The 57671-nt window shown below is 60.4% G+C and carries 54 protein-coding genes and 1 other annotated feature (2 of these 55 running past the window's edge); of the genes, 19 read left to right on the top strand and 35 right to left on the bottom strand.

Features of this window, described 5'->3' with window-relative positions; genetic code table 11:
• The 5 genes from ASC90_RS22940 to ASC90_RS22960 all read right to left on the bottom strand — a co-directional run.
• A protein-coding gene (locus ASC90_RS22940; protein ID WP_056545600.1) for an efflux RND transporter permease subunit crosses the window boundary here: on the bottom strand, positions 1–990 show its start. The gene continues 2160 nt to the left of window position 1, outside the view; only the first 990 of its 3150 coding nucleotides appear in the window; the start codon lies at positions 988–990; its stop codon lies off the left edge, out of view.
• A gap of 27 nt (positions 991–1017) precedes the next feature.
• Complete coding sequence (locus tag ASC90_RS22945) at positions 1018–2154, bottom strand: efflux RND transporter periplasmic adaptor subunit (RefSeq protein ID WP_056545601.1); 1137 nt, start codon at positions 2152–2154, stop codon at positions 1018–1020.
• A 56-nt stretch (positions 2155–2210) separates the two neighbouring features.
• Positions 2211–2819 (bottom strand): TetR family transcriptional regulator, encoded by a 609-nt coding sequence (locus ASC90_RS22950; RefSeq protein WP_056545607.1) that lies wholly within the window; start codon positions 2817–2819, stop codon positions 2211–2213.
• 283 nt (positions 2820–3102) lie between these two features.
• Positions 3103–3534 carry an OsmC family protein gene (locus ASC90_RS22955; protein WP_056545608.1) on the bottom strand — a complete coding sequence of 144 codons (432 nt, stop codon included), beginning with the start codon at positions 3532–3534 and terminating at the stop codon, positions 3103–3105.
• Between the two features lie 196 nt (positions 3535–3730).
• Complete coding sequence (locus ASC90_RS22960; protein ID WP_056545609.1) at positions 3731–4951, bottom strand: adenylate/guanylate cyclase domain-containing protein; 1221 nt, start codon at positions 4949–4951, stop codon at positions 3731–3733.
• 194 nt (positions 4952–5145) lie between these two features.
• Between ASC90_RS22960 and ASC90_RS22965 the strand changes: the two genes are divergently transcribed.
• From ASC90_RS22965 to ASC90_RS22975, 3 genes are all read left to right on the top strand, one after another.
• Entirely contained in the window at positions 5146–5967 is an 822-nt protein-coding gene (locus ASC90_RS22965; protein WP_056545611.1) for an SDR family oxidoreductase, read from the top strand.
• A gap of 100 nt (positions 5968–6067) precedes the next feature.
• Positions 6068–6979 (top strand): SMP-30/gluconolactonase/LRE family protein, encoded by a 912-nt coding sequence (locus tag ASC90_RS22970; RefSeq protein WP_056545808.1) that lies wholly within the window; start codon positions 6068–6070, stop codon positions 6977–6979.
• A 174-nt stretch (positions 6980–7153) separates the two neighbouring features.
• Positions 7154–9397, top strand: a complete 2244-nt coding sequence (locus ASC90_RS22975) for a glycoside hydrolase family 2 TIM barrel-domain containing protein (protein WP_056545613.1) — start codon at positions 7154–7156, stop codon at positions 9395–9397.
• Positions 9398–9454: 57 nt separating this feature from the next.
• On the opposite strand, the gene ASC90_RS22980 is transcribed toward ASC90_RS22975, so the two are convergent.
• The 8 genes from ASC90_RS22980 to ahpC form a co-directional block, all read right to left on the bottom strand.
• Complete coding sequence (locus ASC90_RS22980) at positions 9455–9784, bottom strand: hypothetical protein (RefSeq protein WP_056545615.1); 330 nt, start codon at positions 9782–9784, stop codon at positions 9455–9457.
• Between the two features lie 61 nt (positions 9785–9845).
• Positions 9846–10541, bottom strand: a complete 696-nt coding sequence (locus tag ASC90_RS22985) for a L,D-transpeptidase (protein ID WP_056545621.1) — start codon at positions 10539–10541, stop codon at positions 9846–9848.
• Positions 10538–11401: a glycine betaine ABC transporter substrate-binding protein gene (locus ASC90_RS22990; RefSeq protein WP_244480438.1), complete on the bottom strand. Its 864-nt coding sequence runs from the start codon at positions 11399–11401 to the stop codon at positions 10538–10540. Before ASC90_RS22990 ends, ASC90_RS22985 begins: the two co-directional genes overlap by 4 nt.
• Before the next feature lie 232 nt (positions 11402–11633).
• Positions 11634–12278 carry an alpha/beta family hydrolase gene (locus tag ASC90_RS22995; RefSeq protein ID WP_056545623.1) on the bottom strand — a complete coding sequence of 215 codons (645 nt, stop codon included), beginning with the start codon at positions 12276–12278 and terminating at the stop codon, positions 11634–11636.
• A 58-nt stretch (positions 12279–12336) separates the two neighbouring features.
• Entirely contained in the window at positions 12337–12534 is a 198-nt protein-coding gene (locus ASC90_RS23000; RefSeq protein ID WP_056545624.1) for a hypothetical protein, read from the bottom strand.
• 76 nt (positions 12535–12610) lie between these two features.
• Positions 12611–13507, bottom strand: coding sequence for a LysR substrate-binding domain-containing protein (locus ASC90_RS23005; RefSeq protein ID WP_056545625.1), 897 nt, complete (start codon positions 13505–13507; stop codon positions 12611–12613).
• 13 nt (positions 13508–13520) lie between these two features.
• On the bottom strand, positions 13521–15104 hold the full coding sequence (ahpF, locus tag ASC90_RS23010; RefSeq protein ID WP_056545627.1) for an alkyl hydroperoxide reductase subunit F: 1584 nt from the start codon (positions 15102–15104) through the stop codon (positions 13521–13523).
• Positions 15105–15198: 94 nt separating this feature from the next.
• Entirely contained in the window at positions 15199–15762 is a 564-nt protein-coding gene (ahpC, locus tag ASC90_RS23015; protein ID WP_056545629.1) for an alkyl hydroperoxide reductase subunit C, read from the bottom strand.
• Positions 15763–15951: 189 nt separating this feature from the next.
• On the opposite strand from ahpC, the gene ASC90_RS23020 reads away from it, so the two are divergent.
• Positions 15952–16320 (top strand): metalloregulator ArsR/SmtB family transcription factor, encoded by a 369-nt coding sequence (locus ASC90_RS23020; RefSeq protein WP_156393090.1) that lies wholly within the window; start codon positions 15952–15954, stop codon positions 16318–16320.
• Positions 16321–16324: 4 nt separating this feature from the next.
• Positions 16325–16897, top strand: coding sequence for an SRPBCC family protein (locus tag ASC90_RS23025; RefSeq protein ID WP_056545631.1), 573 nt, complete (start codon positions 16325–16327; stop codon positions 16895–16897).
• Positions 16898–17006: 109 nt separating this feature from the next.
• Here ASC90_RS23025 and ASC90_RS23030 read toward each other — a convergent pair whose 3' ends face one another.
• On the bottom strand, positions 17007–18473 hold the full coding sequence (locus tag ASC90_RS23030) for a SulP family inorganic anion transporter (protein ID WP_056545633.1): 1467 nt from the start codon (positions 18471–18473) through the stop codon (positions 17007–17009).
• A 68-nt stretch (positions 18474–18541) separates the two neighbouring features.
• Positions 18542–18597 (bottom strand) — a sequence feature (sul1 is cis-regulatory element that is thought to sense ions involved in sulfur or methionine metabolism; They are found in Alphaproteobacteria).
• 153 nt (positions 18598–18750) lie between these two features.
• Here ASC90_RS23030 and ASC90_RS23035 point away from each other — a divergent pair.
• Positions 18751–20205, top strand: coding sequence for a lytic transglycosylase F (locus ASC90_RS23035; RefSeq protein ID WP_244480436.1), 1455 nt, complete (start codon positions 18751–18753; stop codon positions 20203–20205).
• Between the two features lie 9 nt (positions 20206–20214).
• Here the strand turns inward: ASC90_RS23035 and ASC90_RS23040 are convergent, their stop codons facing one another.
• The 6 genes from ASC90_RS23040 to ASC90_RS23065 form a co-directional block, all read right to left on the bottom strand.
• Complete coding sequence (locus ASC90_RS23040; protein ID WP_156393092.1) at positions 20215–21438, bottom strand: hypothetical protein; 1224 nt, start codon at positions 21436–21438, stop codon at positions 20215–20217.
• A gap of 133 nt (positions 21439–21571) precedes the next feature.
• Positions 21572–22708, bottom strand: coding sequence for a helix-turn-helix domain-containing protein (locus tag ASC90_RS23045; RefSeq protein WP_056545816.1), 1137 nt, complete (start codon positions 22706–22708; stop codon positions 21572–21574).
• Between the two features lie 573 nt (positions 22709–23281).
• The gene (locus tag ASC90_RS23050) at positions 23282–24325 is read right to left on the bottom strand and encodes an AI-2E family transporter (RefSeq protein WP_056545635.1); all 1044 of its coding nucleotides are present in this window, start codon (positions 24323–24325) and stop codon (positions 23282–23284) included.
• 157 nt (positions 24326–24482) lie between these two features.
• Positions 24483–24980 carry a DUF1269 domain-containing protein gene (locus tag ASC90_RS23055; protein WP_056545636.1) on the bottom strand — a complete coding sequence of 166 codons (498 nt, stop codon included), beginning with the start codon at positions 24978–24980 and terminating at the stop codon, positions 24483–24485.
• A 220-nt stretch (positions 24981–25200) separates the two neighbouring features.
• Complete coding sequence (locus ASC90_RS23060; RefSeq protein WP_056545637.1) at positions 25201–28290, bottom strand: efflux RND transporter permease subunit; 3090 nt, start codon at positions 28288–28290, stop codon at positions 25201–25203.
• Entirely contained in the window at positions 28287–29396 is a 1110-nt protein-coding gene (locus ASC90_RS23065; protein WP_056545642.1) for an efflux RND transporter periplasmic adaptor subunit, read from the bottom strand. Before ASC90_RS23065 ends, ASC90_RS23060 begins: the two co-directional genes overlap by 4 nt.
• Before the next feature lie 675 nt (positions 29397–30071).
• Between ASC90_RS23065 and ASC90_RS23070 the strand changes: the two genes are divergently transcribed.
• Positions 30072–31214, top strand: coding sequence for an alpha/beta fold hydrolase (locus tag ASC90_RS23070; protein WP_056545818.1), 1143 nt, complete (start codon positions 30072–30074; stop codon positions 31212–31214).
• 46 nt (positions 31215–31260) lie between these two features.
• On the opposite strand, the gene ASC90_RS23075 is transcribed toward ASC90_RS23070, so the two are convergent.
• The 7 genes from ASC90_RS23075 to ASC90_RS23105 are packed head-to-tail and all read right to left on the bottom strand — an operon-like array spanning position 31261 to position 36812.
• Positions 31261–34356 (bottom strand): proton-conducting transporter membrane subunit, encoded by a 3096-nt coding sequence (locus tag ASC90_RS23075; RefSeq protein ID WP_056545644.1) that lies wholly within the window; start codon positions 34354–34356, stop codon positions 31261–31263.
• A complete protein-coding gene (locus ASC90_RS23080) occupies positions 34350–34718 on the bottom strand; it encodes a sodium:proton antiporter (protein ID WP_056545645.1) in 369 nt (122 codons plus the stop codon). The genes ASC90_RS23075 and ASC90_RS23080 overlap by 7 nt, the downstream gene beginning before the upstream one ends.
• A gap of 21 nt (positions 34719–34739) precedes the next feature.
• Positions 34740–35438 carry a Na(+)/H(+) antiporter subunit B gene (locus ASC90_RS23085; protein ID WP_056545647.1) on the bottom strand — a complete coding sequence of 233 codons (699 nt, stop codon included), beginning with the start codon at positions 35436–35438 and terminating at the stop codon, positions 34740–34742.
• Entirely contained in the window at positions 35435–35779 is a 345-nt protein-coding gene (gene mnhG / locus ASC90_RS23090) for a monovalent cation/H(+) antiporter subunit G (RefSeq protein WP_056545648.1), read from the bottom strand. The genes ASC90_RS23085 and mnhG overlap by 4 nt, the downstream gene beginning before the upstream one ends.
• Entirely contained in the window at positions 35772–36023 is a 252-nt protein-coding gene (locus ASC90_RS23095) for a hydrogenase subunit MbhD domain-containing protein (protein WP_056545649.1), read from the bottom strand. Before ASC90_RS23095 ends, mnhG begins: the two co-directional genes overlap by 8 nt.
• A gap of 5 nt (positions 36024–36028) precedes the next feature.
• A complete protein-coding gene (locus ASC90_RS23100; protein WP_056545650.1) occupies positions 36029–36289 on the bottom strand; it encodes a monovalent cation/H+ antiporter complex subunit F in 261 nt (86 codons plus the stop codon).
• Positions 36282–36812, bottom strand: a complete 531-nt coding sequence (locus ASC90_RS23105) for a Na+/H+ antiporter subunit E (protein WP_056545651.1) — start codon at positions 36810–36812, stop codon at positions 36282–36284. Before ASC90_RS23105 ends, ASC90_RS23100 begins: the two co-directional genes overlap by 8 nt.
• Before the next feature lie 507 nt (positions 36813–37319).
• On the opposite strand from ASC90_RS23105, the gene ASC90_RS23110 reads away from it, so the two are divergent.
• On the top strand, positions 37320–39044 hold the full coding sequence (locus ASC90_RS23110) for a hypothetical protein (protein ID WP_056545652.1): 1725 nt from the start codon (positions 37320–37322) through the stop codon (positions 39042–39044).
• A gap of 88 nt (positions 39045–39132) precedes the next feature.
• On the opposite strand, the gene ASC90_RS23115 is transcribed toward ASC90_RS23110, so the two are convergent.
• The 5 genes from ASC90_RS23115 to ASC90_RS23135 form a co-directional block, all read right to left on the bottom strand.
• Positions 39133–40968, bottom strand: coding sequence for an SLC13 family permease (locus tag ASC90_RS23115; protein WP_056545653.1), 1836 nt, complete (start codon positions 40966–40968; stop codon positions 39133–39135).
• 184 nt (positions 40969–41152) lie between these two features.
• Positions 41153–42364, bottom strand: coding sequence for a M20/M25/M40 family metallo-hydrolase (locus ASC90_RS23120; RefSeq protein WP_056545654.1), 1212 nt, complete (start codon positions 42362–42364; stop codon positions 41153–41155).
• A gap of 46 nt (positions 42365–42410) precedes the next feature.
• The gene (locus ASC90_RS23125; protein ID WP_056545655.1) at positions 42411–43958 is read right to left on the bottom strand and encodes an AbgT family transporter; all 1548 of its coding nucleotides are present in this window, start codon (positions 43956–43958) and stop codon (positions 42411–42413) included.
• Positions 43959–44357: 399 nt separating this feature from the next.
• Positions 44358–44615, bottom strand: a complete 258-nt coding sequence (locus ASC90_RS23130) for a YMGG-like glycine zipper-containing protein (protein ID WP_056545661.1) — start codon at positions 44613–44615, stop codon at positions 44358–44360.
• 285 nt (positions 44616–44900) lie between these two features.
• Positions 44901–45779, bottom strand: coding sequence for a helix-turn-helix domain-containing protein (locus ASC90_RS23135; RefSeq protein ID WP_056545663.1), 879 nt, complete (start codon positions 45777–45779; stop codon positions 44901–44903).
• A gap of 110 nt (positions 45780–45889) precedes the next feature.
• Between ASC90_RS23135 and pobA the strand changes: the two genes are divergently transcribed.
• A complete protein-coding gene (pobA, locus tag ASC90_RS23140; RefSeq protein ID WP_056545665.1) occupies positions 45890–47062 on the top strand; it encodes a 4-hydroxybenzoate 3-monooxygenase in 1173 nt (390 codons plus the stop codon).
• A 50-nt stretch (positions 47063–47112) separates the two neighbouring features.
• Here the strand turns inward: pobA and pcaQ are convergent, their stop codons facing one another.
• Positions 47113–48039, bottom strand: coding sequence for a pca operon transcription factor PcaQ (pcaQ, locus tag ASC90_RS23145; RefSeq protein ID WP_056545670.1), 927 nt, complete (start codon positions 48037–48039; stop codon positions 47113–47115).
• Positions 48040–48132: 93 nt separating this feature from the next.
• On the opposite strand from pcaQ, the gene pcaD reads away from it, so the two are divergent.
• From pcaD to ASC90_RS23195, 10 genes are all read left to right on the top strand, one after another.
• Complete coding sequence (gene pcaD, locus ASC90_RS23150; protein ID WP_056545671.1) at positions 48133–48942, top strand: 3-oxoadipate enol-lactonase; 810 nt, start codon at positions 48133–48135, stop codon at positions 48940–48942.
• Positions 48939–49343 (top strand): 4-carboxymuconolactone decarboxylase, encoded by a 405-nt coding sequence (pcaC, locus tag ASC90_RS23155; RefSeq protein WP_056545672.1) that lies wholly within the window; start codon positions 48939–48941, stop codon positions 49341–49343. Before pcaD ends, pcaC begins: the two co-directional genes overlap by 4 nt.
• A 9-nt stretch (positions 49344–49352) precedes the next feature.
• Positions 49353–50102 (top strand): protocatechuate 3,4-dioxygenase subunit beta, encoded by a 750-nt coding sequence (gene pcaH / locus ASC90_RS23160; RefSeq protein WP_056545673.1) that lies wholly within the window; start codon positions 49353–49355, stop codon positions 50100–50102.
• 2 nt (positions 50103–50104) lie between these two features.
• Entirely contained in the window at positions 50105–50716 is a 612-nt protein-coding gene (gene pcaG / locus ASC90_RS23165) for a protocatechuate 3,4-dioxygenase subunit alpha (protein ID WP_200950940.1), read from the top strand.
• Positions 50717–50718: 2 nt separating this feature from the next.
• On the top strand, positions 50719–51768 hold the full coding sequence (locus ASC90_RS23170) for a 3-carboxy-cis,cis-muconate cycloisomerase (RefSeq protein ID WP_056545675.1): 1050 nt from the start codon (positions 50719–50721) through the stop codon (positions 51766–51768).
• Between the two features lie 128 nt (positions 51769–51896).
• Positions 51897–53069 (top strand): ABC transporter substrate-binding protein, encoded by a 1173-nt coding sequence (locus ASC90_RS23175; protein WP_056545676.1) that lies wholly within the window; start codon positions 51897–51899, stop codon positions 53067–53069.
• A gap of 112 nt (positions 53070–53181) precedes the next feature.
• Positions 53182–54045 carry a branched-chain amino acid ABC transporter permease gene (locus ASC90_RS23180; RefSeq protein WP_056545677.1) on the top strand — a complete coding sequence of 288 codons (864 nt, stop codon included), beginning with the start codon at positions 53182–53184 and terminating at the stop codon, positions 54043–54045.
• 1 nt (position 54046) lies between these two features.
• Positions 54047–55057, top strand: a complete 1011-nt coding sequence (locus ASC90_RS23185) for a branched-chain amino acid ABC transporter permease (protein ID WP_056545679.1) — start codon at positions 54047–54049, stop codon at positions 55055–55057.
• The gene (locus ASC90_RS23190) at positions 55054–55818 is read left to right on the top strand and encodes an ABC transporter ATP-binding protein (RefSeq protein ID WP_056545681.1); all 765 of its coding nucleotides are present in this window, start codon (positions 55054–55056) and stop codon (positions 55816–55818) included. The genes ASC90_RS23185 and ASC90_RS23190 overlap by 4 nt, the downstream gene beginning before the upstream one ends.
• A complete protein-coding gene (locus ASC90_RS23195) occupies positions 55799–56515 on the top strand; it encodes an ABC transporter ATP-binding protein (protein WP_056545682.1) in 717 nt (238 codons plus the stop codon). Before ASC90_RS23190 ends, ASC90_RS23195 begins: the two co-directional genes overlap by 20 nt.
• A gap of 104 nt (positions 56516–56619) precedes the next feature.
• Here the strand turns inward: ASC90_RS23195 and ASC90_RS23200 are convergent, their stop codons facing one another.
• Complete coding sequence (locus ASC90_RS23200; RefSeq protein WP_056545685.1) at positions 56620–57138, bottom strand: DoxX family protein; 519 nt, start codon at positions 57136–57138, stop codon at positions 56620–56622.
• A protein-coding gene (locus ASC90_RS23205) for a DNA-binding domain-containing protein (protein ID WP_056545687.1) crosses the window boundary here: on the bottom strand, positions 57138–57671 show its 3' portion. 267 nt of this gene lie beyond the right edge of the window; 534 of the gene's 801 nt are visible here — the last part of the coding sequence; the start codon falls outside the window, past its right edge — the gene reads right to left on this strand; the stop codon is at positions 57138–57140. The genes ASC90_RS23200 and ASC90_RS23205 overlap by 1 nt, the downstream gene beginning before the upstream one ends.

Below are 57671 nucleotides of genomic sequence, written 5' to 3' on the forward strand. Positions count from 1 at the left end.
AATCTGATCGACGGCAACGCCATAGGGCAGCGATTCCTCGAAGCGCTGGTATGTCGCCTCGACGTCCTTGCCGACATCGGTGACCTTGAAACCCTTGGCCATGACGACGCCGACCTGGACGCTCTCGTGACCGTTGAAGCGATACTTGCGCTGGTATGGATCCTCAAGGCCGGAGTATACGGTGGCGATATCGCCGAGACGTGTCACCTGGCCGCCTGAGCGCAGTCGCAGTTCGCGGATATCCGCAGCCTTCGTGACATCGCCTTCAACGGCAATCCGGACCGAGCGGGTTCCGGTGTCCACCGAGCCCGCCGGGTCGACGTTGTTCTGGCCCTTGATGGCGTTTTGCAGATCAAGGACCGTGAGCCCTCGCTCGGCCAGTGCCTTGGACGAGACGTCGATGTAGAGTTTTTCCGGCTGGTCGCCGATGATAACGGCCTTCTCGACGCCCGGCGTCGTCAACAGCATGTCGCGCGCCTTGATCGCGAATTTCTTCAGTTCGGGATAGCTGTAGCCATCGCCGCTGATCGATTGCAGCGTGATGAACGTGTCACCGAACTCGTCGTTGAAATAGGGGCCGCGCAGGCCCTGCGGCAGTTCGTTGGAAATATCGCCGACCTTCTTGCGCACCTGATAGAAGGCATCCGCGACCTGGTTCGCATTGGTGTCACCCTTTACCTGCAAGGTAATGATCGCGCTGCCGGCACGCGTGTAGGATTTGACCCAATCGATATGCGGCGTTTCCTGCAGCTTGCGCTCGATCTTGTTGACTACCTGATCTTCCATTTCCTGGATCGACGCGCCCGGCCACACGGCCTGCACCACCATGACGCGGAAGGTGAAGTCAGGATCCTCCTTCTGTCCCATACGCATCAGGCCAAGCACGCCGGTAATCAGGATCAGGCCGAACAGGAAGCGCGCGATGCTCGGATGCCCGATTGCCCATCGCGACAGGTTGAAGGGCCGTTTTTCTGTGGTGGAATTGTCCATGGTCCCGTTCCCCTCTCTTGTCCGCGCCTAGCGAATGATGTCGCCGGTTTCGACAGACGCCGACTGCTGGTCTGGCAGCTTGACCTTGAGGTTCTCCGTCATGAACTGCGTCCCCGCGGAAACGACGAGATCGCCGGTCTTCAGGCCATCGGAAACATTGACCCCATTGCCGGTGAAGTCCCCGACCGTGATGTCACGCGCATGGACGGTCTGCGCGTCGCGGTCGACCACCCAGACGATCTTCTTGCCATCCCTCTCGGCCAACGCCGCAAGTGGTATCGCGACGTGGGTTTTCGCATTGCTGACTTCGGCTTCGATCGTCGCCGTCATCCCAAGCAGAACGCGATCGTCGTTGGGAAGGCTGACGCGAACCGCAAACGTGCGCGACTGCGCATCGGCACTGCCGGAGACTTCCCGCACCTTGCCGTCGAGCACGAGTTTGCTGTCGGACCAGAAGCTTGCCTTCACGGCCTTGGCCGGCTTGAATTCCGCGATGTCATTTTCCGGCACCGCGATCTGCACTTCCTTTTCGCCATCGAGCGCGACGGCAGCAACCGGGGTCCCCGCGGCGACGACCGTGCCTGCATCGGCGCTGATTGCCGTAACGATGCCGGCCTGATCGGCCCTGAGCTCCGTATAGGTCACCTGGTTTTTGGTCTGGTCCAGCGAGGATGCCGCAGCATCGCGCGTCGACACCGCCTGGTCGTAGCTCAACGAGGCCTGTTCCATCTGGGACTTGGCGGTGACGCTCTTGTCGAAGAGCTGCCGCGCTCGCTTGTTGGCAAGATCCGCAGTGGCAACACCCTTTTCGGCAGCCGCGAGATTGGCTTCGGCGGTCTTTACCGCGAGCTCGTAGTCGGTGGGATCCATGCGCGCAACCAGATCGCCTGGCTTGACGCGATCGCCGATATTGACCAGCCGTTCAGTGATCTTTCCGGCAACGCGGAAGCCGAGATTCATCTCGACACGCGACTTCACGGCGCCCGAATAGTCGATCGCGCGCGTGTCGCCAGCCTTGGCGATCTCCACCACCTTGACCGGCCGCAGTATTTCCTTCGTCTCTTCTTTCTTCTCATCGCTGCAGCCGGAAAGGGCGAGCGTAGCTGCGCCGAAGAGCGCAAAAATGACAACGGACGGCAACTTGACTGTCTTCAGCGAAATCATATTTCGCACTCCCGAAATCGTTTGTGTTTGAGGTGCGCGGCGGCTTTGCCGTCGGGCTATTTCTTCAGCGCCCTGATCGAAAAATCGATCAGTTCATCCACCGTCGCGCGGTTGGTCTTGGCAAGGCATTGAGCCACCATCTGTGGGTGGCAGAGCGTGACCGTTGCGGCGCCAAAGCAACGCGATGCAACGGCAGGATCCTGTTCGGCGAATTCGCCGGCCTCGATCCCTTCGCGGATTACCTCCGCAAGCAGATCGTGAATGCTGTCGATATGCTTTTCGATGACGTGCCAGTCGCGCTCGATGGCGACGACCACCATCTCGTGGACTTTCTCCTGATCGAGCATGGTCTCTACCGTCATCTCGTACTGCCCGCGTACAAAACGACTGAGGCGCTCGGAAGGACTGATGGGCAGATGGCAGACCTGGTAGGCCTGCTCATAGCCCGCAGCAAGCATCCGGCCGCAGACGGCCTGGTGGATTTCAACCTTCGATGCGAAGAACCGGTAGACGTTGGCCGGCGACATCCCGAGATCGCGGGCAACATCTGCAACCGTCGTCTTGGAGTAGCCATAGTGACGGAACAGCCGCTCGGCAGCATCGAGAATACGCGTTACATTCTCCTGCCTGGTCAATTCCAGAGCATTTTCCGCAATGTCATTCATGGGCTTCCGCACACCTGGCTTACGACTGACGATTTTTGAATTTCGTCAGTCGTAAGCCATCAGAGACCCTAAGTCAATCAGTTGCGATGCAGCAGAAAGTGCCCGTTCGCTGGAGGAAGCGCCGGATAAGGAAGAGCTGCCAAAAAGAAATTGTTTGGATGCCGCGATGGGCTCGTCCCGGACAGGACAAGCGAAGATCGCTTCAAGGAAGGAATTGGTTGCAAGATGACTGTGCCGCGACACTGAAAGCCGCGGCACACAAAATCACGGGAGGTATCACCGATCAGGCAAGCTTGACGTCGAGCGAGATCGGAACAGCCGAAAGCGCCTTTGAAACCGGGCAACCCGCCTTTGCCTTGTTGGCAAGCTCGGTGAACGTCGCTGCGTCTGTGCCGGGGATGCTGCCGGTCAGCGAGAGATGGATGGCGGTGATCGCAAAACCTCCCTCGACGCTTTCCAGCGTAACCTTCGCCGTCGTCTCCATGCTGGTCGCCTTCAAACCGGCCTCATCGAGGATCAGCGACAGCGCCATGGTGAAGCAGCCGGCGTGAGCGGCGCCGATCAGTTCTTCCGGATTGGTGCCGGGAACACCCTCGAAGCGGCTGGCAAAACCGTATGGATAGGATTTGAGCGCGCCACTCTGGGTCGAGATTTGCCCCTTGCCGTCCTTGAGGCCACCGGACCACTGCGCTGAGCCTGTGCGATTGATCTGCATGCCGTTCTCCTGTTGAATTGGGTTTCCGCGGACGCAGCGAACGAGCCGCGCCGGTAGACAAAGAGGCGCAACGTGCCCCTCCGCCGCTGGATATAATCTTCTAAAGCCGGAAGGCGACAGTCTTGTAAAATTTGATTGCGCCGCCGAAACGCTCGGATGCGAAGTTGGGCGAGCCGACACTAAGGGTCACGCCAGTTCAGCTCGTCAGCCGCGCAGTGTCGAGCGTGTAGAGTTCCTGCGGCCTTTGGACGCCACGCAGGGCGTATCGACCAATACAGGCAAGTGCTCCGCGCTCAGCTTCGGGAAGCGTCGAGACGAAATCGGACGACATTAGCACGTTGAAGTCCACCGATCGGCACATCGATGCAATGCGGCTGACCTCGTTGACGGCAGGTCCGATCACTGTGAAGTCGAGTCGTTCCTGACTACCGATATTGCCGTAGAACACATCGCCGATGTGAAGGCCGATGTAGACGTCGGTCGTCGGACGCTCTTCGAGAGCCCGCTCGTCGTTCAGTGCGACGAGCTTCTCCCGCAGACCTCGCTCGGCACCGAGCGCTGAACGGCACGCGTCGGACGGCTCTTCTGCCTTGAATATCGCAAGCACACCGTCGCCGATCAGCTTCAGCACATTGCCGCCTGCCTCGTGCACAGCCGAGATCACGACGTCGCTGTATGCGTTCAGCATCGGCAGGATCTCCTCCGGCGAGGCGCTATCGGAAATCTTAGTGTAGTTCACCAGATCCGAGAACCAGAGAACGGCTGAAATCCGCTCCGACTTGCCGCGCGTGATCTTGCCCTCCAGCACCTGTCGGGCGGCGTCCTCACCAAGATAGACCTCCGCGATCGTCCGGGCGATGCGACCGAGCGCGATGCATTTGATTGCCAGCGCGAGCACCGGTACCAGCTTGCGCAGGATAACAAGGTCATGATCGGAAAAGCCCTCCGGTCGGCGCGTCGCGAAATGCGAGAAGAAACAGTCCATCTCACCGATGGTGCCGGCCTTGGCAAAGCGGTGCACCATAGCGATGAAATCAGTGTGACCATCGGCAGCCATCTTCTCAAGCATCACGAAGTCGGTCGGATCGCCAAGGCCGATGCGGCGGCGCACCTCGTTCTCGTTCCCAGCCCAAAGGTAATAGAAGGCCGACTTCTGCCAATTCTCCAGTGAGTTTCCTTCGCTGCCGGTCGGCCCGTATTCGAACTCCGTTTCGACCTCCTCCTGGCTGTCCCAGCGGAAGGCCCGGCCTTCGTGCACCGGATGCAACGTGTCCATAAGCGCCATGCCACGGTCGAGCGGAAGGCCGAACTCGCGGCAGGTGTTGCAAAAACCTGTCAGCAATTCGGCTTCCGAAGCGCCTTTGAGGCCCTGTTCCGTAAGCCATGCAGCCACAGTTCCGATGTCGCTGTATTCCATGCCACTCGTCCTCGCGTGTCAAAAATTTCTAGCCTGATTTCGCTGGCTAGGGAAAGCCAAACCTCGACAGGCCTCCTTATTCCGGGCGACACCATCTGCGTGCCGGCAGTGAAAGGCTATGAAACCGCCAGCAATTGCCTCTCGTCTGGCGGGAGGTTATTGCCTATCGTAACCACTACTCAGGGAGGAACCAAATGACCACAGACCACAGCCGTCTCGACGGCAAGATCGCGATCGTTACCGGGGGCACGCAAGGGCTTGGCAGCACCATCGCCCGCCTCTTTGCGGAGCGCGGCGCCAAGGGCATTGTCATCTGCGGCCGCAACGAAGAGAAGGGTAAGGCCAAGGCCGAGGAGATTTCCACCGCGAGCGGCACCACGGTCGTCTACGTCAAGGCAGATCTCGGCAATGTCGAAGATGCTCGCAAAGTCGTGCAAGTCTGCGACCAGACGTTCGGCCGCGTCGATGCGCTGGTGAACGCTGCCGCGATCACTGACCGGGGTACAATCCTCGACACCAGCCCGGATCTCTTCGACAGCATGTTCGCCATCAACGTTCGCGCGCCATTCTTTCTGATGCAGGAAGCGGTGAAGATCATGCGACGTGAACAGATCGAGGGAACGATCGTCAACATTGGCTCGATGTCAGCCAAGGCAGGACAGCCGTTCATCGCTGCCTATTGCGCCTCCAAGGGTGCGCTCGAGACCCTGACGAAGAACACCGCCTACGCTCTCCTGCGCAACCGCATTCGCGTCAATGGCCTCAATATTGGTTGGATGGCGTCCGAGGGCGAAGACCGCATCCAGAGGGAGTATCACGGCGCACCCGCCGACTGGCTGGAAAATGCCGCCGCCAGCCAGCCCTTTGGCCGCCTCGTCGATCCGGAAGAGGTGGCGCGCGCTGTTGCCTATCTGTCGTCAAGCGAGTCAGGCCTGATGACCGGTTCCGTCATCTGCTTCGACCAGTCAATCTGGGGTGCCTATGACGGTTCGCCGCACCCCGTCGCTGCGCTCTGAAAAAATGCCGGAGCCCGGTACTTTTTGCTGTGCCGGGCTCTGGAACGCGCTGCCGTTTACGTTTACGAAGAACGTCAAATCGCTTTGGGAGGAGCAGGCTGTGTCACAAGATGCACTCTATGACATTCGTGATGACCGTTTCCGCAGCCTGATTGCCGGCAGTGCCAGGCTGGAGGAGCTGTATTCCGGCTGCCGCTGGGCGGAGGGTCCCGTCTGGTTCTCCGACCTCAACTGCCTTCTCTGGAGCGACATTCCCAACGAGCGCATGATGCGCTGGGTACCCGATGGCAGTGTCTCCGTCTTTCGTTCCCCCTCGAATTACGTCAACGGCAACACCCGCGACCGCCAGGGACGGCTCGTCTCCTGCGAGCATGGCGGGCGTCGTGTGACGCGCACCGAGTTCGACGGCCGGATCACGGTGCTTGCCGACAGCTACCAGAGCAAACGCCTGAATTCGCCGAACGACGTGGTCGTCAAGTCGGATGGCTCCATCTGGTTCACCGACCCGAGCTACGGCATCATGTCCGACTACGAAGGACACAAGGCGGAACCCGAGCAGCAAAGCCGCAACGTCTATCGCATCGATGCCGCCACCGGCGAGATCGAAGCGGTCGTCACCGACTTCATCCAGCCCAACGGCCTCGCCTTCTCGCCGGACGAGAAGCAGCTCTACATTGCTGATTCCGGTTCTTCAGACCACGAGGTTCCCCGCCACATCCGCGTCTTCGATGTGGTCGATAGCAGAACACTTACGAACAGTCGCTTCTTCTGCTCGATCGATAACGGCATACCGGACGGCTTCCGCTTCGACGTACAGGGCAATCTGTGGAGCAGTGCTGCCGATGGCGTGCACTGCTTTGCGCCCGACAGCACGCTGCTTGGAAAGATCAAGATTCCACAGACGGTATCCAACATCGTCTTCGGAGGCCCCAAGAAAAACCGGCTGTTCATCACCGCGACGCAATCGGTGTACTCGATCTATACCACCACCAACGGTGCCCAGTACCCGTAAGAGGTTGCGGACGAACTTTGCCATCCCGCCATATCCGAAAGTCCGTGCATTGGCCCGGTAGCTGCGCCGAACCTTGAAATGCACAACACATCGAGAGAGAAACGATGTTCGAATTTTCATGCGCCTGTGAAGGGCACGACCCTGTCTCCAACGTCTTTGTCATGGGAGCCTGAGATGCGATCAGTCGTCTCCTTCAACGAATCCTGGAGCTTTCACGAAGGCTTTGGCCAGCACCTGCTGGATGCCTTCGAGGGTCATCCAACCATCAGCCTGCCGCATACCGCCGTCGAACTGCCGTTCAATTATTTTGACGAGACCAGCTATCAACGCGCTTTTACCTATCAGAAGGCACTGCGTTGGATGCCAGAGTTCGAGGGGCGTGAGGTCTCCGTGGTTTTCGATGCCGCCATGGCTGATGCCGTGGTCTATCTGAACGGTGAGGAGATCGTTGCCCACAAGGATGGCTACACGCCGTTCGAAGCCCGTTTGACCGGCAAACTCCTGAAGGGTGACAACCTTATTACCGTGAGGATCGACGGCAGCGAGAACCCTGAGATACCGCCGTTCGGCGGTCGCATCGACTACCTGACATATGCCGGCATCTATCGCGACGTGTGGCTGAAGGTGACTGATCCCGTGTCGATCCGGAACCTCAAGATCGAGACACACAATGTCCTCTCCGACGAAAAATCGGCGACTGTCCGCATCGACGTCGCCAATCCACAAGGGCTGGCCTGCGTGGGAACGATCTCCGCATCGCTCAAGGATACGGACGGACATGTACTCGCGACGGCCTCGGGCGAAACTACCGACGAGAGTATCACGCTGTCCTTCGACAACTTGACGGACATTTCGCTCTGGGACATCGCCAACCCCGTTCTCTACGAGATTGCGGTCGAGATGAAGACGAGCAACGGCTCTGACCGTGTGTCCTCTCAATTCGGTTTTCGCACGGCCGAGTTTACTCCGGAGGGCTTCCTCCTCAACGGGCGCCCGCTGAAACTGCGCGGTCTCAACCGTCATCAGGCCTTCCCCTATGTCGGTTACGCCGCCGGCCGCTCCGCACAGGAGCGTGACGCCGACATCATGAAGTCGGTCCTGAAATGCAATATCGTCCGGACCTCGCATTACCCCCAATCCAAGTGGTTCCTCGACCGGTGTGACCGGATCGGGTTGCTGGTATTCGAGGAAATCCCGGGCTGGCAGCACATCGGTGATGAGGAATGGCAGCAGGAATCGATCCGCAACGTCCGCCGCATGATCGAGCGCGACTGGAATCATCCGTCGATCATCATCTGGGGCGTTCGCATCAACGAGTCGCTCGACAGCCATGATTTCTACGTCGAGACAAACCGGCTCGCCCGCGAACTGGACCCGACGCGCCAGACGGGCGGCGTGCGCTACATCACCGACAGCGAATTGCTCGAAGACGTCTACACGATGAACGACTTCATCCTTGGCAACGAGGAGCTTCCGGGTGCCAACCGTCCACGCACGGCACTTCGCCCGCAGCAGGAAAACACGGGTCTGTCCCGCAAGGTGCCCTACATGATCACCGAGTTCGGCGGCCACATGTACCCGACCAAGATATACGACCAGGAGGCGCGGCAAGCTGAACATGTCCGCCGCCATCTGGAAGTGCTGAACGCTGCTCACGGCGATCCGGACATTGCCGGCGCGATCGGCTGGTGCATGTTCGATTACAACACCCACAAGGATTTCGGCTCCGGCGACCGTATCTGCTATCACGGCGTCATGGACATGTTCCGGGAGCCAAAATTCGCGGCCTGGGTCTACACCAGCCAATGTGACCCCGCCGACGAGATTGTGATGAAGCCGGTCACTTTCTGGGCGCGCGGCGAGCGCAACATCGGTGGCGTCCTGCCGCTGATCATCCTTACCAACTGCGACGAGATCGAACTGAAATACGGCAACCTCACCAAGCGAATCGGCCCCGACCGCGAGAATTTCCCGCACCTGCCGCACCCACCCGTGGTGCTCGACCATCGGCACTTCACGCCCGACGAACTCGGAACCTGGGGGCTCGAATGGATCGACGGCGAATTTACGGGTCTTATTGATGGCGAACCGGTCGCCAGCTTGACACTTGCCGCAGATCCCCTGCCGACATCCATGCAGGTCGTTGCAGACAGCACCAGCCTGAAAGCCCGCGAGCGCGACACGACGCGCGTGATCATCCGCGCGCTGGACCAGCAGGGGCAGCGCCTGCCCTTCATGAACGACAATATTACACTGCGCGTCGAAGGTCCTGCCAAGATCATCGGCCCGTCGTCCGTCCCGCTACAAGGCGGCACGACCGGCTTCTGGCTGGAGGCGACCGGGCTTGTCGGAAACATAACCGTGGAAGTCACCTCGCCCCGCTTCGCTCCCGTGCAACTGGACATCGTAGCCGTCTAATCGCTCGAGCAGGTGCCTACCCGACACTCGGCGGGGGACCTCCACAGCAGATACGGTTCAGGCCGGCTGCACCGAGCGGACCGTCCCGTTATTGTCGACGATGCAGGCGAACTTGCGGCCGCCGGCGTCGAGATCAACGCCGAAGGTTCCATCCGGCAACTGGCGGGATCCAATGGGCAGCACCTTGGTGCTCGTCGAGCCCGAAGCACCGGCGGCGGCGTTGGCGCAAAGGAGTTGCAAGTCCGCCGGCGCGGTCTGCAGGGTCGTGCGCGCCATGCTGTCAGGCGCTGGCGGTGTCGTTGTGTTGCAGGCACAAAGCAGCGTGGCGCTCCCCAGTGCCAACACTGCCCGGCCGCGTAAAATGCTCTTCGCAATGTTCTCAAACAAATTCCTGTCCCCCCGGAATGACGTGGTTATTTCCCTCTTCGGCTTGCGCCGGCAGTCATTCTCAAACGCCCTTGTAGAGCGCTGCCCCTTGCATGAGCACGATCACCTTGGCGCCGATCTTGATCCGCGAATGCAGGTCGGTGATGTCGTTGTTGTTCATGCGTATGCAGCCGGAGGAAACATCCAGCCCGATCGTCCACGGCTCGGCAGTCCCATGGATTCGGTAGATCGTGTCCTGGTTGCCGTCGTAAAGATAGAGCGCCCTTGCTCCCAAGGGATTTTCCGGACCGCCCGGCATGCCGGCCGCCCATTTCGCCGCGTTAGGGTCGCGGGCCACCATCTCTGCCGGCGGCGTCCAGGTCGGCCACTCGGCCGTTCGTCCAACCCGCACGATGCCCGCCCAGCCAAAGCCCTCGCGCCCTACGCCGATCCCGTAGCGGATCGCCTGGCCACCCGACTGCACGAAATAGAGAAAGTGCTGGTTTCCGTCGATGATGATCGTACCTGGAGCTTCGGCCGTACGGAAAGGCACGGTCTGCATCCGGAATGCTTCCGGCGGCTGATTGTTGCGCGCGTAATACTGGCGCGCCTTCTTCTTGTCGTAGTCGACCCATGTGCGTGTCTTGGCATCATAAATCTGCGTTTGCGCCAGCGCCGCAAGCGGCCAGAGGCAGGCGGCACCCAGCAAGGCCAAGGCCAGTTTCCGACGACCACTCAACGACGCCAGCCTCGTTTGAAGTTGGAACGGTGTCTTCATCGTTTCGCCCACCCATCGACCCGCGCTGCGTTCCCCTCGACCCATTTCTTAGCATATCCGAGGGGCGCCTGATGTTCCACTTCCAGCGCATAGCTCATTGCCGTCGCTTCCTCCGGCGAGAGATCGACCTTTTCGAGGAATGCCGCGATGTCGGGGTGTTTTTTATCGAAAGCGGTAGCGTATGCGATGTTGAAATGAGCCGCATCCCAGGCAGTTGACGCGCTCGACTTGCTGATCCAGAGCGGATCGTCACCGCTGGCGAGCTTCCACTTGGCAGCGTCATGCGGCGGTTCGGCGATGCGCACGATTTGGTGCAGATCGAAAATGAAGTGTGGCGCATAGCAGGCAAAAACCATCGGCTGATTGGTTGCGACCGCCGCATCCAGGCCCGCCATGGCAACTTCCTCTTCCGTCTCCACAAGCGTCAGGTTCTTGGCATAACCGTAGGTATTGGCCCGAACCCGCTCTATGCCGGTCGACGACCAGGCAGGAGCGCCTATCCACATTTCGCCTTTGCCGTCGCCATCGGTATCCAGAACCTTGGTCTTTTCGGGATCGCTGAGATCGGCAATCGTCTTCAGCCCCTTTTCAGCCGCGGCCGATGTCGCACAGATGCCCTGCCATGCAGGCACACTGTGTTGGCTGAGAACCACGGCGCCCTTCTCCGTCACGAACTTCTTGATCACGTCCTGGAGGTTCGGTTGCCAGACTTCGGGGTGGATATCCACCTTGCCATTCTCAAGGCCGACGAAGGCGTTGAGCGTGCCGATTTCCTGCACCTGGGCGTCAAGCCCGAACTCCTTGGCGATGGCGACCTTGAGAATATTCGCCGTCGCCTGTCCCGAGGGCCAGTTCGGCATCGCGATTAGCAAATCGGCAGACGATGCCGTTCCGCAGAGCCCGAGCGCTGCGGTAAACACAGATATGAAGAGCCTTGATGATGCCACGCACTTCGCCATGCCCTGCCCCCAAACATGCGTTGTAGGATCGAAGGAAATGCCCCGTACACTCTGGGCGCGAGGATGCATAATGCGGCAAGGTCAGTCAACCGCGTAGTTGCTAAAACAGCAACCATACATGAAGAGCAGTCCTTCAGGCCCGAAGGAGATCTTTCGCCCACGCCTTCACATGTACCGCCATTGTCGCCAGATGGTCGGCCTCCGAGAACCCGGAGATTTTCTTGCGCGGCGCAAGATCGTGATCACCGTCTTCCAGCCAGAGAATATCGATCTGCGCGGAAAGCCGATAGCTTTCGACCTCGTTTTTGGTTCCGAATTCGTCCCGTGTGCCCTGGCATATCAGCGTTGGCGTCCGCAGTTCCAGCAGGTGCGCCGTGCGCAGTTGCGCGGGCTTGGCCGGAGGGTGAAACGGATAGCCGATGCACAACAGGCCGGCAGCCGCACCGCGATCATGAAGTTCATCCGCGACCATGCTGGCGACCCGCCCGCCCATCGACTTTCCGCCGATGACGAGCGGACCGTCCGCTGCCAGTTCCATGACGGCAGCCAGGTACTCGGGAATCAATGTATCGGCCCGCGGCGGAGGCGTCCGGGCGCCCGAGACCCTGCGCCCAGCCATGTAGGCAAACTCGAAACGCGCGACACGAAACCCCGCCGCCGCGAGTGCGGCTGACACAGCCGTCATCGATTTGGAATCCATCGCGCCGCCTGCGCCATGCGCGAGCAGAATGGTTGTCTGGGCATCGACTGGCCCGATAATCAGGAATTTGCCGCTCATGGTCGAAGTCTTAAACCAACGCCCTGTGCGCCACAACGCATCGAGGTCGCCACCGACATCAATGAAGCTTCGGCATGTCAGGCAGCGCGGCGAACTTCTCGCCGATCAACTCACTCATCGCGAAAAGAACCTCCTTGCGGGAGAACCCGACGTTTTCGAAACGAGCGATGACTTCATCGAGATCAAGCTGAACTTCGACGCGGCAGGATGCTACGCGGTCTGCGGAAACGAGGAGAATTTCTTCAAGGGTCAACATCACTTCGCTCCTTTTGGTAAAGCAACCGGTGACCGCGCTAAAAGTTCCCGACGATCGGATTGCGGCTTCCACACCGTCACCTCGGAAGCAACTGCGCGGCGACATCCCGCAACACGGCGGTTATCTCCCGGAGAAGGCCGGCCATTGCGGCATTCCTGCGCCAACAGATACCCACCCGCCGGCTGGGTATGGAATCGCTGAACGTCAGCAGGTGTATATTGGCCGGCACGGGATGAAGTGTTGCGAGCTCTGGCAGAAGCGTCATTCCGACGTCGGCAGTGACCATCTGGCGGAGCGTTTCCAGACTCGTCGCGCGAAACGACGTCCGCTCGGCTGCGCCGGACAGACGACAGACATTGAGTGCCTGGTCACGCAGGCAGTGACCGTCCTCAAGCAGCATGAGGTCGTGGCCGCGAAGCTCGTGAACGGTGATAGCATTGCGCCTTGCAAGCTCATGATGGGCGGGAACCGCAAGAAGGAAGCGCTCCTCGAACAGAAATTCGGTGTTCAGCCCATCGTCGTCGATCGGCAACGCGAGAACAGCCGCGTCCAGTTTGCCGTCACGCAGGCGCGACAAAAGGCTCTCGCTTTTCTCCTCCACAAGCAACATTTCGAGATCCGGAAACTGGGTGTGGAGACGCGGAACAGCATGCGGCAAGAGATAGGGCCCAAGCGTTGGAAAGATCCCGAGGCGCAGGCTGCCTTTTTCAAGTTCCTGGCTGCGCAGTGCAGCGCTGCGCATTTCATCGATCTCGGCCATGATGCGTTGCGCCCGCTGCGCGGTATCATGCCCGAGAGGCGTCAACATTACCGACCGCGCGCCGCGCTCGATGAGCGGAGCGCCCAGGTCCGCCTCGAGCTTCCTGATCTGCATCGACAACGTCGGTTGGCTGACCAGACACGCCTCGGCGGCACGGCCGAAATGCCGGTGTTCAGCCAAGGCGATTAGATATTCCAATTCACGCAGTGTCATGATGGCCGGGAGTTCAAGCCGCCTTGACGACGTCTGTGTCGGGCGCGGTGGTGCGCACCAGGTGATCGAAGGCGGCTAGCGAAGCCTTTGCCCCCTCGCCGAGCGCGATGACGATCTGCTTGTAAGGGACAGTCGTGCAGTCGCCTGCGGCAAAGACGCCGGGGATGGAGGTCTTGCCGTAATGATCGACGATGATCTCACCGCGCGGCGAAAGCTCGACCGTACCCTTCAGCCATTCGGTATTGGGAAGAAGCCCGATCTGGACGAAGATGCCTTCCAGGCTGAGCGTGTGGCGCTGTCCGGCGACGCGATTCTCATAGATGAGCCCAGTCACCTTCTGACCATCACCCAGAACTTCGGTTGTCTTGGCCGACAACAGGATGTCGACGTTCGGCAGGCTGCGGAGCTTGCGCTGCAGCACATCATCGGCGCGGAGCGTGTTGTCAAACTCGATCAACGTTACGTGGCTGACGATATTGGCCAGGTCGATGGCAGCCTCAACGCCCGAATTGCCGCCGCCGATCACGGCAACCCGTTTTCCCTTGAACAGCGGACCGTCACAATGCGGGCAGTAAGCCACGCCCTTGTTGCGATAGTTATCCTCGCCCGGCACTCCCATTTGCCGCCAGCGTGCACCGGTCGAAAGAATAACGGTCTTCGAACGAAGGGTCGCTCCGTTTGCCAGTTCGATCGCGACCATCCCATCGCTGCCGGGCACCAGCTTCTCGGCCCGCTGCAGGTTCATGATGTCGACATCATACTCCCTGACGTGCTCTTCAAGAGAAGCCGCAAACTGCGGACCTTCGGTGTGGCGAACGGAAATGAAATTTTCGATCGCCATCGTGTCCAGCACCTGACCGCCAAAGCGCTCGGCCGCGAGACCGGTGCGGATACCCTTGCGTGCAGCATAGACCGCTGCGGCTGCGCCTGCCGGCCCGCCGCCGATGACAAGGACATCATAGGGCGCGCGCTCGTTGAGGCGAGCGGCCGCGCGGGCGGACGAGTTGGTATCGAGCTTGGCGACGATCTCCTCGACTTCCATGCGCCCCTGCGCAAAGACTTCGCCATTCAGATAGACGGTCGGCACCGACATCACCTGCCGGCGCTCCACCTCCGCCGGAAAGACGCCCCCGTCGATCGCAACATGCTTGATCCGAGGATTGAGGACCGCCATCAAGTTCAGCGCCTGAACGACATCGGGGCAATTCTGGCAGGACAGCGAGAAATAGGTCTCGAAGGTCAGATCCCCGTCCAGATCCTTGATCTGGTCAATGATCGCCCGCTCGGTACGCGGTGGGTGGCCGCCGACCTGAAGCAAGGCCAGCACAAGCGACGTGAATTCATGGCCCATTGGAACACCGGCAAACCGAAGATGGATATCCTGCCCCGGGCTGTTCATGGCAAAGGAGGGAGTGCGCTCGCCGTCGCCACGGTGTTCGGCAAGGGAAATCTTGTCGCAGAGCTCGACCAGTGTCCTCAGGAGAGCCGTCATCTCGGCCGATTTCGGGCTGTCATCGACCGAAGCCGTGATCTCGATCGGTCGCACGACCTTTTCCAGGTAGGCTTTCAGCTGGCTTTTGAGATTGTCGTCGAGCATGCGGCACTCCGTTGCAATGGCTTTGGCTACCACGAGCCTCGCAGCCCGCGATGTCGTTGCCGCCCCGCGACGAGGGGCGGCATTCGCTCTGATGTCAGATCTTGCCGACGAGGTGCAGCGACGGCGCGAGCGTCTTTTCGCCCTCTTCCCACTTCGCCGGGCAGACTTCGTTGGGGTTGGCGCGAACATATTGCGCTGCCTTGATCTTTCGCATCAGGTCAGCCGCGTTGCGGCCAATCCCTTCCGCTGTCACTTCCATCGCCTGGATCACGCCGTCCGGATCGACGACGAAGGTACCGCGGTCGGCAAGGCCTTCGCCTTCGCGCATGACTTCGAAGTTGCGGGTGATCGTGCCGGTCGGATCACCGATCATGGTGTACTCGATCTTTCCGATCGTCTCTGAACTGTCGTGCCAAGCCTTGTGGGTGAAATGCGTGTCGGTGGATACCGAATAGACCTCGACACCGAGACGCTGCAGTTCGCCATAGTGGTCGGCAACATCGCCGAGTTCAGTCGGGCATACGAAGGTGAAATCAGCCGGGTAGAAGAAGAAGACAGCCCATTTGCCCTTGGTATCGGCGTCGGTCACTTCAATGAACTTACCCTGCTTGAAGGCCTGCGCTTTGAACGGCTTGATGGTGCTATTGATGAGGGACATTAAGGCTCCTGTAAAATTGCTGCAAAGCGAAGTAGCGCTTTCGCGGCGCAACATAAACAGGTGCTCACCATAAATAAAATAGATAACTTATCGAATTTCGATAGGCACTGCCTATCGGATTCACGGTGCCTTGCTCACATCTTAAACCGATCGGTTGACAATTGGCGGGCGACGGCTATATTAAACCACATGGTTGATCATTCAACACAGCTCGACGCGGTTTTTCACGCCCTTTCCGATCCGACACGACGGGCCATGCTTGGCCACCTGGCGGAACGCGAACGGACAATCGGAGAATTGGCAACGCCGTTCAGCATGAGTTTTGCTGGCGCATCCAAGCATGTGCGCGTGCTGGAACGCGCCGGGCTGGTCACGCGCATAATCCGCGGCCGCACGCATTTGTGCAGCCTGCGGGCGGCGCAACTGGCGGAAGCCGATGCCTGGCTGAAGCACTACGAGCGTTTCTGGAACAGCAAGCTCGACACGCTGGAAACCCTCCTGCGTGAAGAGGACAGGACGAAAGAAGAGAAGGCAGTACCAACAAACGAGAAGGACTAGCACGATGGATACCGCAGCAGAATCCTACGCCCGCGGCAAAACCGCGGAACCATATGGTACCATGCTCGCGCCGGAGACGGTGAGAATCGAACGTCTTCTTCCCGGCCCGATAGAACGGGTATGGTCATACCTCACGGACTCGGACAAGCGGGCCAAATGGTTCGCCGGTGGGCCGATGGAGCTTCGGCAAGGCGGCGCAGTTTCGCTCACCTTCCGCAACAGCGACCTGTCGGATGGCGAGACGCACCCGGACAGCGTCTGTTCCGCAGATGGGGTCGACCATGTGATGACGGGAGTGATCACCAAATGCGAGCCACCGCGCCTGTTGTCTTTCAACTGGAGCGCCGACGGAACCGGAACGGACACCACCTTCGAGCTTTCGCAGGAAGGTCCCGATACACGGCTTGTCGTCACGCATCGCCGCATCCCCAACCGCATGCAGTTGGTCAACATGAGTGCCGGATGGCACGTCCATATTGGAATCCTGATCGACCTCCTTTCGGAAACAACGCCACGCCGCTTCTGGCCCGAGCAGATCAGGCTCATGAAGGTCTACCAGGCGCGCTTCGCCGAGTAGGCACCAGAATAGCTCTGCCTTCCATCGGCGCCGCAGCCGTCGGGATGTCGCATACCGGAAGCCCGTGCGTTCCTGCGCGGGTTTCCCGCTAAAAACCGACCCGGACGGTTCAGATCTCCTTCAGGGCAGTCGCGTTGTCGATGCGTCCGATCAAGGTGGCACTTGCCTGATTGAGCCCAACCACGTCCACCGGAATGCCATGCGCCTTGAACCGCTGCACGACCCTCTCCAGCGCCGCAACCGCCGTAATGTCCCACAGATGGGCCTGCGACACGTCGACGAGAACAGTCATGCCGGCAGCGTCCCTGATATCGAACGCCTCGATGAAGATGTCAGCCGACGCGAAGAAGACCTGTCCGGAAACACGATACACCAATCGCTTCGCCACGACATCGGGTTCCACATCAATCCGCAACAACCGTGCGACCTTGAACGTGAAGAAGACACCGCTCAGGAGCACGCCAACCGCTACGCCAAGAGCAAGGTTGGCGCTGAACACGGTGACAATCACGGTCGCCACCATTACGGCGCTCGATGTCTTCGGGTGGATCACCACGGCACGCAACGACGACCAGTCGAAGGTGTCGATCGAGACCATGATCATTATGGCGACCAGGGCGGCGACCGGGACCTGGGATACCCAAGGCTTGAGCAAAACCATCAGAACCAGCAGGAAAGCGCCGGCAAAGAGGGTAGAGAGACGGCCGCGACCACCGTACTTCACGTTGCTGACCGTCTGCCCGATCATGCCGCAACCGGCGATACCGCCAAACAGGCTGGACGCGGCATTGGCAACACCTAGGCCAGTGCATTCCCGGTTCTTCGAACTCGGCGTATCCGTGAGATCGTCAACCACACTCGCTGTCATCATCGATTCCAGCAGTCCCACCATGGCGATGGCAAGAGCAGGCCCAGCAATGATGCTCAACGTTTCGACCGTCAGTGGGACGGCGGGCCAGCCAAAAACCGGAAGCGAATCCGGCAGTTTTCCGAGATCCGCGACGGTCTGAACCGGAAGGTGCAGGGTGACGGAGGCGACGGTCATGAGGAGAATGCAGATAAGTGGCGAAGGTATTGCCGTCGTGATGCGGGGGGCGAGATAGATGACCGCAAGCCCGGCGGCCAGTACGCCGTAGGCGATCCAGTCGCCACCCAGAATATGCGGCAACTGGGCGCCGAAAATCAATATCGCCAGCGCATTGACGAATCCCGTGCGGACGGATTTCGAAACAAACCGCATGAGGACGCCGAGACGCAGGAGGCCGAACATGATCTGGAATATGCCCGCGAGCAGCCCGGCGGCAAACAGGTAGGGCAGTCCGTGGGCATGAACCAGCGGCGCGGCCACAAGGGCAACAGACCCGGCCGCCGCCGAAATCATCGCAGGCCGCCCGCCAGCGAATGCAATGACGATACCGATAACGAACGAAGCGAAAAGGCCGACCTGGGGATCGACGCCGGCGACGAACGAAAAGGCGATGACCTCGGGAATTAATGCGAAGGTCGCCACCGCCCCGGCAAGCATTTCGCGTGTCGGATTGGTGGACCAATCCCTGAAAATATGTGGAATTTGCATGTGGTTCTCGCAAAGCATGCCGAACGTCCGCTCTGTCGAGCAGTTGCGTCAGTGGCGTTCAGGTTTTGCGTTGTCTGGCGGATCGGCGGCCAGAAGAGCCACCCGGAGTCTCACCGGGTCCGTGGTGAATGCCCCGTGTATAATCTTCTTTCGTGCTGCGGTGCAATATCCGGGCGTCTTGCGGTCGCCAAAATATTCCGCCGCTCCACCACGACGCGGATGACAACAAGGTATTTCCCGACAATACTGTGGTGCGGCTGAAACCTTGGAGCGTGCGATGTGGAGAACAGTTTCGGCTTCATTTTCCATACTGATGATGCTGTGGGCCGCGCCTGCCTTCGACACGGCACACGCCACTCCAGGAAGAGAGCTACCGGTCAACGTCATCGGCAATGTGACGGGCGACTTCGACACGATGGCAAAACACCGCCTCGTCCGCATTATCGTACCCTACAGCAAGACCATCTACTTCATCGATAAGGGCGCGCAATACGGCACCGCGGTCGATTTCGGTCGCGAGCTGGAAAAAGTTCTCAACAAGGGCAAGGGCAAGGAGATCGACCATATCCGAATAGCCTTCATCCCAACGGCGCGGGAAGACCTTATCTCCGCACTGAACGAAGGCCGCGGCGACATCATCATGGCCAACATGACGGTGACACCCAAACGCCAGGCACAGGTGGATTTCACGGCACCGCTTTTCGACAAGGCATCTGAAGTGCTGGTTACTGGACCGGCAGCCCCGGCCATCAGCTCACTCGACGATCTCGGCGGCAAGGAAGTTTTCGTTCGCGAATCCAGCAGCTACCATGAACACTTGACCGCGCTGAACGAAAGCCGGAAGGCAGCAGGAAAGCCGGAGATCACTCTGCACCTGATGGACGAAAGCCTCGAGGACGAGGATCTGATGGAGATGGTCAACGCCGGTCTTCTGCCCTGGACCGTCGTCGATCAGTACAAAGCTGTGATCTGGATGTCGGTTTTTCCTGACATCAAGGTACGGGACGATGTAGCGATTGCTTCCGACGGTCAGATCGCATGGGCCATCCGCAAAAATAGTCCGCACCTGAAGGCCATTCTCGACGATTTCGCGACCACTCATCGGGTCGGCACGGCCTTCGGCAATATGCTCCGGACCAAGTTTTACAAAAGCGACAAGATCGTGCGTCGTGCGAGCTCACCGGAAGATCGCGAGAAATTTCGCAACCTGATCGCCATCTTCCGTCAATACGGAAACCAGTATTCCTTCGACTATCTCATGCTCGCAGCACAGGGTTATCAGGAATCCCAACTCAACCAGTCGCGCCGCAGCCCGCGCGGCGCGGTCGGCATAATGCAACTGCTGCCGTCGACGGCGGCCGACAAATCCGTAAACATCAAAGGTATAGACAAGAACGCCGAGCGCAACGTCGAAGCTGGCGCCAAATACCTGCGCCATCTCATCGACACCTACATCGACGATCCGGACCTGACGCCGCGCGAGCAGGTCCTTTTCGCCTTCGCCGCCTACAACGCCGGCCCCGGCAATTTGAGGAAGTTCAGGCACAAGGCGGAAGAAATGAACCTCGACCCCAACGTCTGGTTCGGAAATGTCGAGAACGGCGCGGCAGCGATCGTCGGTCGTGAGACGGTGCAATATGTCAGCAACATCTACAAATACTACATTGCCTACAGCCTGCTGTCCGACAGGGTCGAAGATTCAGCAACGAAACCGCAGCAGCAGGTCGAGTAGGTCAAATCGTCAGAGAAGCAGCAGCTTCTTGAGCACCGAGAAAACCTCCTTGTAGGGAAGTCTGGTAGCACCGACGACCGCGAAGGGCAGCAAGGCAGCCGCGGCAACCGGCAAAACAGCTGAACGATTTATCAGCATCGCCGAAAGCTTGCGCGTCGTATCATACTGCTTGCCTAGGTCGACGATCTCGACGGGCTCTGCGGCCTCTTCCGCGCTGTTGGCAGCGACATTCGCGCCGATAGCCTTCCGCTCCGCGGCGCGCTGGAACGTCGTCGCCTTTGCGGCCAGCACGAGCAGGCTCTGCTCCTTGAGCATGGCAAGCGGTTTGGAGAAGGCCGAAAGCGGATGCGCGAAGAATGCCAGCACGACAACCAGCCACGCGCCCATCATTGTCGTGAATGTCCCGGTTGAAAGCGTTTCCTGCATCAGGTGTTTTGCAAACGCGGCGGCGATGGCCGCACTGATGCCGAAGACGAAGAACATGTAGGCGTTGGGATACTCGGCGAGAAACGATAAGCCCCCCTTGCCGTCCGGGTGGGTCGCGACAAGACGCAATTCCAGCTTGGCGATCCTCCTGAGCAGCAACGCCCACACTAGGTGCCGCCAGACCCCGCGAAAAAACAGGAAGACAAACAGCGGAAGGCTTACAAAGATGGTCCACCAGCCCGCGAGCGTCACCTGGTTGCCATCCGGTGTCACCGTGACCGTCCAGGACGATGTGGCGACATGCTCCCAATTGGCATAGGCGATGACCGAGGCGAACACAGCCAGTGCAAGGCAAGCAATTTCCGCCGTTCGCGAGTCCCGCTGTCGCAAGGCCCGGTTCACCGCGATGATTGCATCTTTCGTCGCTGCTGGCGCGATCAACGGCGCACGCATGAATTGTCGGAGCTTGTGGCGAAGACCCCGCTCGACCTGTTGTTCTGCGAGGACGAAAGCCCCGATCGCGATCATGAACTTTGCCCAGGCACCCGGATCACTCAGATAGGTCGTCACGGTCGGCGCAGCGGAAAACAGCGAAGGTATCGTGAGAAGGAGCGGAACGAACCAGGCGATCCCGACGAACAGCAACGCTCGCCGGCCTGTTCGCAGCGCGCGTTCTTGTAGGAGATTCATTCGCCGTTGCAGCTCGTAAAACGGACCGCCGTGCGACGCCAGGAAGTCGATCGTGCTCTGTTTCTCGGGCACCGACTGTTCCGATGACGGGTGGCTCTGGTTGCCTGCAGCACTCATGGCAGCTGAGTCCGCGCATGTCGAGAAGACGTGGTCATCGGCCGTGGATCAATCAGAAACATGGATGCCAACTCCCCGCGACCGCATTCGCCTTCAAAACCAGCGGCCAGAACCAATTTGGCCCCCGGCTCAGTCACCCCTGCAACCGGCGCAGCAGTACGCCAAGGCGCTCTTCCGACGGGCAATCTTCGAGGTCTAGCCGAATTGGTATCCCGCCTCCGCCTCGGTGCCTCACCTCGCTCGGGCTGTCGCCGAACGCTCGTTTGAACGCGCGGCTGAACTCTGCGCCGTCGCTGAAACCGCACTCTTCGGCAATCTGAAATATGAGGCGCCGATCGTTGGGGTCTGTCAACGCAGCATAGGCACTCAGCAAACGGCGGTGTTGAATATAATGCATCACCCCGCCAAAGGGCTCGAACAGGTTGTAAAGCCGCGTACGCGAGATACCGAGTTCCCGCCGCACCAGCTCACTCCCTAGTTTTGGGTCGAGCAACCGGCTGCGTACCAACTGCCTTGCCCTTTCCAGCAGGACATTGGCGATCGGTCCCTCCGCAGCCTCAATATGGTCGGCGCATGGCGACACGCATGCAAGTATCATCGCCCGCGTTGCCGCCGCGAGCCCTGGGAGATCACTCTGGGTAAGCATTGGCAGTCGATTTGCGACATCGATCAGGTAGTCCGAAAACAGTCGGCCCATGCCGGTCCCAAGCGTGGAAAATTCGGCCGCGCCAAGGGTAGCCGCGGTTTCAAGGGACAGATCGCGCGGCACAAAGAGCATAAGCATCTCGCTTTTGTCCACTGCGCCAGTGAAGGGGCGACCAAGCGAATGAATCTGGACCTCACCCGGACCTGCCGCAAACGCGGTCCTCTCGGCATCTGTCCGGATCGATCCGGACAGCAGGACGGTCATTGTCCAGTGATCAACGGGATCCCGTCGAACATGCCCGGGCAAGCTCGCAAACGCCAGGCTGTCGGTGCTGATCTGCGCGAGGACGAGGCTGCCCAGATCCCAGAGTTTCTGTTGGCCGCTGAATTCAGCGGTCGTGGGATCCACGTCAGCCAGCTCGAGCATGGCGGCGAAACTATTGCGCCATGCGGCAAACTGATCCGAGCGCGCCAGCCCGGCTGTCGAAAATTCGAAATGCGGCAGGAACGACGACTTGCCCGCCACTGGTGCATCGTCAACTGCGTCGCAGTCCGCAGTCGTGCCGCTCTGGTTGTTCAGTTGCCCTTCGAGTAACGCAGCATCCCGGATGATATCTTCGGTCATCATCGCGTCACCTCCAGTTGGCCGATGGCGGGACGCAATCGGCGCTGAGTTTCGGAAAGTTCTCGCTTACGGAAAACAGGCACGCGGCGGTCGTCGGACGTGACGAACGCTTGCACACCACCGGGAAAAACAGGAGATGCGGTTTGTGGGAAGAGGCTGCCGTCAGAACTCCTCAAGTTCCCGACAGCTGCCAGACCCGAAGCCGAATTTACAGCAGTGGAAAAGGCGTTTGAGGGAACGTAAGAAAATGTGCATTTCATTCGTACTCTCCTCTCGGGCCCACGAGGTGGGCCGGATGACGTCTGAATGATGCAAGCGATATGTTATTCCCAGACCTGGAAGGCGACCTTTCTTCGCCCGCAGCGGAAAGCGCCGACGCGCTTTACAGCCGCCTTTTCAGTATATTGCGACGTGCCCCTCTGGCAGTCGATCTGAGCCCCCGCTTGCAATCTATCCTTTTCGACCTCTCTTCTCAACCCTCAGATGCAGCAACGCTTATGTAACGTCGCTGCGAGGCATGCAGGCTGCGCCCGCGCCCAAATTGACTGCATCGCACAAGGCGATGCGCCGAATTCATACCTTGCTGTCCATGTCGCTGCTTGAACCGCCAGACAACAATGTTGCGACCCATTTTCCCGACGGCGTCCCGGCGCAATAGACGATGAACGCGATCAGGATCGGCACGCCGATAAAGGCACCCGAAATTCCCCACATGAAGCTCCAGAAGAATACCGCGAAAATGACCGCGAACGGCGATATCGCCAACGAAGCCCCCGTCAGCCGTGGCTCCAGATAGCTCCCGATGATGAATTGGATGATGTTGAGGCTCGCGAAGATCAATCCCGCGGCCTGCCAGGAATCGAATTGCGCGATGGCAAACAGCGTCGGAAGCGCCGTCGCGACAAACGCGCCAAGAAATGGGATGTAGTTGAGGGCGAATGCGATCGCACCCCACGCCCCGGCGAGTTCTAGTCCCGCGCCGAGTGCAAAAAGCCAGACCACCAATCCGGTGAGAACGCTGGCGAAGGTGCGGACGATCATGAACCGTCGCAGCTTTGTACCGATGACGCGGTTAGCCGCCAGTATACGCATTCCGTAAGGCTGGGCGGCGGGCGCGACGAGGCGTGCATTGAAGTCCTCAACCTCGAGCAGGCCAAGCATGACGAAGATGAAGATCAGCAGGGCAAAACCGGCGAAACTGTTCACGCGCCCAGCCATCCCCTGCACAAAACGGACCAGCCAGGTAACATCGAACCTGTCCGCGAGGGGACCCGCGACGGCGAGACCATGCCCTTCAAGCCAGGTTGTCCAGTCCACATAGATCGTCTGGAACCGATCGGCGTTGAGAAAGAGCCATTGTGCAAGCTTCCCAAAACCCCATGCCACCGACGAACCGATGGCCAAAATCACGACCATGGTGACGACCAGCGTGATCAGAAGTGCCACGAGTTTGGGCAGCCACCGCTGCAAGGCCGCCTGGCATGGCCACACCAGTGCAATGACGAACAGGGAAAAGATCAGCGGCGCAAAGATCGACTGTGCGACATAGAGCAAAGCCAGTACGAGGATACCGGTCGCTACCGAGCCGATCATTCGACTGCCGCCTGCTTCAACCATGCTTGCCCCTAGAATATTGCACCGTCAGCCCCGAGCGCAGTCTCGCAAATCGTTGTCGTATTGGATCACGCGGAGACCAGTCTCCACCGCCGCGCGAAACAGCCAATACCTTGGCCTCGTCCCGCGCGGGTCGTTCGATGCGGTTGATAATCGGAAACTAGCTTGCCGCGGTTGCCTTTTGCAGAGCGTCACGCAGGACCTGTTCCTTCGTTTCGTCGAGAGAGGTCTTCAGCACGACTCCGCCGTAGGCCGATATTTCCTTGAGCACCTTGTCCGCGGTCATCTCCTGGATCAGCACGAACAGCGCCCCGTTCCCCGGCTGAAGGTTTGCGGCGAGATCCTTCATGAAGGCATCGTTGATACCAACGTCGGTCAAGGCTCCGCCAATGGCTCCCGACGCCGCACCAACCGCTACCCCCAGCAGTGGATTGAGAAACAGGACACCGATCAGCAGGCCCCAGAAACTCCCGGACGCTGCACCGGCAGCCGTCGTGTTGACCAACTGGTTCAATTTGATTTTGCCGCCTTCCGTCTTCGTGGCGATGACGGCATCTCCGACCTTGATCAAGTATTCCTTCTGCAATTCGAAGAGACGTTGACGCACTTCCTCGGCTTTTGCTTCGGTAGGATAAACAATTGCAATCAGATCAGACATGATTACTCCCCCTTCGACAGGGCTTTGAACAGGATTGCCAACGCCAAATCATAGCCGGGAATGTACCGAAGAAATTAGCATAGAATCCCGCAGCTTTGCATTCCGTCTCTTTCTTTCGCCGCCGGAGCCGCGCGGACGCCTCTCCGCAACGCCGCGCACAGACGAACCGAACCGCCGCAGCCGGTCCCGATACTCCGGCACTGACCAGATGCGAGCGCCGTCAGCCCCCAGCCGCGGCTGGCGCCGCCACGCTCGCCTTGACCTTGTCCGGCTCGGCTTCCGCGGGAATTCTGAACCACAGTACATAGAGCACCGGCAGGAAGATCAGCGTGAGTGCCGCCGCAACCACCAGACCGCCGATGACGGTAAAGGCAAGGGGTGACCAGAATGGATCGCGTATGATCGGCAGCATGCCGAGGACTGTGGATCCCGCCGTCAGAAAAACCGGCCGCAACCGTTGCGCGGTGACGTCGATAACGCTCCGCCAGCTTCGGCCTTTTTCCTCGATCGCGAGATCGATCTGGTCGATCAGCACCACGGAGTTTCGGGTAATCATGCCGATAAGCGCGATCATCCCGAGCACGGCGATGAAACCCACCGGAGTGTTGGTCAAGAGCATAATCAGTACCACGCCGATCAGTCCCAGCGGCACGACGCTGATCACGAGCAGCAACCGCTGCACGCTTTGCAACTGAAACATCAGGACAATGAGGATGACGATCCCCATCACCGGCAGCATGTCGACAACCGAGGCTAGCCCCTCTTCGGCACCTTCGACGGCGCCGCCAACCTCTATCGGGTAGCGCGGGTTGGCCTTGCGCACCTCGGCGATCTTGCTGGCTGCGGCTTCGACGACGCCGGCGGCCAGCACGCCTTCGGCCGTATCCGCTTGAACAGTTATTGTGGTTGAACCATCGCGGCGCCAGATGACGGGCTGCGTCGTCTGATAGTCAATCGTCGCGATGCTCGAAAGCGGCACCGTGTGATTGGGGCCGACCGGGATTTGCAGCGTGCGGATCGTGCTGATGTCGACACGCTCCTCTGCCGTGGCCCGGGCAACCACGTTGACGAGGTAGATCGAGTCCCGGACCTGCGTAATCGGGATGCCGGATGCCGTCGCAAACAGCGTCTGGGCGATCACGGAGGAATTCAGTCCCACCAGGCGAGCGCGGTCTTGATCGACGTTGATGACGATTTTCCTGACTGGTTCATTCCAATCCAGATTTGGCTGAACCACGCCCGGAACCTTGCTGATGGCATCGGCCACTTGCCAGGCGACATTGCGGACGCCCGGGATATCAGGTCCGCTCACACGATACTGGACGGGCCAGCCGACCGGTGGTCCCATTTCGAGCGGCGATACACGCACGACGATGTCGGGCAGCTTTTCGTCGAGCACCTTCTGCAAGCGTGCCTGCAGCGCATCACGTGCGCCGACACTCTTGGCGATGACCACCGCCTGCGCGCGGGATGGAGCCGGAGCCTGAAGATCCATCGACAGATAGAAGCGAACCGGATCGGAGCCGACGTAGAAACTCCAGTCCGCCACATCCTCGTCGGCGGCAAGCACCTCTTCGGCCTTTGACACTTCGACGGCCGTTGCCTCCTGCGATGCACTCTGCGGAAGGGTCAGTTGCAAGATGAGTTCAGGCCTGTCGGATGCCGGAAAGAATTGCCGCTTCATGGCGGACGATCCGATGAGCGCCACCGCAAACATCGCCGCCGTGGCGAGAACCACCACGACGCGCATCCGCATGCACGCACGCAGAAAATTCTTGAAGCCTCGGATCAGCGCGCTATCCGGCTTAGGGCCTGTTGCAGTGCCCGATTTGAGGACGGCAAGACCGATGATCGGTGTCAGCAATACGGCCACCAGCCAGGACACGATGAGCGCAAAACCGATGACCAGGAAAAGGGATCGCGCATACTCGCCCGACGAACTCCTCGCAAAACCCACCGGGATGAAACCGGCAATTGTCACCAACGTGCCCGCGAGCATCGGAAATGCAGTCGAGGTATAGGCGTGAGATGCCGCCTGAACGCGCTCATAGCCCTGCTCGAGTTTGGCCATCATTGTCTCGACGGTTACCATCGTGTCATCGATCATCAGCGTCAGCGCGATGATCAAGGCGCCGAGCGAGACGCGCTGCAGGGCGATACCCGTAATGTCCATGAACAGGAAGGTCAGTGCGAGAACAAGCGGTATGGAGACGGCAACGGCGATGCCGGCACGCAGCCCTAGCGCAAGGAAACTGACGCCGAGAACGATAACGACCGCCTGCCCCAGCGACGTGGTGAAGCCGCGAATGGCAGTCTTGACCACCGCCGGCTGGCTCGCCACATGCGTCAGGTTGATACCGAGCGGCAAGTCATCCTCGAGCTTCTGCATCATCGCATCGATGTTTTGACCGAGCTGCAGAATGTCGCCGCCGGACGCCATCGAAATGGCGATGCCGATCGCCGGCTTGCCCTTGATGCGGAAGCGTGGCTGCGGCGGATCAACCGTTCCCCGCACCACGCTGGCGATATCGCCGAGACGTACGAAACCGGACGTGGTCGGAATGTTCAGCTGTCTGAGGGTGGTCTCGTCGGCAAGGCTGCCGGATACCTGCAGGATGGTCCGATCCTGCGCGGAGGTTATGAGCCCCGCAGGCAGAACCGCATTCTGCGCCTGGATTGTTCCGATCACCGTCGACGCACTGAGGCCCAGGCTTGCCAGCCGCTCGGTCGAGAACTCGATGTAGATGGTTTCGTCCTGCGTGCCGATCAGCTGGACCTTGCCTATATTCTCGATCTGGAGCAGGCGGTTGCGGGCCTCGTAAGCCCAGTCGCGCACTTCGCGATCGCTGAAGCCGTCGGAGGTAAAACCGTATATGATGCCGAAGGTATCGCCGAAATCGTCGTTGAAGAATGGTCCTCGCACGCCAGCCGGCAGCGTCGACACCATGTCGCCGACTTTCTTTCGGGCCTGATACCAGGATTCCCCGACCAGATCAGCTGGGGTCGAATCGTCGAGCGTTACGTAGACAATCGATTGCCCGGCCGTCGTCAGGCTGCGCAGGCTGTCGAGATGTGGAACCTCCTCGAGCGTCCGCTCGAGACGCTCGGTAATCTGATCGGCCGTCTGCTCTATCGTCCCTCCCGGCCAACCGGCGGAGACGATCATCGTCTTGAAGGTGAACTCCGGGTCTTCGTCGCGACCCAGGTTGATGTAGGCAAGAACGCCCGCAATGGCGCTCAGAAGCACGAGGAAGATGACAAGACTCTGCCGCTGGATCGCCCAGCCCGAAAGGTTGAAGCCATCGTTCATTCTGCGCTTCCTTCAAGCAAGCGAACAGGCATTCCGGGGCGAAGTTGCTGCACCCCGGCGACGACGACGTTGTCCCCGCTCGACAACCCCTTGGTCACAAGGAAATCGTTGGTGTCGAAGCGATGCACCTCGACCGGCACAAGCTTGGTCGTCTTGCTGGCCGCATCGACAATCCAGACGGCACTCTGGTCACCCTGACTGAACAACGCCGTGATCGGCAGCCGAGCCGCGGGGTCACCGGAGAGCCGGATCGTGCCGCGAACGGCGCTGCCGAAACGGAATTCGTCAGGCGCCGTATCGAGCCCGACCCGAACGGTAAAGTTCCGGGTGATCGGGTCGGCGGTCGGAGAAATCTCCCGCACCGTTCCCGTCGCTTTGATGGTGGGGTTGCTCAAGAGTTGCACGTCGACCCGTGCATCGCCGCCAGTGGTCTGGATCGTGGCTTCGGGAACCTGGAACACGGCGTCTCGTGTTCCGAGTTGCGCAACCCGCACCACCATTTGTCCGCCGCCTACGACCTGCCCGACTTCACCCCCGATCGCGGTAACGACGCCAGCGGCGTTCGCCTTCAGCACTCGGTTGTCGAGATTGGTCTGTGCTATCCGCAGGCCGGCTTGGGCCGCATCGACACCAGCCTGCGCCATGCTCGCTTGAGCGGTCGCCGCGTCGAAAGCCTGACGAGTCGACGTTCGCGGGTAAAGTTGCTGCTGCCGCGCCCGCTCGGTTTCGGCGTTCTGCGATTGAGCCTGTGCCGCAAACAGATTTGCTTCTGCCTTGCGCATCGCATCCTGCGCATCCTCGGCGTCCAGGCGGGCGAGAACGGTCCCGACCTCCACCAGGTCGCCAACCTCGACGTCGCGCTCCCTGATCTCGCCACCCTGACGGAAGCTGAAGTTGGTTTCGATGCGCGGTCGTATCTCACCGACAAGCGACCCGTAAGTGTCCTCGGGATTGAAGGAAACCGTAATCGTTCTCACCGGCCGTGGTGGCCGCTCGGCGGTGTCCTCCTCACGCTGGCAACCAACCAGGAAAAATGCAGCAGCCAGAACTGCGGCGGACGCGCCGACTGTCGCGCGGAAGCTCGGTGCGGCAAGGCGTATGTTCATCGGCGATTTCCCCGAATAATTTACCGGTGCGACGTCTCGCCGCCACGCGTGGATGATTGCAGAAATGAAATAGAATCAACAGGGTAACGTGGACCGGGCCACTCGGGCCATGCTGCACCACGCGGTCGATGTGCCGCCTGGCGGGCGACCTCGGGGTGGTGGCGGCACCCGCAAGAGAGCGAGGCGGCAAAAGAATACGCTCTTCATTCATCCATGCGCGTGTCCTGGTGATCAATACGAACGCTGGAACTCCCGAATGGGAACCCAAATGACGAGGCTCCCTTCCACCCCGGATCAGCTTGCGCATTGTTCGGAAACCCGAAAACGCAGTGCTCCGTCCCCAACTATAGTGCGGTTCAAGAAGTGAAGTGATCAGCATAGAATCCAGCAAACAGGCCTGACGTCCAGATTTGGTCGCAGGCGTCGGAGAAGACGTCTCTTCAGGCAGGATTGAGGCGACGTATATCTGTCGCCTGAACAACACGAAGCCACCAGATACAGCAAGCACACCCGGAATTCGTCTTCCGCATCGGCCGCGGATGGCTTAGAACTTGGATGCTTCGCCGAATGCGTGCAACCCGGGTGAAAGCGGTCCGAACCGATTGTCTGCGAGGCGCTTTGCTGTTCACAAGATTTGAAGATCTTGCCGGGAAATTGAACAGCGCTGTGCCGACGATGCGTTTGTGTTTTATTATGCTGGTGCTGTTGGCACTCGGTGGCTGCGGTGGACCCCGGGCGGTGCTCGGCCTTCCCGTGGCCTCATCATCGGCGGCGCAGCCTCAAGCAATCGTCCCGATCTACGTCGCCACCACCCGGGCAAGATCCGACAACCTTTCGCTGCCCTATTCGGCCGAGCGTTCAAAGACGTTGAACTTCGCAAAGCTCGATATCGGAATTCCCCAAAACCACGTGCCCGGACGCGTCGAGAAAAGCGGTCGCGTTCCAGATCCCAGCCGGCACTTTTCGGCAAGAACCTTCCAGCCGATCGAACAGCGTCAGGAGTTTATCAGGCAACTGAACGCCGCTCTTGCCCAACGCGCGCCAGAGAACCGCGAAATCTTCATCTTCGTCCACGGATACAACAACAACTTCGCCGACAGCGTCTTCCGCAACGCTCAGATCACGTACGACTACAATATCAAATCGGTCTCGCTGCACTATGCCTGGCCGTCCGGAGCGGCACTCCCGCTGTACGTCTTCGACCGCGACAGCGCCCTCGTCGGTCGGCGGGGACTTGCAGAGACGATCGAAATCGCCGCGCAGACCAATGCAAAGAGAATCGTGTTAGTCGGCCATTCCATGGGTGCCTATGTCGTCACCGAAGCCCTGCGGGACCTAGCGCTCAGGGGGCGGACGAATACGCTCAATCGGTTGGGAGGCGTGGTGCTTGCCGCGCCTGACATCGATGTCGACGTGTTTCAAAGTCAACTCGATGACATCGGTGACATCCCGCGACCGTTTACGATCGTTGTTTCGCGACGCGATCGCGCGCTCGGCTTTTCCCGACGCCTGGCCGGCGGCCATCCGCGGGTCGGCAGCGGCTCGGACATCGCCATGCTCCAGGAGCGAGAAATCGCCGTTATCGATGTCTCTGACGTAGACGGCGGCAGGCACAGCGTTTTTGCCAGTTCACCCACCTTGATGGATGTCGTGAACAACGATGCCCTTATGAGAAGCGTGCTTCGAGACGACCAGGGTACGGCCGGTCAGACGATGCTCGCAGACGGCGCGTCGGTGATCGAAGGCGCTGCGTCGCTGGTGATCTTTCTTCCGAGCCGCATTATCGGCGGGATTGCGCAAGCCACCGCCGGGCAATAGCCGACCTCGGGCTTGGCCTAAACGTGGCTGGTGCCTCGCGCCTGCGTCAGCCGGCCAGAAGACGCCAGGTGCCGAGCAGGTATATCGCAATGACATAGTACAGCACGTGCAGCGCGTATGTCTGGCCATTGCCGGTGTAGATTTGACGCACCAGTCCGGCTGCACCAATCGTCAGGCCGCAAACACCATCCCAAAGGAGGTTGGCGAGCGGGGTCACCAGAGGGGCGAAGATTGCCCGATAGAAGCCGTAGAAGTGCGCCGTGCTCACCGGAATTGTGCGACCTCTTCCGGTCCGGTAGATCAGCAAGAACACGCCGAACAACGCAGCCGCGGCCGCCACGCTCGCAGCCATGACAGGTATGGGGTTCCAATAGCCGTAGATGGTCTCGAGCGACATGCCCTCCCAAACCAGCGTCGACGCGAAATACGGATCGATCGCAGCCGACACCCGATCCATCAACAGCTTGGGGAAGAAGGACAGCACGAAAATGGCCAGGACCAGAACGAACTGCGAGACGAGCAGAGGCAAGGGCGCCTCGCGAACGTCGGCGTGCGCAGGCTTTCTCGGTCCCAAAAAGATCGAATAGCCGAAGCGAAACATGTAGAGGAAACCGATAAAGGTCGCCAGAATGCCGACGATGGCAAGGCCATACCAGCCCCGGTCGACCATCGCGCTCAACAGCAGCCATTTACCGCCAAAACCGGCAAGCGGCGGCAGCCCGGACATCGAGATGAGGGCAATTGCCACAGCGGCAAAAGTGAGCGGCATTTTACCGGCCAGACCGCCGGTCTGATCGAACAAACGGGTGCCGGTTCGCAGGATGACGGCAGCAGCGGCGAGGAACAGGATGCCCTTGACCATCAGATGGTTGGCGACCAGGTAAAACGCCGTGACCCAGCCGAGATGGCTCATCAGCGCGATCGCGGTGATGATGTAGCCGATCTGGCTCATGCTGGAATAGCCGAGCATGCGCTTGATGTCGCTCTGCTGAAACGCCATCAGAGCGCCGGCAATCGTCGTCAACAGGCCGATCCAGCCCATCACATGCGCCATCTCGAGCCCGACCTCGGAGCGAATGGCGAGATAGGTGACCATGAACAGCCCGAAGACCGCGACCTTGCTGACAACGGCCGACAGCATTGCCGACAGATCGTCATCCGCCTCGGCGTAGGCCCCCGGCAGCCAGACATGAACGCCAACGGCACCGGCCTTGATCAGAAAACCGATCGCCAGGAACATGAAGGCCGGAGCAGCAGCCGGGCCGGCCGTCGCGAAAGCCGCGAGTGCTGTCGTACCGTTGGCGCTGGCTGCGATACCAAAGCCTGCGAGCAGGCAGAAGGCCGACACCAGCGAGAACAGCAGGAACTGCAACACATAGGGGTGGGCATCGCGTCGTTGGGCGATCAGGAAATACGAGGAAAGTGTAACGATCTCCCAGTGAAAGAAGAATTCTAGGCTGGTCGACGCGCGCAGCAGGCTGGTAATCGACAGCAGCAGGATTGCCATCATCGGATAGAAACCGCGCCGAGGATCAGTTCGATAGAGGCTCGCGAAAGCAACGACCAGCCCGCCAGCGAGCAACAGCATGGCAAACAGCCGGCGCAAACCGTCGATGTCGTGCGCGATCCACAGACCGACAACCAGCACCGCCACCAGCATAAGCACGCACTTGATCCGGCCGGGAAGCCAATCGAGAAGGCAGAGCGCCATTCCGACGACGAGCGGTGCGGCAAGCAACAGCGAGGCCGCTCCGGCAAGGGTGGCCGCGCCGCAGCCGCTTGCAAACAGCAGGGCGGCGCACGCGGCCACCGGCCCGAGCCTGCCCGCTTGCGGTTTGACTTCCGCTTCCCCCGTCAGCGGACGGGTGGCATGCTTGAACCAGCGGAACATATAGGCTGCCTCAAGCAGAGACCCGACCAGAATGACCGCGATCCAGACGTATCGCTCGCCTGCCGCGGCCTGCATGACAAGCTCCCATTTCGCCCAGAAGCCTGGGAAGGGAGGCAGCCCTGAAATCGCAACGAGGAACACCGCAAGAATCGTGAGCAGGAGAGGATTGCGTGCGATATCGGACCAACCATCGATATCACGGCGCTGGACGATCCCGGCGAGCCAGAACAGACCAGCCTTGGCCAGGAGATGGTTGACGAAGAGCCCGCCGACGACCAGCGGCAGCGCCTGCACGGCGTCCAGCTGATGCAGCAGTGCAAGCGCAAGCGTCAGAAGCCCCATCTGGGCGATCGAGGAATAGCCTAGCATCCGCTGCACGCTCGTCTGCCTCAAGCCGACAAGGTTGGAAAACAGGAATGTGATCCCGCCCGAGACCGCCAGGATACCGAGGTGGTCTTCGAAAAGCGGCAGCAACTTCAGGAGGGCAAAGAAAACACCGGCCGAGACACCCACCGAGACGAGCGCTGCTATGCCGCTGTTCGCCGTCTCGTAGACGTCGAGGCCCCACCCGTTTGCCGGGAACGGCTTCAACTCGAGGACCAGGCAGGACAGCACGAACAACAGTGCCGTCACACCGATTGGTCCAGTGATCATGGCCCGGTTCGTTATCATGCCGTCGATATTGAGCGTGCCTGTCACATGGTAAAGGAGGCCCGCCCCGAGCAGGAAAAAGGACGAGGCGAGCACCGTCGCCATGATGTATTTGAAGCTTGCCGCAAGCGCCGCCGGCGTTCGCTCGAGCCCGAGCAGCCCATAGGTGCCGATCGACATGATTTCCAGGAACACGAACTGGTTGAACAGATCGCGGGTCATCACCATGCCGTTGATGCCCATGATCAGGATCAGGTAGAGCAGCAGGGCGGCATAGCTTGAACGCAGGCGCCCCCACAGATGCCAGGCGCCAAGCACTGCGACGATGTTGACACAGGCAGAGAAAAAGCCCTCCCAGGGGCCAAACCGCAAGTTGATAGAGAAGGGCGGCGCACTGCCCGCAGTCAGGACCTCGATGGTCGACCCACCGTTGTGAACCTTCCAAAGACAGACGCAAGAAATGGCAGTCATCCCCAGAAGCGCAACAATGAACCCCACCGCCGGCAAGGGCTTGGCGATGCGGTAAAGCAGCGGAATGAGAAACCCGCCGCCGAGACCGAGCAGGAATATGTTCAGCGGCTGGAGAAGACCATCTACCATTTAGACTCCGTCAGTGCGTCGATCGAAAGGGTTCTCCTCACTGCATGGAGCCGGATCGCGAAGGCCAGCATGATCGCAGTCACCGAGAAACCGATGACGATTGCAGTCACCACCAGCGCTGCGGGAATGGGATCTACCGCGCGCGTTGCCGCATCCGCAGTGCCCAGCGCGTCATCGATGATTGGCGCCGTGCCCCCGGTTATGTAGCCGGTGGCCACCAGAACGATATGCATGCCGGTATCGATGAGGGAAAAGCCGATGATGATCCGCAGGATGTTGCGGTGTCGCAGCATCCCCCAGAAGCCGATCAGCACCAGAAGAAATCCTGTGGTGAGAAGTATCTGCGATACCGGCAGTCCCATGGCGCTCCTCGTCCCTCCGGTTCAGCTGCGGAACCGGTCGATAATCACACTCAATTCCGCCCCTACCTTGATGCCGAGCAGGGCTGATATCAGCGGGATGGCCCCGGCACTGAAGAGCGTCCCGAAATTGCCTCGCGGCAGAATGTGGCTGTCGAGGAAGCCACCGGCAACGACCATGCCCAGGATGCCAAGAGACACATAAAACACGCCTGCGAGCGACTCGGTGATGCTGAGGAAACCATGGTGGATAGGCCCGGACGGATAGGCGAGCATCAGGAGCATGACACCGGAGGCAACCACCGCTCCCCCCTGGAAGCCGCCGCCCGCCGACAGGTGGCCGTTCATGATCACATAGGCGCCGAACAGGAAGATCAGCGGAAGCACCACCTCCGCGCCATTGCGCACCAGCTCGCTCGGCGCGTGCCGCGTACCACCTGCGGCAAGCCGGGGCAGCGTTTTTTCACCCGGCTCGCTTGCCAGCAGCAGTCCGACGCTGGCCGCCACCATGAACAGCACCGCCACCTCCCCCAGCGTATCGAAGCCGCGAAACGAGATCAGGATCCCGGTCACGACATTGGGTGCGCCGAGATCGGCCGGAACCTGCGTCAGATAATGCAAAGCCAGGCCCGACAGTGTCTGGCGCTCGTCGTAACCACCCGCAATCCCGCCGAAGATCACCGCGAACGTCAGAACCGCAAGCAGGCTGAACACGCGCCTCATGAAGACCTCCCCTCGGCGACGTCATCCTCCTCGTCCCTCAGAGCGTCGACGGCGGTCGTTGCGGCCATCGGCGTGCGGATCGCGTGGGCGGCGCGTGACAGCGCATGCGACGACAGCGGATTGGTCATCAGCACGAAATACGCGATGATCAGCAACTTGAGAGACCAGTCCGGATGATAGATGCCGAGCCCGGCAAGAACGAGGATGTTGCCGAGCGTCGAGGCCTTCGTCCCCGCCTGGATGCGCGTAAAGACATCAGGCATGCGCAACAGGCCGACACCTGCGGAAAACAGGAAGAACGCGCCGACAAGGATGACCAGACTGCCGATCAGCTCACTCATCCGCATGTCCTCCGCCTCTGGTCTTGCGGATCGCATAGAGGAAAATCAACGTTGCCAGGCCCGAGCCGATAGCAGCCTCGGCCATGGCGACATCAGGCGCTGCCAGAAGAACGTAGGACGCTGCCGCAAACAAACTCGCCAGCCCGGCACTGACCATTGCCGCCATGAGGTTGCTGAGCACGACGGCCAACACACCGCTCACCAGAATGCTGCCGCAAACCAAAAGGATCAGCATTTCGAGCATGATGGCTAAGGCCCCTTTTCGAGAAAGCGGGCAATGGCGAGGACAGCCAGGAAACTCAGCAACCCGTAGACAAGAGCAACGTCGAGATAGACGAAGCGCCCCGATATATGGGCGTAGATTGCGATCAGGGAGATCGTGACGACGGTCAGCATGTCGATGGCAACCACCCGGTCAATCGCCGTCGGTCCAATCGCCAGCCGCAGCACGCCGAAGACGATGCTGAAGAAAATCAGGACGACAGCGATCTGCAGGATGACTTCAGCCAAAAACCGCTCCCAGATGCTTTTCGAAAGGCCCGACGATGATTTGGGTCGCCTCCTCCGGATCGGTGGTCTTTACATCGAGCCAATGAATGAACAGCGCGTCCCCCTTGAGATCCATCACCAGCGAGCCTGGCGTCAGCGCAATCGAGTTGGCGAGAGCCAGTCGTCCGATCGGCGACTTGAGCGGCATCCTGACCTTTACGATGCCCGGCCGGATATCGATGCGCGGCGCGTAGACGTAGCGCAGCATGTTGATGTTCGCTTTCACCAACTCCACCAGGAAGACACCGGTATAGGCAAGAAAATGAAAGAGCTTGCGTGGGGTCAAGCCGATCCGCCAGACATCGCCGCGGCGTACGAAAATCGCTGCCACGACCAATGACACCACGGCGCCCGTTGAGGTGATCGGCAGTTCCACCGAGGAATTGATCACGAGCCAGACGGCGAACAGAAATCCCCAGAGAAGAAACAGGCTTTGTGGCAATCCCGATACCCGGCGTTGCGTCGTTCCCTTGTCTTCTGTCATCGCGCAGGCTTTCAGCAGGTGGTGAAGGAATGGTAGCGCGCACTCACGGCAGGAAAACCCAACTCACGTACCCCTCCGATCGGCCTCAATCCGATGGCTGGACCACGGCGTGTCAACAGCTTAGCATCGCCTGCATCGCGCTGTGATCGGCTCTCAGTCCAGAAACTTTGCTTCTGGTCCGATATGCCGTGAAGCTACCGCGCTTTTCGGCGCCCAAGGGCCTTGTCGGCGGCGACCGCTCTTGACCCGTCCTTAAAACGGGGAAATCAATCACTCACAAGCTAACAGAGTACTGAACATTTGCAGCGCTCGAATTGCGCATCGTCGAGCCGGTATTGTCGAGGGGCAAGCTCGCGATAAGGCGGTTGCTAAGGGTGACGGAGGAAATCATCGCATGAGCAGACCCGTCCTGAAAGCCCGCCGGCCATTGCAGGAATCGCCGGCGAGCACACGGGAAGTGACCACACCGCAAACACCCGAAACGAGGACCGAAAGGACGTCGGGGCCATGAACGAGAAAGCGCCGCCGACTGGATCCGCCGTGCCCGTCGCCTCAACAATTGCCGGTTTCCACCCTCTTAGCACCGCCGAAGCCAAGATCGTTGCGCATCTGCAACTCGGCGATTTCGACAGGTTGGGCGACGGCTTGCGGCCACAACAGGAAGACCCGGAAAGAACTGTGCGCGCGGACCTCCTGCGCCTGCTTATCCTTGGAAGCGAGGGCCACCGTTCTCACGAAAAGGGACTGAGGCTGAGCGGAGCATGGATCACCGGCATCCTCGACCTGGAGGGATGCCGAATTCCCCGCGATATCGGCCTCAAGGACTGCCACTTCGAAGCTTCGCCGGTGCTGCGTTCTGCCATCATCGACAATTTGTTCCTCGATGGCTCGTCCCTACCCGGATTGCCAGCTGACCGGCTCGAAGCGCGGGGCTGTCTCTCCCTGCGGGGCGCAACGGTAACCGGCGAAATCCGGCTTCCCGGTGCACGCATAGGGGGGAGCATCGAGGCGGATGGGGTGTCCATCGCTTCACCCGGCGGGCTTGCGATTGATGCCGACGGGTTGGAGGCCCGAGGCGGTGTTCTCTTGCGCGGCGCGGATGTGCGCGGCGGCATCGATCTTTCTGCGGTTCGACTCGGTGGCGACGTCAACGCAGTCGGGGCCCGTATAGAACGTCCGGGCGAAGTGGCGTTGAACGGCGATGCAATCGTCGCAGCGGGCGACCTGGCCTTGAGGGGAGCAACCATCACCGGCGAGGTCCGCGCAATGGGCGCCCGCTTCGGCGGCGACATCGACTGCACGTCAGCATCGCTCTCGCAGCCCGGTGGCTATGCGCTGAGGCTCAACCGCACCACGATCGTTGGCGCCTTCTTCCTGCGCCAGAACGCGTCGGTCGTCGGCACGCTCGACCTGACCGCCACAACGATGGGGGCGATCGACGACGAACAGACAAGCTGGCCGCAGAAAGGTGATCTGCTGCTGAACCGTTGCCAGTACGGTGCCTTCATCGGCGGACCCGTTGACGCTGAAAGCCGGCTCGACTGGCTATCAAGACAGACCCCGGATCGATGGAAGGCGGATTTCTGGCCGCAGCCTTACGAACATCTCTCGGCGGTGCTGCGAGAGATGGGCCACGATGAGGATGCCCGTGCCGTCCTGATCACCAAGGAGAGGCTGCAACGGCGTGCCCGCCGAGCGCGCGCCAAGAACCCGGCGCTACGCGTCACACTGTCGATCATGGATGCCATTCTCGCCGTAACCCTGCGCTATGGGCGACAGCCATTGCTGGCATTGGTCTGGCTTATCCTTTTCTGGGCGGTCGGGACAGTTGTCTTTGCTGTTGCCTATAACACGGGCGCGATGAAACCGAACAGCCCGGTCGTGCTGCGCTCCGCCGAATGGACGATGTGTGATCTCGAACGGACAGAGAGCCGCTTTATGCCGTCCAGCGGACAGGCGTTGGACGGACGCGCCGATGCCGGAGAGAACCAGCTCACGTGTTTTCGCAACCAGCCGGAAGCTGCCAGCTACCCCGAGTTCAATCCGTTGATGTACTCTCTCGACGTCCTCCTGCCGGTGGCATCGATCGGGCAGAAGGAATACTGGCGGCCAGACTCGCTCAAGCCCAATGGCACTTTCACCTTGAAATACTACTTTTTCCAATCGGTGATCGGCTGGGCGCTGAGCCTGCTGGCTGTGGCCGGGTTCTCGGGGCTGATCAAGTCGCACTAAGCGGGCAGGTCTCCGGTGACCCGAGCCACCGGCCTCCGGCTTAGAGAGCCCGACTCAGTCCGCCGAATTCGGCAGCACCGAACTGATGTCAGAAGCGCCAGATCAGAGGGACGATGAACACCGAGACGACGAAAAACCAGATCAGGAGAGGCAGTCCGAGCTTCCAGTAATCCGTGAAGGCATAGCCACCCGGCCCCATCACCATCAGGTTCGTCGGCGTTGCTATTGGTGTCAGGAACGCTCCGGCGGCAGCCACTGCTGTACTCATCAGCACCGGGCGCGGAGAAATACCCATCGCCGTCGCTGCGGCCACGCCGATCGGGATGACGATCAGGGCTGTTGCGGTGTTGCTGATCAGCTGTCCCATGACTGCGGTCAGAATGAACAAGCCGGCGAGCAAGGCGAGCGGGCCGGCATCGCCGACGAGATTCACCAGATGCTCCGCCATCAGCTTGGCTGCTCCCGTTTCCACCATTGCCGTGGAAAGCGGCATCATTGCGCCGACAAGAATGACCGTCGTCCAGCCGATGGCGCGGTAGGCTTGTTCGACACTCATGATCCCTGACAGGATGATCGCACCGGCCGCGAGCAAACCGGCAACGGCGGGCGGCACTAAGCCCGTGGCGAGAAGCAGAACCATTGCAATCAGGATGACGACGGCCTGGCGCGCGCCCGGCCCCATCGGAACGGCCTGGCGGCGGACCAGTTCCGGCGAATTGACCACGAGCACGTCGGGATCATCCAAGTGCACGTCGAGCGCCTTCCATGTCCCCTGCAGAAGCATGGTATCGCCTGCCTGTAGGACGACGCCGCCGGCATCCTTGGTCGCGCTGCCGGCAGCAATTGCCTCTCCAGCGCGCTGTACCGCCAGAATGATCAGGTCGCCACTGTCCGTGACCATGCCCGGGAAAACACTTTGGCCGATGAGCTTGGAGCGCGGCGGAATAACGACTTCAGCCAAGCCCGAACTGCGGTTGAAAAGTGTCTCCTGCCCCTGGCCTGCGGCATTCTCGTCGCGAAAGGCGAGATGCATCTTCGTGGAAAATGCAGCTGCGGCTTCGGCATCGCCGCGCACGAGGAGATGATCTCCCTCGGCCAGCAAGGGCCTGCGGAGCGGTCCGGCCGTTTCTCCCTCCTGAATGGCAACGAGTTGCAGCCCGGAAAAGGACGAAAGATCAATTCCCGACGATGACGCGCCCACGAAAGGCGAGCTTGCGCGAACGCGCATCTGGTAGATTCCATTCGCGAGGCCGTACTGCTCGACCAGCGTCTTGGCGTGCTGGCTGAAATCGGCAGGCATGGTCGCACCATTGCGCTCGGGTAGGAGCTGCTTTCCGAACAGGACGATGATCGCCATTGTTCCTGCGAGCAGCGGCACGCCTACAAGCGCGAACTCGAAGAAACCGAAACCACCGACCCCGGCATCGATGCCGGCTTCCGACACCAGCACGTTTACGGGCGTTCCCGTGAGCGCAAGCAGGGAGCCTGCGTGGGCCGCAAAGACCAGCGGCATAAGCAGTTGCGACGAATTCCGCCTGAGACGTACGGCGATGACGACCACGACTGGCAAAAGGGCGGCGACGGCGCCGTTGACGCTAATGAGCGCCGTGAGAAGTGAAACGAGCGCCATCGTCAGAATGAGAAGGCGCGTGCGACTTTCTTCGCCGGCGCCGCGGATCAGCAGCTGACCGGCCCAGGCTGTCACGCCGGTGACCTCGAGTCCCGAGCTGACCACGAAGAGCGATGCGATGAAGATGACGGCCGGGTCGCCGAAACCACCGAGCGATTGTCCGAGCGTGAGGACACCAGTCGCCCACAGTGCAAGGGCGGTCAGCATCGCCACGAAGACGACGGGCAATTTGTTCCAGACGAACAGTACGACAACAACTGCAATGATGGTGGCTGTGTATGCTATCGGACTCAAACGTTCAGCTCCTCGTTTGGTCCGGTCGGACCATCAAAACCTTGCAGCGTCGCCAAACCCGCGGTCCGGGGCTCGTCTTCAGCCAACCACCCGCATCCGCCACCGAAGCGCCCCGATCGCACGCACCTCGGCGTTTGGCCTACGAGGCACCCCCCGGTCCACCCGAGCTAGGCCGAAACGGCAGCTAGTCGTCCATCGTCGCCATCAGGATGCCCAGACGGCAGCCTTTTTCGTATTCCTTCAGGTTCACATATTCCTTGATCGTATGAATCTCAGCCTGTCCCGCACCGATTGTAATGGTGGGGACACCATGCTTGTCGAGCCAATTGGCATCGAGGCCGCCATTCGAGAATACGTAGACCGGCTCGATGCCGAGTATCCCCAGCGCCTTGGTGGCGCGCTTCACGATCGGCGTGTCCTTGCCCAGTTCGAATGGCGGATAAGACGCGACGTGGCTGAATTTGACCAGGGCCTTGTCGCCCTCGTCGGTCGTCACCTCGCCCTGCGCCGTGGCGAAGGCTTCCTTGTAACCGTTCGCGATTTTCGTCGCGAATGTCGCCTCCGGGCTACGCGCCTCGCCTTTGATGTATGCGTAGTCCGTGACGACATTGGTGGCATCACCGGCCGGCTTGTTGTCCTTGCCACCGAAGATGCCGACGTTGCTGGTGCCCCGGCCATCCGGTTTGACAACCTTGCCGAACCAGCCGTTGCGCTTCGCCTCGGTCAGCGCCATGGCACCGACCAGCGTCGCGGAAATTCCCTTTTCCGGTGCAACGCCCGCATGCGACGCCCGGCCCGTGATCTCGACCTCCCAATTCTCCTGCCCGACCGCCCCGACGATGAGGTCCGAAGCAAGCTGGCCATCGACATTGATACACATGACGGCACCGTTGAGATCGGCCGGATTGAGTTCTCTTGCTCCGTGCAGCCCGCTCTCCTCGCGCACGGTAAACAGCAGTGTGATCGGCGGATGCGGCAGCTTGTGCTTGATCAATGTTTCGGCGACCACCACGAGGAGCGCGACGCCGGTACGCGCGTCGCCGCCGAGCGCTGTAGTGCCGTCTGACACGATACGGTCGCCATCCCGCCGCGGCTTGGCGCCGGCGCAGAGCGGCACGGTATCCAGGTGTGTGGAGAAGAGCAGCCTCGGCCCCGGCCGTGTACCAGGGATATCCACGATCAGATTGCCCGTTTCCGTCGGCAGCGGAATCCGCTTGTTGACGTCGTCGAAGCGTATCGCTTCCGCCGGCACTCCGATTTTCTTCAACGCGTCGCTAACGGCAAGGCCGATGTTCTTTTCCTGTCCAGTGACGCCTTCCACAGAGAGGAACCGCATCAGGTGTTCTTCTGCCGCGGCAACGTCGAGAGGAATAGAGGTGTTGCTCATGATATCCATCCCATTATTTGCATGTTGAACCGTTCAGACGTGTCGCGGCGTCGCCTCAGAGACCCCACGGCAGACCAAGAGCCTTCCAGACCGCGAAGAGACCGGTCCAAAGCACGAAGATCAGCACGACATAAGGAAGCATCAGGGAAACGATTGTGCCGACACCCGCCGACTTGTCGTATTTCTGGGCGAAGCCCACGACGAGCGCAAAGTAGGCGTTGAGCGGAGTGATCGCGTTCATGGGCGAATCGCCGACGCGATATGCGGCCAGAACCGCTTCGGGCTCCACCCCGAGTTTCATCAGGAGCGGCACGAAGACTGGAGCGAAAATCGCCCATTTCGCAATCGCTCCTGTCAGCAGCAGGTCGATGATGGCAACGACAACGATGAACCCGATCAGCAGCGGCAGAGCGCCTACATTGGCAGCCTGCAGCACGCCCGAAAGGCTGAGCGCCATGACCGTGCCGATATTGGTATAGGTAAAGTAGGCCACGAACTGACTGAGGACGAAAAATAGAAAGATGGTGCCGCCCATGTTCTTGATCGAATTTTCGATCGCGGCGATCACCTCAGCCAGCGTTTTCATCGTGCCGGCGCCGATGCCGTAGGCCCATCCCGTCACCAGGAAGACCAGCATGATGAGCGCGATGAGGCCGTTCATAAACGGTGAATTGCCGATGAGTTCACCGGTGGTTGGATTGCGAAGCGGCGCGCCGCTCGGAAGCGTCAGAAGCAGAAACACCACAAGCAGCCCGATAAGCCCGTAAAGGGCAAACCGCAGCCCGCGCGATTCCTTGTCGGAGAGCGTAGCGCCTTGATTCTGAACATCGCCTCCGGCCGCTTCAGGATTGTACTCTCCCAGCCGCGGAGCGATGATGCGATCGGTGATGAAAGCGATCACGACCGTCAAGAACAGCACCGACGCGATGGAAAACCAGACGTTGGACGCTAGGCCGATCGACCGTGCAGGATCGACAAGATGCGCCGCATCATTTGTGAACTCGACAAGGACGGCGTCGAGCGGCTTGATCAGCATGTTGACCGTGAAAGCCGCCGCTACCGCAGCGAAGCCAAGGGCAAGACCGGCAAGAGGATGCCGCCCGACTGCGAGATAGGCCACGCCGGCCAGAGGTATCAGCACCAGATAACCGGCGTCGGCCGCGATGCTTGCGAGAATGCCGACGAAAGCCAGGATATAGGTCAGCGCCCAGCGCGGCGAGACGATAACGAGCTTGTGGATCAGCGCCGTGACCAGGCCGGATGCCTCGGCGACGCCCGCGCCGATCATCGCCGCGATCATCAGACCCACGGCGGTGAAACTCATGAAATTGGGAATGAGCGACGAATACAGGAAGCGGATGCCCTCGATGTTGAGCAAACTGCGGATCTCAGTCGACGCCCTTTCGATCTCATGCGTATCGGGGTTGATCCGCTCGTAGCTAACGGCGGCTCCAAAAGCCCCGAGCACGGCAGACAGAACGATGACAATGCCGATGAGAATCAGAAAGATGACGACCGGATGGGGAACCATGTTTCCCACCTTCTCGACGCCATCGAGAAATCTCTGCATCGTGGTCTTTGATGCTGCGTTGGCAGTGGCCATGTCTTGCCTCCAATTGAGCCGGAATGTTCCCCACAGGGCATTAATACCGAGGTTTGAATGGGCACGCTTTACTGGCAACGGTTGAACAGCGAACGGGCAAAACCCCTATTGCCCGGCGCGCGGTTCATATCGGCTCATACTTCATCTGCTCCACCATCGACGGTGGTCGAGAGCACTACCTTCGGTCATCCCGGACTGAAGCACTCGCATTCCGTGATAAGCTGACGGAGACGTCCCAAATCTCGTCGATTTCGTTGGCCACCAGCGCCGCGGTTTTTCGACATAGCTCTAGGATCAAGGAGGGGCATCGCCGAAGCCAGGCGAAGTTGGGCAGCCCGTGAGAGGCTCCGTCGACGTACCGCCGCTTGCGCGAACGCTGCGATCGCATGTCGGTCACCGTCAGCGCGGGCAGGCCGCAACGTAACGTCGTCCATTGCGATCCTGGAATTCGCATTGTCCTGGACGACCAGCGACGTTGCCGATCACGGCGCCGGAAGCGCCGCCAATGGCAGCACCCACGGCCGCGCCACGGACATCATTGGTCACAGCACCACCCACGACTGCACCGGTAGCGGCGCCGATCCCGGCACCCTGTTGAGTGGGCGAGCAACTGGCAAGGGCGAGCCCGGCCAAGGAACACAGCAGCAACGTCTTCATTACTCTCCCCTATGTAACGCCAAATCCGAAGGTCGTCGCAGCAGTTATATCCGCCACATTTCAACTATAGTGTTGGCAAAGACTGTCTGTGATCGGCATAGAATCCCAAAACCAAGCGCTAAGTTCAAATCTCTTGGCACAACCGGCGGGAGATGACCGAGCAAAAATGAGAAAACGCGATAGCCGGACCGAGAAGTCAGGGCTCCGAAACATCGCTCCTATTCCCGCTCGGGCGGCGGCGGATGGGCCCGAGCAGTTGTCAAAGGCCTTCAGATCTCCCGCTGATCACATGCGGAGTTTGGCGCGCTCCGCCGTTCGCCATGCCCGCGGCGTCTCGCCGGTCTGCTTCAGGAAGAATCGCGAGAAATAGGCCGGATCGACAAAGCCGAGCCGGTAGCCGATTTCCTGTACGCTGCCGAAGGAGAAGACCAGTTCGCGCTTGGCTTCTTCGGTCAACCTCCCGGCGATCAATTCATGTGTCCCGTGTCCGGTTACCGCTCTGACGACACGGCTCAGATGCGTCGGCGAGATGCCCAATTCCCTTGCGTAGAACGCGGCGGTCTTGTGGGATCTGAGATGCCGGTGGATCAGGCTTTCCAGCAATTCCATCCGTCGTCCGGTCTCGTCGAGGAGTTCGACACCGCTCCCGGAAAGCCGCATCGTCAGTTGCAACGCGACGGTGACGTAGGCTTCCAGCAGGTCCGCTCGCCCGCTCGCGTGACTTGCGAACTCCGAGCCGAGGCGCGACAGAGTCTGTGCCACATATGCCGCTTCGGGATCATCCATGTCGAGCTTCGTCAAATGCGGATGCGCCAGCCACGCGCCGAGCGGACTGCGCCCGCCCGGCAGCGTCTTCAGCTGCGACGTCAGCACCGTAATGACAAAGCCATCTATATCCCGGGAGAAACGGAACCCATGGCCCAGGCCCGATGGCACCGTGATGACCATGTGTCGCGTGATCTCGCGACGCTCGCTTCCGAAGATCGCATCACCCGAACCGGCACTGATGTACAATATCTGGAAGAAGCCATCATGCCGGTGCTGCTGGATCTCCCAATGGTGCAGGCGGCTGCGCGATGGAATCGTCTCGCAGTGCAGCCAGAAATCCCGCTCTCGGCCGGCACTTTCGCCGTAGAGTTCATAAGTCGGAACAGATTTCTTCATCGCCCTAACCTTCCCTGATGTTCGATTAGTGCAATTTCAGGCATGAAATGTCCATTGCCCGCCCGCCTCGCCGCCCACACAATTTGCCGCACATATGTAAGGGAGGGTATATGCGCACCAAGGTCGCCATCATCGGCTCGGGGCCATCGGGATTACTGCTCGGCCAGCTGCTGACGGAAGCTGGTATCGACAACCTCATTTTGGATCGCGTCGGCAAGGAATACATCCTCGGCCGTGTTCGAGCCGGCGTGCTTGAAGAAGGCACGGTCGGGCTTCTCGGCAAAGCGAAGTCCGATAGCCGCTTGCTGTCCGACGGTTTGCCCCATGACGGTTTCTCGCTCGCCTTCGACGGTCGCGACCATCGCATCGATCTCTTTGGACTGGCTGGCGGCAAGCGCGTCATGGTGTACGGCCAAACCGAGTTGACTCGGGACCTGATGGACCGACGCGAACTCGCCGGTGCAAAGACGATTTATGAAGCGGGCAACGTCACGCCCTGTGATTTCGATCGGAGCACGCCCTACGTCACCTACCAGAAGGACCGCACGACGCACCGCATCGATTGCGACTTCATCGCCGGCTGCGACGGCTTTCATGGCGCAAGCCGGAAAGCTGTTTCGGAGAGATCGATGCAAACCTTCGAGAAGGTGTACCCATTCGGCTGGCTCGGCATCCTTGCCGAAACGCCACCCGTTAGCCACGAGCTGATCTATGCCAACCATCCGCTTGGCTTTGCGCTCTGTTCCATGCGCTCTGCCAGCCGCAGCCGCTACTACATCCAATGCCCGCTGGACGAAAAGGTGGCAGACTGGAGCGACGACCGTTTCTGGGATGAGTTGCGCCGGCGGCTGCCTGACCATCACGCCGAGGCTGTGGTCACTGCCCCATCCTTCGAAAAGTCGATCGCCCCACTGCGTTCATTCGTCGCCGAACCAATGCGTTTTGGGCGACTGTTCCTCGCGGGCGATGCCGCCCATATCGTCCCTCCGACCGGGGCAAAGGGCCTGAACCTCGCCGCCAGCGACGTCCACTATCTCTTTTCCGGGCTGATCGAATTTTATACCGACCGTTCCAGCGCGGGCATCGATGACTATTCCGCTCGTGCGCTGTCGCGCGTCTGGAAGGCCGTACGCTTTTCCTGGTGGATGACGACGATCATGCATCGCTTTCCCGATACAAGCGATTTTGACCAGAAGATTCAGGAGGCCGAGCTGGACTATCTCACCCATTCACGCGCGGCTTCCACCGCGCTTGCCGAAAACTATGTCGGCCTGCCGTATTGAGAAGCCGAGACGGCGTCTGCGCAGCAAAACCGGTGCAGCTCCGAGAGCACCTAAGTTTTATAGGATACTTCGCCGGCCGCTTCGCGGATAGTCTGCACGAGGATGGATAGCGGTAACGATGGAATGGTGTCGTTGCGCATCGTCAGGCCGACAGGCCCCTTGGTCTCGCTGGTATCAATCGGCAGAATATCGAGGAACTTGTCCTCCACATCCTTGGCAACGACGCCTTTCGAGATGATCCAGACGGCATCGCTGGAGCGGACGAAAGCGCGTCCAAAACTGTCGGAAACGGTCTCGATCTGGTTCGGCAGGCTAGCAACGCCATTGGTGATCAGCAGCCTCTCGACGAAAGGTCGGATGATCGAGGCACGCGTCGGCATCAGCACCGTAAAGTCGGCGAGCGTTGCGAACAGTGACGTCTTTGTCTCGAGGAGTGGATGACCGGCGCGAACGACGAAGACGACCTGTTCCGAATAGAGATGCTCGAAGGAAAATCCCGTCATCTTCTCCGGACCCGCCAGACGTCCGACCACGAGATCCAGATCGCCGACACGCAGTTGCTCGAGAAGAACCGCATTCTCGCCGGTGACGATCTTGATGCGGCTCCAGGTATTCTCCTTCAGAAAGAGCTCCATCGCCCGGGGCATGATGCGGGTAGAGACAGTCGGGAGTGCCCCGATACGGATCGGCGGCGCATCGCCGACCCGCTCCTGCGTCACCGAATCGAGACCTTGTCTCAAGGCCGTCAGTGCCGCGCCCGCATGTTTCAGGAAGACTTCGCCGTAGCGGGTAATCTTGATGCCACGGCCATCGCGCTCGAAGACCTGCACGCCCAGCACCTCCTCGAGCTCGCGGATGGTTTTGGTCACAGCAGGCTGACTGACATGCAGCAGCTCGGCCGCTTTCATCACGCTTTTCTGGCGCGCAACCTCGACAAAGGTTTGCAGATGGCGGAACTTGATGCGGTTGTCGATCATCGTTCACATAACTCTGGAGTTATCGGAAAGCCACGAAATATCATTTTACCTAACCAGATTAAACATTCAAATTCCCGTTCGGAGGAGTTTCCAGTGCAATTTGCCCGCGTCAACGACATTGCCATCCACTATCAGGTCATCGGCGGTCCCGCCGACAAGCCGGTGCTGGTGTTTGCCAATTCGCTCGGTACGGATTTCCGCATCTGGCGCGACGTGATCGTCCGGCTGGCGGGTGATTTTGCTATCCTTCTTTATGACAAGCGCGGCCACGGACTCTCGGATATCGGGCAAACGCCCCATTCGATCGAGGAACACGCCTCCGACCTTATCGGCCTGTTGGAGGCGCTGGAGGTCAAGCAAGCGATCATCTGTGGCCTCTCTGTCGGCGGACTGATCGCCCAGTCGCTTTACCAGCAGCGTCCTGATCTGGTGCGCGCGCTGATCCTTTGCGATACGGCCCACAAGATCGGGACGCCCGAAATGTGGAACAGCCGTATTGCCGCCGTCGAGAAGGATGGCATCGCAAGCCTTGTCAACGGCATCATGGAGCGGTGGTTCACACCTGCATTCCGCCGCCCGGAAAACACGGCGTACGCCGGCTATTGCAATATGCTCGCGCGGCAGCCCGCCATTGGCTACGCTGCCACCTGCAATGCTATCCGCGATGCCGATTTCACGGAAGCTGCCCGGAAGATCGCCGTGCCCACGATCTGCATCGTCGGCGATCAGGACGGCTCGACGCCGCCGGATCTCGTAAAATCGCTGGCGCAGCTTATCCCCAACGCCCGCTTCGAGATAATTCGCGACGCCGGCCACCTGCCCTGCGTCGAACAGCCGGAGGCATTGACCGCCGTCATCCGAGCCTTCATCGATTTCGCCCTGCACGGAGAAAAGAGCCCATGAACGAGACTTCGCCTCCCTCCGAGCGCTACAAGCAGGGCATGTCGACCCGGCGAGCCGTTCTGGGCGACACCCATGTCGACCGCGCCGAAGCAGCATCCACCGCCTTCGACAAACCGTTTCAGGACCTGATTACCGAGGCCGCCTGGGGTCATGTCTGGTCGCGCCCCACCTTCACCAGGCGCGAGCGCTCGATCGTGACGATCGCGCTTCTGGCCGCCTTGGGACAGGATGACGAGGTGGCGATGCATGTGCGGGCAACCGTCAATACCGGCGCCAGCCGCGACGACGTCTGCGAGGCGCTTTTGCATGTGGCGATTTATGCCGGCGTTCCCGCAGCAAATCACGCCATCAAGATCGCCAAGCAGGTTTTCGAGCAGATGGACGCCGAAAAAGCGGCGTAAGAGGAGCACATGTCCGATATCCCCAACCGCAGGCCGGAAACCGGCGCCTTCTTTGGTCGCGATCGCAGCTGGCATCCACCAGCGCTGACCCCTGGCTACAAGACCTCGATCCTGCGCTCGCCGCAGCGCGCGCTGCTTTCGCTCGACGGCACCATCTCGGAAACGACCGGCCCGGTCTTCGGCCATTCGATAATCGGCGAGATGGACAATGATCTGATCCACAATTTCGCCAAGGCCGGAGAGAGCGCGATCGGCGAGCGCATCATCGTCCATGGCCGCGTGCTCGATGAGCGCGGCCGCCCGCAGGCAGGCGTGCTCGTCGAATTCTGGCAGGCCAATGCCGGTGGCCGCTACCGTCACAAGAAGGAAAGCTATCTCGCGGCCATCGATCCGAATTTCGGCGGCTGCGGCCGTGCGATCACCGACGGCGAGGGCTGCTACGCTTTCCGCACGGTCCGGCCCGGTGCCTACCCTTGGCCGAACGGCGTTAACGACTGGCGCCCGGCCCACATCCACTTCTCGATCTTCGGTCACGGCTTTGCCCAGCGACTGATTACCCAGATGTATTTCGAAGGCGATCCGATGATCTGGAAATGTCCCATTGTCGGTTCGATTGCCGACAAGGCAGCCGTCGAACAGTTGATCGCGCCACCCGACTGGGGCAATACGATCCCCATGGATGCACGGGCCTACAAGTTCGATATCGTGCTGCGTGGCCGCCGTTCGACCATGTTCGAGAACAAGCTGGAGGGCAACTGATGGTGCAGGAGCTTCGCTACCTCAAGGAAACACCCTCCCAGACGGCAGGACCTTATGTCCACATCGGGATGACCCCGAACTTCTGTGATATCGGCGGCGTCTACGAAGCCGATCTCGGCAACGCGATGGTCAACGACAGGACGCTCGGCCAACGCATCACTGTCACCGGCCGCATCTTCGATGGCGCTGGCGCCTTGGTGCGTGACGCCGTGATCGAGATATGGCAGGCCGACAGCGCCGGCTACTACAACAGCCCTTCGGAAATGCGCGGCGCGGCGGATCCGAACTTTACAGGGTGGGGCCGTTGCCCGACCCGTGCCGAGGACGGCGTCTACAGTTTCGAGACCGTCAAGCCTGGCAACGTCCCGTTCAAGGACGGCCGCCCCATGGCGCCGCACATTTCGTTCTGGATCGTTGCGCGTGGCATCAATATCGGCCTGCAGACGCGGATGTATTTCCCTGAGGAAACCGAAGCGAACAATGCCGACCCCCTGCTTGCCCGCATCGAGCACCGCGAGCGCGTCGCCACTCTGATCGCGGCGAAGGAAGGCCCCGTGTACAGCTTCGACATCTATTTGCAGGGGCCGAAAGAAACCGTGTTTCTGGACATTTGAGGATGGGTATCTCGCCCTTCGACCACCCCTATCTCTCCGGTCTTCTCGGCGATGCCGAAATCGAGCGCTATGTCTCGGCGGAAGCCGACCTGCGCGCCATGCTCACCTTTGAAGCATCGCTTGCAAAAGCAGAAGCGCGGCATGCGGTTATCCCGGCCGACGCCGCCAATCGCATCGTGGCCGCTTGTGCTGGATTTGCGCCTGATCTGAATGCACTGAAGGCGGCCACGGCAAAAGACGGTGTCGTCGTACCGGAGCTTGTGAGGCAGTTGCGTGGCGCCATCGGGGGCGACGCCGCTCAGCACCTTCATTTCGCCGCGACCAGTCAGGATGTGATCGATACCAGCCTGATGCTTCGGCTGAAATCGGTGCTCTTCATCTTCGCAAACAGGCTCTCGGGCATTGCCGGTATCTTCGACGATTTGGACCGCAGCTTCGGCGCAAGAATGCTGATGGGGCATACCCGCATGCAGGCGGCCGTTCCGATACTGGTTTCCGATCGCTTGCACGCCTGGCGCGCGCCACTGGAAATCTATCGCGACAGGCTGACCGAACAGACCTTTCCGCTGCAGTTCGGGGGTGCTGCCGGAACTCTCGATAAACTCGGAAACAAGGCGGCGGCGGTGCGCTCCTCGCTCGCACAGGACCTCGGACTGACCGACGAGCCGCAGTGGCAGAGCCAGCGCGGCCGTATCGCCGACCTTGCCGACCTGCTGTCGCTGATATCAGGCAGTCTCGGAAAATTCGGACAGGACGTCGCTCTCCTGGCCCAGGCAGGAACCGAAATCGCCCTTTCAGGCGGCGGCGGCTCGTCGGCGATGGCGCATAAGCAGAACCCGGTTGCGGCTGAGACACTTGTCGCACTTGCCCGCTTCAATGCCACGCAGCTCTCCGCCATCCACCAGTCGCTCGTACACGAGCAGGAGCGCTCCGGCGCGGCATGGACGCTGGAATGGCTTGTATTGCCGCCGATGGTGATGGCAGCGGCGGCCGCGCTGCGCCTTGCTCGGGACCTTACTGAAAATATCCAGAGTCTTGGCAGAGAAACATAACCGAAAAATGATGAATCACGGCATTTATTTCATTTTACATTACCGTTTTGCATGACAAACTGCTGCGAAAACGTTTAGCTGCGCGCTAGAACGGCGCTGGAGTACGCCGACAAAGGGAGAGAGAAAGAATGAAGACGCTGCTTTTGGCCGCCGCTGCGGCAATCATCATGGGCACCGGTGCCTATGCCGACACAATCAAGGTCGGCGTCGTCGGGCCGTTTTCCGGCCCGTTCGCGCTGCAAGGCAAGAATTTCAAGGCCGGTATCGACGCCTACATGGCGACCAACGGCGACAAGATCGGCGATAGCACCGTCGAGATCATCTATCGGGATCTTCCGGCGGCAGATCCGGCGCAGTCCAAGGCACTGGCCCAGGAACTGGTCGTCAAGGAAAAGGTCCAATACCTCGCCGGCTTCTACTTTACCCCGGACGCCATGGCCGTCACGCCAATCCTGAAGCAGGCCAATACGCCACTGGTCATCATGAACGCCGCCACCTCGGCGATCGTCACCAAGAGCCCGCTGGTTGTCCGCACATCGTTCACCACATGGCAGACATCGACGCCGATGGCGCAAGTGGCGTTCGACAAGGGCGTCAAGAAGGTCATTTCGGTTGTTAGCGACTATGGCCCGGGCGTCGACGCCGAAAACGCCTTCAAAGCCGGCTTCGAAAAAGCCGGTGGCGAGGTTGTCGAGGCGATCCGCATGCCGCTTGCGACCAATGACTTCAGCCCGATCATGCAGCGTATCAAGGACTCCGGCGCGCAAGGCGTCTTCGCCTTCCTGCCGTCCGGCCCGACGACGCTCGGCTTCGTCAAGGCCTATAACGAAAATGGCCTGAAAGCAGGCGGTATTCAACTCTTCGCGCCCGGCGACCTGACGCAGGAATCCGACCTGCCGGCGCTCGGCGATGCCGCGCTTGGCATGCTGACGACCTTCCACTACGCCATCTCACATGACTCTCCTGAGAACAAGGCTTTCGTCGAAGCCGCCGGCAAGGCGATCGGCAACCCTGCCGAACTTACCTTCCCGGCTGTTGGCGCCTATGATGGCATGCATGTGATCTACAAGATGATCGAGGCAACCGGCGGCAAGCAGGACGCAGAGAAGGCCGTCGAGGCCGTCAAGGGTCTTTCGTGGACAAGCCCGCGCGGCCCGGTTTCCATCGATCCGGAAAGCCGCCACATCACGCAGAACATCTATCTGCGCGAAGTCGCCAAGGATGCGGACGGCAAGTTCATCAACAACGAGATCCAGACTTTCGAGAAGCAGGGCGATCCGGGCCTTGCGGCGGTGAAGTAAGGTCCTATCCTCCCTCCGATAACCGTGGCGGACCTTCAGATATCCGGGACACAAAGTGGTTTCGGACGGTGCACGGCCTTAAGGCCCGCCACTAGAGCATTGGGATAACCTCATGCAGACTGTCTTCAGTATCGCGGTCGACGCGCTGGCCTACGGCATGGTGCTCTTCGTCATCTCGATCGGCCTTTCCGTGACGATGGGGTTGATGCGCGTCGTCAACCTCGCCCACGGCGCCTTTGCGATGATCGGCGGCTATATCGCCTCCTACGCGGTGCGCGATCTCGGGCTCGGTTACGGCTTCGGCGTCATCGCCGCCGTCGTCGGCACAATCATCATCGCGATCCCCGTCGAACGCTTTCTCTACCGCCGCATTTACGGTGCACCGGAGCTGACGCAGGTATTGATGACCATCGGCATCACCTTCTGCATCATCGGCATTGCCAACTACGTCATGGGTCCGACGTTGAAGACCATTCCACTGCCTCCGGGCCTGCAAGGCTCCACCGATCTGGGGTTCCGCACCATCCCGGTTCACCGCCTGTTTGCGATCGCCTGCGGCCTCGCAGTTGCAATGGCACTCTGGTTCACGATCGAGAGAACGAGTTTCGGCGTCAAGCTGCGCGCATCCGTCGACAACGCCGCGATGGCTGCTGCCCTCGGCGTCCGCACCGAGATCATCTATGCGCTGAGCTTTGCGGTCGCCGTCGGGCTTGCTGCTTTCGGTGGAGTCGTCGGTGCCGAACTGCTGCCGGTCGAGCCTTATTATGCGCTGCGCTACATGGTGACCTTCCTCGTCGTCGTTTCGGTCGGCGGTGCCGGCTCCATTCCGGGCGCCCTGATCGCCTGCCTGGTGCTCGGCGGCATCGATACGACCGGGCGCTATCTTATGCCCGAGTTCGGAGAATTCTTCTTCTACCTCGCGGTTATTGCGATCATCTGCGTCTTCCCGCGCGGCTTTGCCGGAAGGACGAAATAGGATGACACTCACCATGAACACAGAAACGACTGGCGCCGCCTCGGCCCGCCGCCATCGTGCTTTCGGCCGCGACCTGGCTGGTGTGATCGCCATCATCGTATTTACAGGCATCGGCTATCTGCTTTTCCCGGACAATCTGGCCCTGCTGACGCGTATCGTCGGCATCGCGCTGCTCGTGCTCTCGCTCGATCTGGTGACCGGTTATTGCGGCGTAGCAACACTCGGGCACGCCGCGCTGTTCGGCTCCGGCGCTTATGCGGCCGGCATTGTCTCGGCACATTACGGCATTACTGATCCGCTCTTGATGACACTGGCGGGCATTGCAGGCGGCGCGATCTCGGGCCTCGTGTGCGGCGTCGTCATCCTGCGCGCCCATGGGTTGCCGCAGTTGGTCCTGTCGATCGCGCTGATCAACCTGTTTCACGAATTCGCCAATAAGGCCTCCTCCTGGACTGGCGGTAGCGACGGCCTCTCCGGTATCTCTGCGAATCCGATCTTCGGCTATTTCGAATTCGACCTCTACGGCCAGACGGCCTACGTTTTCGGTGTCGTGCTGCTTCTGATCGTCTTTGTTCTTCTTCGCCTGCTGGTGCGCTCCCCCTTCGGCATGCTCTGCCGCGGCATCAAGGAAGACCCGGTGCGTATCAGCGCCATGGGTGCTTCGCCGAAGGCGGTGATGATGAAGATGTATGTCATCTCAGGCGCCGTCGCAGGTGTCGGCGGCGCGCTGAACGCGATTTCCACGCAGGTCGTCGGCCTCGACAGCCTGTCCTTCACGCTCTCGGCCGAAAGTCTTGTCATGCTGGTTCTGGGCGGCACGGGCTCACTCTTCGGCGCGCTCTCCGGTACGGTGATTTTCATGCTGTTCGAAGACTATGTCTCGGCCGCCAATCCCTTTCATTGGCTGACGATGGTCGGCGCGCTTCTGATCGCCGTCGTTCTCTTCGCGCCGAAGGGCATCTACGGAACGGCCGCAAGTCTGCTATCGCGCTGCAAGGAGGCTTCGCAATGAGCGCCGTCTTCGAAGTCGTCAACCTCCGAAAATCTTTCGGCGGCCTTGCGGTTACCAATGACGTTTCGATTTCGATGCAACCGGGAGATCGTGTGGCACTGATCGGGCCGAACGGCGCCGGCAAAACCACCTTCGTCAATCTCGTCACCGGCAATCTGGCGCCCGATTCCGGCGAGGTTCGTCTTGGCGGAGAAATCGCCACGAAGATCGATGCGGCCGGACGCGTCAAGCGCGGTTTGGTCCGCTCTTTCCAGGTGACCCGGCTTTTCCAGGATATGACACCTGCCGAACATGTTGCACTTGCCATCCTGCAACGCGACGGGCGCGCGACACGCATGTTCGGAAATTTTCTGGCGATGCCCGCCGTCATGGCAGAGGTGACCGGAATGCTGAACACGCTCGGTCTCGGCGGTCTTATGCATCGCAAGGTCAGTGAGATCGCCTATGGCCAGCAACGGCTTTTGGAGATCGCCGTCGCCATGGCGCTGAAGCCCAAGGTGTTGCTGCTTGACGAGCCTGCAGCCGGCGTGCCGCAGAGCGATACCGGCCGCATAGAACAGGCGCTCGCCGAGCTGCCTGCCGATCTGGCTGTACTCATGATCGAGCATGACATGGACCTCGTCTTCCGCTTTGCCAAGCGCGTTATCGTGCTTGCCGCAGGCGCCATCATCTTCGACGGCTCGCCCGCCGACGTAACCAAGGATGCCGGCGTCCGCGCCGCCTATCTCGGGAGCTATGCCAATGCCAGCCACGCCGCTTGAGGTTGAGAACCTGTCGGCCGGATATGGCCCCACGCGCGTTCTCGAGGGGGTGTCCTTCTCGGTTCCAGCAGGCGCCCGGCTTGCCGTATTGGGTCGCAACGGCATGGGCAAGACCACGCTGCTTGCAACGCTCGCCGGACAGACGAAACATTATGAAGGCCGCATCAGGCTTGGATCTTCCGACGTGACCTCATTGCCGACAGCGGGCCGCGCTCACCGGGGGCTCGGCTATGTGCCGCAGGCCCGCTGCATCTTCCCGACGCTGACCGTCGAGGAGAACCTTTATGTCGGCCTCAAGGGGCGCCCGAAAACGGCCATCGAAGAAGCCTACCAGATGTTCCCACGACTCAAGGAACGGCGAAGCAATCTCGGCAGCCAGCTCTCCGGCGGCGAGCAACAGATGTTATCGACCGCACGCACCATACTCGGGCGTCCCTCGGTCCTTCTGCTGGACGAGCCACTGGAAGGCCTTGCCCCGATCATCTGCGAGGAATTGATGGGCGCTTTTGCCGAGCTGGCCAAGACGGGCGACATGACGATATTGCTGGTCGAGCAACGTATCCAAAGCGCTCTGGATTTTGCCGATCGGGTGATCATCCTGGAGCGCGGACGGATTGCATGGAACGGCGCGCCGGAAGCGCTGTCACAGGATCATGATACCGTGGAACGGTTGCTGGGTGTCGGCGGCCTGCACTGAGGCAGGCAGCGATCAGCTTTACGATTCGGAGCCGCGCGAACGCGAAGCGCGAAACCAGGAAGTTGGACTGCCCGGGTCGCTCGCCTGCGCCACCAGCGGCCGCATCAAGAAACGCGACGGCCAAGCCAACGCGCGAGCCAATGATCGATCGACAGTTTGCCCGGCCCCCACGCCATGAGCGACAATGCCATCGCGGCCCAGGTGATGTGGATCGGCCATCCTTCGGGTATGGTCAGTTCGACGACCAGCGTCATGAACAGCAGGCCCGTCGCGGCAAACCGCGTAGCGAGGCCAAGGACCAGCAGGATCGGAAGGCTGATCTCGGCGGCACCCGAGAGGAAAGCCATGGTTTCGGGTGCCGGATAGGGATAGGGGCCGCCCGGTAGGTGCAGCATAAATTCGTCGGTAAAGAGGGTGATCGCGATATCGTTGAGTTGCAGGAAGCCACCCCATTTCAGGATCCCGGACCTCCAGAAGGGCACGGCGAGGGCAACGCGCAGAACGGCGCCAACGACAGTCGGTTGCGCGACGGCCTTAACGAGATTCTGCGCCTTCTCCACAAGTGTCACGATCGGTTGTAGCCTGTCTTTCAGCGAAGGCTGCCGGGTTGTGGTCGCTATCATCATGCGTCTCCAAGGGTAATGGCGCAGAACACGCCGGATTCGATCATGCCGGCGATACTGGCCGCGATGTCGAAGGACGGGCAGGCGTCGACCGCCGTGGCTGCTGCGAGCCCCAAGGGCTTGCCGGCAATCAATGAAATCAGGAATTCTGCACCGCCGGGAGGAAGGTGGCGCACGACCACCTCCATGTCGGGTCGAGTGATGAGCGCGTCCTCCGGCTCGCTCGTCTCGATCGGTCCGGTGGGGCCCTCGCTGCGGTAGGCGGCAAAGATTGTCAGCGCCGGATAGGCCGAGCGAACGATCCTCGTTGCCGGATGCACCGTGAATAACAGATCGCCGAGCCGCTCTGGCTGCACGGATGCCACGGCGACGGCGGCCACTGGCCCGACATTCGCCGCATGGTAAGCATCGAGCCAGGCCCGCTCGATCCTGGCTACGTCCGCGAGCCAGGGGACGGACTGCGCGTATTCGTAGCGTTCGATAAAATCCGGAAAATCATGGCCGTACTGGAAGAGAAGCGGCGAAGTCGGCGG

It is taken from the genome of Rhizobium sp. Root1220 (assembly GCF_001426265.1).
Taxonomy (GTDB): domain Bacteria; phylum Pseudomonadota; class Alphaproteobacteria; order Rhizobiales; family Rhizobiaceae; genus Rhizobium.

Bases quoted from the DNA above. Each gene is read 5' to 3' on its own strand.
- ASC90_RS22945 (WP_056545601.1), bottom strand. From the start codon at position 2,154: ATGATTTCGCTGAAGACAGTCAAGTTGCCGTCCGTTGTCATTTTTGCG.
- ASC90_RS22950 (WP_056545607.1), bottom strand. From the start codon at position 2,819: ATGAATGACATTGCGGAAAATGCTCTGGAATTGACCAGGCAGGAGAAT.
- ASC90_RS22955 (WP_056545608.1), bottom strand. From the start codon at position 3,534: ATGCAGATCAATCGCACAGGCTCAGCGCAGTGGTCCGGTGGCCTCAAG.
- ASC90_RS22960 (WP_056545609.1), bottom strand. From the start codon at position 4,951: ATGGAATACAGCGACATCGGAACTGTGGCTGCATGGCTTACGGAACAG.
- ASC90_RS22965 (WP_056545611.1), top strand. From the start codon at position 5,146: ATGACCACAGACCACAGCCGTCTCGACGGCAAGATCGCGATCGTTACC.
- ASC90_RS22975 (WP_056545613.1), top strand. From the start codon at position 7,154: ATGCGATCAGTCGTCTCCTTCAACGAATCCTGGAGCTTTCACGAAGGC.
- ASC90_RS22985 (WP_056545621.1), bottom strand. From the start codon at position 10,541: ATGAAGACACCGTTCCAACTTCAAACGAGGCTGGCGTCGTTGAGTGGT.
- ASC90_RS22990 (WP_244480438.1), bottom strand. From the start codon at position 11,401: ATGCCGAACTGGCCCTCGGGACAGGCGACGGCGAATATTCTCAAGGTC.
- ASC90_RS22995 (WP_056545623.1), bottom strand. From the start codon at position 12,278: ATGAGCGGCAAATTCCTGATTATCGGGCCAGTCGATGCCCAGACAACC.
- ASC90_RS23000 (WP_056545624.1), bottom strand. From the start codon at position 12,534: ATGTTGACCCTTGAAGAAATTCTCCTCGTTTCCGCAGACCGCGTAGCA.
- ASC90_RS23005 (WP_056545625.1), bottom strand. From the start codon at position 13,507: ATGACACTGCGTGAATTGGAATATCTAATCGCCTTGGCTGAACACCGG.
- ahpF (WP_056545627.1), bottom strand. From the start codon at position 15,104: ATGCTCGACGACAATCTCAAAAGCCAGCTGAAAGCCTACCTGGAAAAG.
- ahpC (WP_056545629.1), bottom strand. From the start codon at position 15,762: ATGTCCCTCATCAATAGCACCATCAAGCCGTTCAAAGCGCAGGCCTTC.
- ASC90_RS23020 (WP_156393090.1), top strand. From the start codon at position 15,952: ATGGTTGATCATTCAACACAGCTCGACGCGGTTTTTCACGCCCTTTCC.
- ASC90_RS23025 (WP_056545631.1), top strand. From the start codon at position 16,325: ATGGATACCGCAGCAGAATCCTACGCCCGCGGCAAAACCGCGGAACCA.
- ASC90_RS23030 (WP_056545633.1), bottom strand. From the start codon at position 18,473: ATGCAAATTCCACATATTTTCAGGGATTGGTCCACCAATCCGACACGC.
- ASC90_RS23035 (WP_244480436.1), top strand. From the start codon at position 18,751: ATGTGGAGAACAGTTTCGGCTTCATTTTCCATACTGATGATGCTGTGG.
- ASC90_RS23040 (WP_156393092.1), bottom strand. From the start codon at position 21,438: ATGAGTGCTGCAGGCAACCAGAGCCACCCGTCATCGGAACAGTCGGTG.
- ASC90_RS23045 (WP_056545816.1), bottom strand. From the start codon at position 22,708: ATGACCGAAGATATCATCCGGGATGCTGCGTTACTCGAAGGGCAACTG.
- ASC90_RS23050 (WP_056545635.1), bottom strand. From the start codon at position 24,325: ATGGTTGAAGCAGGCGGCAGTCGAATGATCGGCTCGGTAGCGACCGGT.
- ASC90_RS23055 (WP_056545636.1), bottom strand. From the start codon at position 24,980: ATGTCTGATCTGATTGCAATTGTTTATCCTACCGAAGCAAAAGCCGAG.
- ASC90_RS23060 (WP_056545637.1), bottom strand. From the start codon at position 28,290: ATGAACGATGGCTTCAACCTTTCGGGCTGGGCGATCCAGCGGCAGAGT.
- ASC90_RS23065 (WP_056545642.1), bottom strand. From the start codon at position 29,396: ATGAACATACGCCTTGCCGCACCGAGCTTCCGCGCGACAGTCGGCGCG.
- ASC90_RS23070 (WP_056545818.1), top strand. From the start codon at position 30,072: ATGCGTTTGTGTTTTATTATGCTGGTGCTGTTGGCACTCGGTGGCTGC.
- ASC90_RS23075 (WP_056545644.1), bottom strand. From the start codon at position 34,356: ATGGTAGATGGTCTTCTCCAGCCGCTGAACATATTCCTGCTCGGTCTC.
- ASC90_RS23080 (WP_056545645.1), bottom strand. From the start codon at position 34,718: ATGGGACTGCCGGTATCGCAGATACTTCTCACCACAGGATTTCTTCTG.
- ASC90_RS23085 (WP_056545647.1), bottom strand. From the start codon at position 35,438: ATGAGGCGCGTGTTCAGCCTGCTTGCGGTTCTGACGTTCGCGGTGATC.
- mnhG (WP_056545648.1), bottom strand. From the start codon at position 35,779: ATGAGTGAGCTGATCGGCAGTCTGGTCATCCTTGTCGGCGCGTTCTTC.
- ASC90_RS23095 (WP_056545649.1), bottom strand. From the start codon at position 36,023: ATGCTCGAAATGCTGATCCTTTTGGTTTGCGGCAGCATTCTGGTGAGC.
- ASC90_RS23105 (WP_056545651.1), bottom strand. From the start codon at position 36,812: ATGACAGAAGACAAGGGAACGACGCAACGCCGGGTATCGGGATTGCCA.
- ASC90_RS23110 (WP_056545652.1), top strand. From the start codon at position 37,320: ATGAACGAGAAAGCGCCGCCGACTGGATCCGCCGTGCCCGTCGCCTCA.
- ASC90_RS23120 (WP_056545654.1), bottom strand. From the start codon at position 42,364: ATGGATATCATGAGCAACACCTCTATTCCTCTCGACGTTGCCGCGGCA.
- ASC90_RS23125 (WP_056545655.1), bottom strand. From the start codon at position 43,958: ATGGCCACTGCCAACGCAGCATCAAAGACCACGATGCAGAGATTTCTC.
- ASC90_RS23130 (WP_056545661.1), bottom strand. From the start codon at position 44,615: ATGAAGACGTTGCTGCTGTGTTCCTTGGCCGGGCTCGCCCTTGCCAGT.
- ASC90_RS23135 (WP_056545663.1), bottom strand. From the start codon at position 45,779: ATGAAGAAATCTGTTCCGACTTATGAACTCTACGGCGAAAGTGCCGGC.
- pobA (WP_056545665.1), top strand. From the start codon at position 45,890: ATGCGCACCAAGGTCGCCATCATCGGCTCGGGGCCATCGGGATTACTG.
- pcaQ (WP_056545670.1), bottom strand. From the start codon at position 48,039: ATGATCGACAACCGCATCAAGTTCCGCCATCTGCAAACCTTTGTCGAG.
- pcaC (WP_056545672.1), top strand. From the start codon at position 48,939: ATGAACGAGACTTCGCCTCCCTCCGAGCGCTACAAGCAGGGCATGTCG.
- pcaH (WP_056545673.1), top strand. From the start codon at position 49,353: ATGTCCGATATCCCCAACCGCAGGCCGGAAACCGGCGCCTTCTTTGGT.
- ASC90_RS23170 (WP_056545675.1), top strand. From the start codon at position 50,719: ATGGGTATCTCGCCCTTCGACCACCCCTATCTCTCCGGTCTTCTCGGC.
- ASC90_RS23175 (WP_056545676.1), top strand. From the start codon at position 51,897: ATGAAGACGCTGCTTTTGGCCGCCGCTGCGGCAATCATCATGGGCACC.
- ASC90_RS23180 (WP_056545677.1), top strand. From the start codon at position 53,182: ATGCAGACTGTCTTCAGTATCGCGGTCGACGCGCTGGCCTACGGCATG.
- ASC90_RS23185 (WP_056545679.1), top strand. From the start codon at position 54,047: ATGACACTCACCATGAACACAGAAACGACTGGCGCCGCCTCGGCCCGC.
- ASC90_RS23190 (WP_056545681.1), top strand. From the start codon at position 55,054: ATGAGCGCCGTCTTCGAAGTCGTCAACCTCCGAAAATCTTTCGGCGGC.
- ASC90_RS23195 (WP_056545682.1), top strand. From the start codon at position 55,799: ATGCCAGCCACGCCGCTTGAGGTTGAGAACCTGTCGGCCGGATATGGC.
- ASC90_RS23200 (WP_056545685.1), bottom strand. From the start codon at position 57,138: ATGATAGCGACCACAACCCGGCAGCCTTCGCTGAAAGACAGGCTACAA.